Origin of the sequence: Bacillus sp. FDAARGOS_235 (genome assembly GCF_002073415.2) — a bacterium.
In the GTDB taxonomy this organism is placed as follows: domain Bacteria; phylum Bacillota; class Bacilli; order Bacillales; family Bacillaceae_G; genus Bacillus_A; species Bacillus_A toyonensis.
In genome coordinates this window covers 1440732-1498254 of record NZ_CP020437.2, presented here as the reverse complement: position 1 = coordinate 1498254, position 57523 = coordinate 1440732, and the positions used below count along the sequence as shown (strand labels likewise).

Here is a 57523-nt window from a genome sequence, read left to right as displayed (position 1 = left end):
TTTCTTTTTTTGTTTGTATAGAAATGTAAAGGATACGTGAATTGTGAGTCTCTTTCCTTGACAAATGAGCCGATTTATAAGAAGTTAGTTAAAGAGGAATAAAACTGTCAGAATATATTCGCTATTATATTTCAAAACATACTTTCTTCAAGATGATTTTGCTGTATACTATTTATATAGGATTAATATATTTTCTTATGAATGCTATTGAAAAAGAGTATGTGATGATAAATTCTTAAACATGCAAATGAAAACATTTGTTTTCATTTCGTATATACATAAAAATGCTTTGTCAATTCTGTAGGGAGGTATTTCCATGGTAGAGAAAATGAATGAAGAAGTTATGGATTCAAAAGAATTACAAGTTGGTGACGTTGTTACAGGTTCTGTAACGAAGGTTGAAGAAAAACAAGTGCTTGTAAATGTTGGATACAAAACAGATGGCGTAATTCCAATTAGTGAATTAGCTAACGTTCATATTGAAAAAGCAAGCGATGTTGTAGAATTAGATCAAACACTAGAATTGAAAATTATTAAATTAGAAGAAGATGATCTTGTTTTATCTAAACGTGCTGTTGATGCAGAAAAAGCATGGGTAGAATTACAAGAGAAATTTACTTCTGGTCATGTATTTGATGTTACTGTAAAAGATATCGTGAATGGTGGATTAGTTGTGGACCTAGGCGTTCGTGGTTTTATCCCAGCTTCACTTGTAGAAGTACATTATGTAGAAGACTTTTCTGACTATAAAGGAAAAACATTAGCGGTAAAAATTGTTGAATTAGACCGCGAAAAAAATCGTGTAATCCTTTCGCATAAAGCGGTAGTAGAATTAGAACTAGATTCTAAGAAAAAAGAAGCAATCTCTTCGTTAAAAGAAGGGGATATTGTTGAAGGAACAGTACAACGATTAACGGATTTTGGTGCTTTCGTTAACGTTGGTGGTGTGGACGGTTTAGTTCACATTTCGCAAATTTCACACGAACGTGTGGAGCAACCATCTGAAGTGCTAGAGCAAGGTCAAAAAGTAAAGGTAAAGGTGCTATCTGTTGATGCTGATACGCAACGTATCTCTTTATCAATTAAAGCAGCTCAGCCGGGACCTTGGGAAAATGTTGCTGGTGAAATAAAAGCTGGTGATATTCGTGAGGGAGTAGTAAAACGTCTAGTTACATTCGGTGCTTTCGTTGAAATTTTACCTGGCGTTGAAGGGCTTGTGCACGTATCTCAAATTGCAAATCGTCACGTGAAAAATCCAAATGAAGTATTGGAAATGGGACAAGAAGTAAAAGTGAAAGTACTTGAAGTACATGTAGCGGAAAAACGTATTTCTTTAAGTATAAAAGAAGCACTTGAAGAAAATAATGTAACAGAAGATTATAGCAAATATGAGCCAAATGCTGATTCTGCTACTTTCCAATTAAGTGATATTATTGGTGAACAACTGAAAAAATTAAAGAAATAAAGAGGGGTACGAGTGGTAAGGGCAAAACGTAAATTAGATCATATTGAATATGCTCTTTCTACTGGTCAGTCTCGTACGCATGGCTTTCATGATATTGATTTTGTGCATCAAAGCTTGCCAAATTCAAGTTATGATACTATAACATGTGAAACAAAAATCGGCGAACTTTCACTAAGTTCGCCGATTTTTATCAATGCGATGACTGGTGGTGGAGGAGAGCAAACGTTACATATTAATGAGCAACTAGCATATGTAGCGAAACATCATAATCTCGCTATGGCTGTAGGTTCGCAAATGGCAGCGTTAAAAGATGAGCGTGAGGCGGCTTCTTATAAGGTCGTTAGAAAGATAAATCCAAATGGGATTTTCTTTGCGAATTTAGGTAGTGAGGCAACTGTCGAACAGGCAGAGCGTGCCGTTGATATGATTGAAGCAAACGCACTACAAATTCATTTAAATGTTATACAAGAGTTAACGATGCCTGAAGGAGATCGTGATTTTACGGGGGTACTTCAGCGGATTGAACAAATTGTTTTAAAGAGTAAAATTCCTGTCATTGTAAAAGAAGTTGGATTTGGGATGAGTAAGGAAACAGTGCAACAGTTAGTGAGTATAGGTGTAACGGCAATTGATATTGGTGGACAAGGTGGTACAAATTTTGCTGCTGTTGAAAATGAAAGAAGACAGCGAATGCTTTCTTATTTTAATAACTGGGGCATACAAACAACTACCTCGATTATTGAAGCAACCTCTACAAATAACAACCTCTCTTTTATTGCATCTGGGGGCATACAAACAGCGCTTGACGTGGCGAAGGCAATCGCATTAGGGGCGAATACAACCGCATTTGCTGGATACTTTTTACGTATTTTAATGCAAGATGGTATCGAGAAGTTAGTGGATGAAATTGATCTTTTACATACAGATTTAAAATTTATTATGACAGCTCTTGGTGCGAAGACGATAGAAGAGTTGCAATCTGTACCTCTTGTTGTAAAGGGCGAAACGTATCATTGGTTAATGCAGCGTGGTATTGATACAACGCATTATAGTAGGAGATAAAAAAACCAACCGAACGGTTGGTTTTTTGTTTTCTATTCTTTTTTGTAATATAAAGTAGGGAACGGAATTAGTATTCTATAAAAAACAGACGTTTAATAAGATTAATTGTATATAAAAATATTATTCGGCGGAATTTGCAATTGAAAAAGAGGTTGCAAAAATGAGAAAATATAGAAGAGGTGATGCTGAATTATTAGAGAGAGTTTAAATTTCCTATGGGAAATAGGTGAAGGTGAAATTAAGTCATGGGAAAATTAGTATATAAAATATTATTTCAATATAAATAAAAATCATTAAAATAATTATGAAAAAAGACGGTTTCGGACAATATGGAAACCGTCTTTTTGTATGTTTAGTGCTGATTTTGCTTGCGAGCTTGCTCCGGTGTATCAAGACTTGTTGCACCGGGATATTGAAGTGATTGGTCGCGATCCGATTCAACGCGGCGTGATTCTCTTAGTTTTCGTTCTTGGCGATCTTTACCCATTGTGAATAGCACCTCCTTATTAAAAGTGTTGCTGTTATATGAAAAAACTATGCGTAAAGAAAGGGGGATTAACTTTCATAAAAAGTTCCCATAATGGAAAACATAGGAGGTGAAATGATGGATGGGAGTACTTTTTATTTTGTAGCTTGGATAGGGTGGGTTATCGTAACTTTCTTTATGAAAAAGGAATCTATTCGATGGAAGTTAAGTGCTTGTATATTGATTTTTATAATTTGCTCTCCGTTACATGTAACGATTGCTTCATTCACGGTATCAATAAATGCTCTTTTACTTTGTATTATTTCTTTTATAGGGATTACGCTATATTCTATTTGGAAAAAAATATATACCTTACTTTCGGCGCTTATTATTGCAATGTTATATACAAGTTTTCATTTGTTAGAAGTATATGACCCGATTTGGATTGTGGTGGATAGGTTGTTTCTGTTAAGTGGTGCCCTTGTGTATGCATCAGTTTTATTGCATGGAGATCGTTTCCTGCGATTATGTTCTTTATATATAGGGATGTTGCAAGGAGAGTTGTTAGTGAAACTTATTTTTCGAAAACTAAACTTCCCTTATGATTACGGTAGTTTAGCGTTTTTTGATATCATCGCCGTTTCTACATTGTTTATGACAATTTTATTTTGGATTGCAAAAGTATCAGTATACATGGAACAGTTTAAGCGGAAAACACGTAAAAGAAAGGCGAGGGTAATACATGACTGAATATACACCAGCCATTTTATGTGGCGTAATAGCAGGGACGGTAACGAGAGTGTTAATGCTTCGCACGGATACGCGGCAATATCCAACGAGGCTTCATGGGAAAATTATTCATATTGCGATGGGGTTAATTGCCGCAGCTTTAGGAGCGATTGCAATCCCGTCTATTTTGAAAAAAGATTTTTCTGCCATTACATTTCTTACGTTAGCAGCGACGCAATTTCGTGATGTGCGTAATATGGAAAGAAATACGCTTCAACAATTAGATGGATATGAGCTCGTACCGCGTGGAAATACATACATTGAAGGAATTGCATTAGTTTTTGAAAGTCGCAACTATTTGGCGATGTTAACGTCGTTTGCAACGACGTTTGCGTATATAGGGTTCCATTCATGGATTGCTGGAGTAATTATGGCTATAATAGCATTTTTTATTGCGAAAAAATTAATGTCAGGCAAAAGGTTACATGATCTTGTTGATATCGAGCATGTACCGCTTCGCTTTGAAGGAGCGGGGCTTTATATTGATAATATTTATATTATGAATATTGGATTGCCGGCAAGGCAAGAAGAAATTATGAAATATGGAATGGGTTTTATTTTAAAACCGAAATCAATTGATGCGATGGTTACAATTGCAAATTTAGGACAACGGCAAGCTATTTTACATGATGTCTCTGTTGCTCTAGGGATATATAGGGATTCAGGTACACCAGCACTTGTACCGTTAGCAAAGCGTGATTTAGAAGATGGAAGAGTTGGCATCTTTGTCTTGCCGCAAGACCAAGATGCCGAGAAAGCGATAGGTGTCATAGGGAATGTGCCAACGCTAGAAAGTGCCGTTCATATGTCATCGGAAGCCCCGAAAGGAAGGGGAGATAAAAGATGATGTTAGAAAGTGTTATTCTCGCGGTAATTACAACGACACCGGAAAAGTTTGCAGGCGGAGCTCCCTTATTTACTTGTGAGACGAAAGAGGAACTAGAATTTGTTGCAAATAATTTAGAGGCGATATTAGATGGTATTGCGCATCGCTTACAAGAGAATGTATATATTATTGTGAAACATTAGCAACGTGTGTTATAATATGAGGTGTTTTGATACGTTGAGAAATATTCTGGAATGCAAATCCCTTCTTGCACAAAGAAGGGTTTTTTACATAATAAACAGAAGCAAGTTGAAAGGATGAAAGTATATGCCGAAACCAGTAATAGCAATAGTAGGCCGCCCGAACGTAGGAAAATCTACTATTTTCAATAGAATTGTTGGAGAAAGAGTTTCAATCGTAGAAGATATACCAGGTATAACGCGAGACCGTATTTATAGTGCGGGAGAATGGTTAAATCATGAGTTTAACATTATTGATACAGGTGGAATTGATATTGGAGACGAGCCGTTCTTGACACAAATTCGTCAACAGGCGGAAGTAGCGATTGATGAAGCAGATGTTATCATTTTTATGACGAATGGTCGCGATGGTGTAACTGCAGCAGATGAAGAAGTTGCTAAAATTTTATATCGTTCTAAAAAACCTATTGTACTTGCGGTAAATAAGGTTGATAATCCAGAAATGCGTAGTGACATTTATGATTTCTATGCATTAGGATTCGGTGAGCCATTCCCGATTTCAGGTACACATGGCTTAGGACTTGGTGATTTGTTAGATGAAGCTGCAAATCATTTTCCGAAGATTGAAGAAGAAGCGTATGACGATGAAACAATCCGTTTCTCTTTAATTGGACGTCCAAACGTAGGGAAATCATCACTTGTAAATGCACTTCTTGGTCAAGAACGTGTAATTGTAAGTAATATAGCAGGAACGACACGTGATGCTGTTGATACACCATATAGCAAAGATGGTCAAGATTATGTAATTATCGATACAGCTGGTATGCGTAAAAAAGGGAAAGTATACGAAAGCACAGAAAAATATAGTGTACTTCGTGCGCTTAGAGCGATTGAACGTTCTGACGTTGTTTTAGTCGTTTTAGACGGAGAAGAAGGAATTATTGAACAGGATAAAAAAATTGCTGGATATGCTCATGATTCAGGACGAGCTGTTATTATCGTTGTAAACAAATGGGATGCAGTGAAAAAAGATGAGAAAACAATGAAAGCATTTGAAGAAAATATTCGTGCTCATTTCCAATTCTTGGACTATGCACCGATTGTATTCTTATCTGCGAAAACGAAAAAACGTACACAAACATTGTTACCAGTTATTAATGAAGTAAATGAAAGTCATAGTATCCGTGTACAAACGAATGTATTAAATGATGTAATTATGGATGCTGTAGCGATGAATCCAACGCCGACTCATAATGGTAGCCGTCTGAAGATCTTCTATGCGACACAGGTTGCGGTAAAACCACCGACATTTGTTGTGTTTGTAAACGATACAGAATTAATGCACTTTTCATATGAGCGCTTCTTAAAGAATCGTTTACGTGAAGCGTTCGGTTTTGTAGGAACACCGATTCACATTATCGCTAGAGCAAGAGACTAATGGAGAGGATGTGATTTTATGACAAAAATCACAGTAATAGGAGCAGGTAGCTGGGGAACAGCGTTAGCGATGGTATTAGCTGACAATGGACATGATGTACGTATTTGGGGAAATCGTTCTGAACTTATGGATGAGATTAATGCGAAACATGAGAATAGTCGATATCTTCCAGGAATTACATTGCCAAGCACAATCGTAGCCTACTCTTCTTTAGAAGAAGCATTAGTAGATGTAAATACAGTACTGTTAGTAGTACCGACGAAAGCGTACAGAGATGTATTACAAGAGATGAAAGAAATTGTTACAGAACCAGTTACGTGGATTCATGCAAGTAAAGGGATCGAACCAGGTACGTCAAAACGTATTTCGGAAGTGATTGAGGAAGAAATTCCAGAGAACTTGATTAAAGATGTTGTTGTACTGTCTGGACCGAGTCATGCTGAAGAAGTCGGCTTACGTCAAGCGACAACTGTTACATCGGCAGCGAAGCGTATGGAAGCGGCTGAGGAAGTACAAGATTTGTTTATGAATAGCTACTTCCGTGTATACACAAATCCTGATATTGTTGGAGTTGAGCTTGGTGGTGCTTTAAAAAATATTATCGCATTAGCTGCAGGGATAACGGATGGTCTTGGATTAGGTGATAATGCGAAAGCGGCATTAATGACACGTGGTTTAACGGAAATTGCTCGTTTAGGAAGAAAAATGGGCGGAAATCCTTTAACGTTCGCTGGTCTAACTGGTATGGGAGACTTGATAGTAACTTGTACAAGTGTTCATAGCCGAAATTGGCGTGCTGGAAATATGCTCGGAAAAGGGCACTCTTTAGAAGAAGTGTTAGAAAGTATGGGGATGGTTGTAGAAGGCGTAAGAACAACGAAAGCTGCTCATGAATTGGCAGAGAAGATGGAAGTTGAAATGCCGATTACAGCTGCTTTATATGACGTGTTGTTCAATGGGAATGATGTAAAGGATGCAGTAGGCTCATTGATGGGACGCGTTCGAAAACATGAAGTGGAAGCTATACCTGATTTACTTTAAATAAAAGCGACAGAAGTACAATTTGTACTCCTGTCGCTTTTTTATTTTTTGATTGGGTCTTTTCACCATTTTTTTATTTTTGCATAGGATGAAGTGTAACTTGAGGAGAGGGTGAAAAGAATGGATAATAACATTTTTAATAATATTGAGAAGGAAGCGAAAGTGAACAAAGAGGATATTTTTAAATTAGCGTCATCTGTACAAAATGCGAATTTACGTGATGAAACTGTGCTTCGTCAATTGATTCATCAAGTAGCTCTTATGGCAGGACGTGAGGTGCCGAAAGAGCAAGAGGATCAAATTGTAAAAGCGATTATTAACAATAATATGCCAGCAGATTTTGGCTCGTTAAGCAAAATGTTTAAAAAATAAATTATGAGAAACAAAGAGATTGTAGATTGCATATGATAGCCATGAAAGAATGGGAATAGAGCTGGTAAGGGCATATTTGGTCAACCGAAGCGCAAAATAATGCGCTTCGGTTTTATTTTTGTACATAAATTTTGTTAATTTACATTAAAATGATGAATTGTATTTGTTTAAAGATTTTAATTTGTTAAAATAGTATAAAAATAGATTGAAAGTAAAGGGGTGTATATATGTCAGAAGGGCTTATAAAAATGTGGTTTTCCTTAGGGGCAATGGGATTTATGTTTGTTGCAGTAGTTTTTATTTTATTAAGTAGGCATAAAATGAAAAATAAATTTCTGAAAGGGATTACAGCGTTAGTAGCGTACACCCTCATGATTGTGTCGGGTATTGTTATTTTTCTTGTTGTATTTAGTGGACCTGTGGAGCAGTAAGAGGAGTGTATCTCAAAATGTTACATAAGGAGTAAGTTATACTAGCGTGAAAAGGTGATTGTTAGTGAAAAAAATCCATATTATTTTAATATTTTGTTGCATCAGCGTTTTAACAGGGTGTATGTATCCGAAAGAAAATATGAAACAAAATGCTGTTCCTTATGAAGATCAGTTACAAGTTGTTCAAAAAGCTATTACGACATATAAGGAACAAAATGGTGGGATATTGCCAATTAAAACGCGTGATATGAGTACACCTATTTATCAAAAGTATCCAATCGATTTTCAAAAAATTGCTCCGCGCTACATACAAGAAGCACCAGGGAATGCGTATGAAAGTGGAGGGGTATACCAATACGTATTAATAGATGTTGAAACAAATCCGACCGTAAAGTTAATTGATATAAGGATGGTTGAACAAATTCAGGAATTATCATTAAAACTAAGGATGTACCGTGATGAACATAGATATCCACCGTTTAAAAAAGTAATTTCAGACGGGGTATATGAATTGGATTACAAAAAACTAGGATATAAAGATGTACCGCAAGTGACAAGTCCGTATTCTGGTAAAGGACTTCCTTTTGTAATCAATGAAAAAGGAGAAGTATTTGTTGACTACAGAATCGACTTATATGAAGTGTTGAAAAAAAATGAAGGGCAATTTAAGGAAGGAGAAGATATTCGAAATATACTATCGAAAGACTCCCCATTTGTTCCCGCATATTCTTTACCGTATACGGTGAAGGACGGAGAACCAATTTTTTTTAAATCATAAGTCATGAACCTTTCTTTTAGCGAATAAGTTCTAGAAGAAAGGTTTTTTATGTTATACAACTTGTGATGCAAACAAAAAGTATTTTTTAAATAGTCATATGAAATTGGACAAAATTATTTGATATATTGTCCGAACTTCTAGAATACCATTATATTATATCAGATATTATAGGCAACGTTAGAGAAGGTATTAGTTGACTATATACGCGGAATTATTCCCAAAAATTTTGAGGGAGGGAATCACTTGGAAAAGGTAGATATTTTTAAAGATATTGCGGAACGCACAGGCGGTGATATTTATTTTGGAGTTGTAGGAGCTGTTCGAACAGGGAAATCAACATTCATTAAAAAATTTATGGAACTTGTTGTTATTCCGAACATTGAGAATGAATCTGACCGCCAAAGAGCGCAGGATGAACTGCCTCAAAGTGCTGCTGGTCGTACAATCATGACGACGGAACCGAAGTTTGTTCCAAACCAAGCGGTTTCTATCGAAGTAGATGAAGGACTTGAAGTAAATATTCGATTAGTAGATTGTGTTGGATATACGGTTCCAGGAGCAAAAGGCTATGAAGATGAGAATGGCCCGCGTATGATTAATACTCCTTGGTATGAAGAGCCTATTCCATTCCATGAAGCTGCAGAAATCGGCACGCGCAAAGTAATTCAAGAACATTCAACAATTGGTGTTGTAATTACAACGGATGGAACGATTGGCGAAATACCAAGAAGAGATTATATAGAGGCAGAAGAACGCGTTGTAAATGAGTTAAAAGAAGTTGGAAAGCCTTTCATTATGATTATCAATACTGTACAGCCGTATCATCCGGATACAGAGCAATTACGCCAAAGTTTATCTGAAGAATATGATATACCAGTAATTGCGATGAGTGTAGAGAGTTTAAGAGAAACAGATGTATATAATGTACTTCGAGAAGCGTTATTTGAGTTCCCAGTATTAGAGGTGAATGTAAACCTTCCTAGTTGGGTAATGGTGCTAAATGAAGGGCATTGGTTACGCAAAAGTTATCAAGAAGCAGTTCAAGAGACTGTGAAGGATATAAAACGTCTTCGTGATGTGGACCGTGTCGTTTGGCAGTTTAGTCAATATGAATTTATTGATCGGGCAAGTCTAGCTGGCATTGATATGGGGCAAGGTGTGGCAGAGATTGATTTATATGCGCCAGATGAATTGTACGATCAAATTTTAAAAGAAGTAGTAGGGGTAGAAATTCGAGGGAAAGATCATTTACTGAAGCTTATGCTCGACTTATCTCATGCGAAAATAGAATATGATCAAGTGGCGGATGCCCTGCGTATGGTAAAGCAAACAGGATATGGTGTAGCAGCACCTGCACTAGCTGATATGAGCTTAGATGAGCCGGAAATCATACGTCACGGTTCAAGGTTTGGTGTGAAATTAAAAGCGGTAGCTCCATCTATTCATATGATTAAAGTAGATGTTGAATCGACGTTTGAGCCGATTATTGGTACTGAAAAGCAAAGTGAAGAATTAGTTCGTTATTTAATGCAAGATTTTGAAGATGATCCATTATCAATTTGGAATTCCGATATATTCGGACGTTCGCTTAGCTCTATTGTTCGAGAAGGAATTCAAGCAAAACTATCTTTAATGCCAGAAAATGCTAGATATAAATTAAAAGAAACACTAGAAAGAATTATTAATGAAGGATCTGGCGGATTAATTGCGATTATATTATAAGAAAAAATCCCTCTCATTGTAGAGGGATTTTTTTATTTTTTACGTATGGAATAGAAAAATAAACAGTCATTATCTAATACATTGTTGTAAATTGTCAAGTTTCATCAGATTTTCACATTTTAAGAGTAACAATTTCCTTAAAAATATTGAATTATAAAGGAGAATCGTATAATATAGGCGTTGATAATGATTTATCTACATCTTTGTAGTATAGAATTTGTAAAAATTGCCTACAAATGAAAGTAAGACTCATTTTATGATCATTATACAGTCTTATCTTTGGGAGGAGGTGAATGGCATGAACAAGACAGATTTAATCAATGCTGTTGCAGAAGCAAGTTCCCTTTCTAAAAAGGACGCAACAAAAGCAGTAGACGCTGTTTTTGATTCTATCTTAGAAGCTTTAAAACAAGGTGATAAAGTACAATTGATCGGATTCGGTAACTTCGAAGTTCGTGAGCGTGCGGCTCGTAAAGGTCGTAACCCACAAACAGGTGAGGAGATTGAAATCGCTGCAAGTAAAGTACCTGCATTCAAACCTGGTAAAGCGTTAAAAGATGCGGTTAAATAATCCTTACATATTAACAGGGAAGAAGAGTTTCCTTTTTGGGAACTCTTCTTTTTGCTTTTAAAAACATAAATATGCTAGAATGTGTTCGTATCACTTTTAGGTTTTCGGGAGGGCTAGCGGATGGCAAAAGTTAATTTAGAACAAATTGAACACGCAGTACGCCTTATTTTAGAGGCAATCGGAGATGACCCAAATCGTGAGGGAGTACTTGATACACCGAAGCGCGTTGCAAAAATGTACGCAGAAGTGTTCTCGGGGATGCATGAAGATCCAAAAGAGCATTTGCATAAAGTATTCGGAGAAGATCACGAAGAGCTTGTACTAGTAAAAGATATACCATTTTATTCGATGTGTGAGCATCATCTAGTTCCATTCTATGGAGTTGCTCACGTTGCATATATTCCGCAAGGCGGAAAGGTGACGGGGTTAAGTAAATTAGCTCGTACTGTAGATACAATTGCACGTCGTCCACAACTACAAGAACGTATTACATCAACAGTGGCTAATTCTATCATGGAAGTACTAGAGCCGCATGGTGTAATGGTAGTAGTAGAAGCAGAACATATGTGTATGACGATGCGTGGTGTGAAAAAACCAGGTGCGAAAACGATAACGACGGCAGTACGTGGTGTGCTTGAAAATGATGCTGCAGCGCGTAGTGAAATTTTATCTTTTATTAAAACGAAGTAAAGAAAAGCGGGAAACTGCTTTTCTTTTTTTTACAAGTAAATAAATGATATAGTGTTAGTTGGGCAGAGTGAGAATAGAAAGATTGCTTACATCAATGGAAGGTGTAGCCAAGTTTTGGTTATAGAAAATAGAATGTATGTGTTATAATAAGTTTTATGAATTAGAAAACAAGGGTGATTTTTTGTGTGTGACATCTACGGAGGGTATGCGGGTATAAAAGAGAAATTGATGGAGAAATTACGCCATCCTTATTTCATAAACTATATTGAAGAACCATGTATTGATGAAGAGAAAATAGCATTGTTATATGGAGCTTTAAAAAGTGAAAATTTACATATAGAACAAATTGAGCATTATGTAGTAACGATTATGCTTGTGCAAATTGCGCTTGATACACATGAAAGAGTATCAAACAAAGCGGGGGAAGAAGCGATTGAATCGCATAAACGCCGCCAGTTAACAGTACTTGCAGGTGATTACTATAGTGGGCTATATTATTACTTATTGTCTATGAATCGTGATATTGTTTTAATTCGCGCGCTTGCTGAAGGAATTAAAGAGATTAATGAACATAAAATTATGCTATACCAAAAAGCGCATGACAAGATGGATAACATAATGGAGAGTGTAGTAACGATTGAATCTGCGCTCCTTCAAAAAACATGTGATCATTTCCATTTATCACATTGGAAACCATTTATAACGTATGTATTAGGGAAAAATCGTCTCCAAAAAGAATGTCAACTGTATGCTGATAAACAACATTCACCTGTTTTTCAAGCAGTGCAAGAGGCTTTAGGAGATAAAGCTGATGCAGAAACAGTTATTAATGAATGGATGATGGAATTACGAAAGAAAGAAGATCAATTTTTAGAAGATCACACAGACATAAGTGAAATAAATTCTGTGTTAAGAGATAAATCGAAGACATAAGCAATTTTACATTGGAAGAAGGTACGAGCATGCAACAATCAAAAGAAGAAAGAGTACATGATGTATTTGAGAAAATTTCAGATAAATACGATGTGATGAATTCTGTAATTAGTTTTCAAAGACATAAAGCATGGCGTAAAGAGACGATGCGTATTATGGATGTAAAACCTGGCAGTAAAGCGCTTGATGTGTGCTGCGGGACAGCGGATTGGACAATTGCGCTAGCAGGAGCTGTAGGTGAGCAGGGGAAGGTTGTTGGCCTAGACTTCAGTGAAAACATGTTATCTGTCGGTAAACAAAAGGTAGAGGCGTTACAATTAAAACAAGTAGAACTTCTACATGGAAATGCAATGGAACTTCCATTTGAAGATCATACATTTGATTATGTAACGATTGGATTTGGTTTGCGTAACGTACCAGATTATTTACACGTATTAAAAGAAATGACACGTGTAGTAAAACCAGGTGGTAAAGTAATCTGCCTAGAAACATCGCAACCAACAATGATTGGTTTTCGACAAGGGTATATTTTATACTTTAAATATATCATGCCGTTATTTGGAAAGATGTTTGCGAAAAGCTATAAAGAATATTCATGGCTTCAAGAATCCGCTAGTACATTCCCAGGGATGAAAGAATTGGCTCAAATGTTTGAGGAAGCTGGACTTGAACGTGTACAAGTGAAACCATTTACTTTTGGAGTAGCAGCGATGCATTTAGGTATGAAACCAGAATCAAAATAGAAAAAAGAAGTTTTAGGTTAAGGTGAACAATATGAAGTTACAACTTATGTACTCTTTTTTACGATCGGATATTAATGTAATAGAAAAAGAATTAAAAAAGACAGTTGCTTCTGAACAGCCATTAGTAGAAGAGGCGGCATTACAACTCATTGAAGCTGGTGGGAAGCGAATTCGTCCTGTATTCGTGTTGCTTGCAGGGAAATTCGGGGATTATAAGTTAGACGCAATTAAGCACGTCGCTGTTGCGTTGGAACTTATTCATATGGCTTCTCTCGTTCACGATGACGTTATTGATGCAGCGTTTTTACGACGCGGTAGTGCGACTGTGAATGCGAAATGGGGAGATCGTATTGCAATGTATACAGGAGACTATCTGTTTGCTAAGTCTCTTGAATGTGTAACAAATATCGAAATTCCAGAGGCGCATCAGGCACTGTCGCATACAATTTTAGAAGTATGTAAAGGTGAAATTGAACAAATTAAAGATAAATATAACTATGACCAAAATTTACGAACGTATTTAAGAAGGATAAAGCGAAAAACAGCATTATTAATTGCTGCGAGTTGTCAGCTGGGGGCGATTGCTGCTGGTGCTAATCGTGATATGGTAAATCGTTTGTTTTGGTATGGGTATTTCGTAGGAATGTCTTATCAAATTATTGATGACATTTTAGATTTCGTTTCAACAGAAGAGAAACTTGGAAAACCTGCTGGTGGTGACTTACTACAAGGAAATATTACGCTGCCTGCTTTATATGCGATGGAAGATCCAATACTCCGCAAGAAAATCACTTCTGTACATGAAAATACAACAGCAAGTGAAATGAAAGAAATTATTGATGCTGTAAAAAATAGTACAGCTATTGATCAAGCATTTGCGTTTAGCGAACGTTATTTACATAAAGCATTGGAAATAATAAAACCACTCCCACGTGGGCAAGCAAAGTATGCATTACAAAATGTTGCAAAGTATATTGGAAAACGAAAATTTTAGTGTTTATTCTAAAAAATAAAATAATCTCTCTATTTCAAAACTATTGCACAATTGTGATAAGGGTGTTAATATGTGTGTGGGGATATACAATTACATACATAATTCAGAAGTGGAGAGATTTTTTATGGAAAAAACATTTCTAATGGTAAAACCAGACGGTGTACAACGTGCCTTCATTGGGGAAATTGTAGCTCGTTTTGAGAAAAAGGGCTTTCAATTAGTTGGTGCAAAATTAATGCAAGTCACTCCGGAAATTGCTGGACAACACTACGGTGAGCATAAGGAAAAACCTTTCTTTGGTGAATTAGTAGACTTTATTACATCTGGACCTGTATTTGCAATGGTATGGCAAGGTGAAGGTGTAGTAGATACAGCTCGTAATATGATGGGTAAAACAAGACCACATGAAGCGGCTCCTGGAACAATTCGTGGAGATTTCGGTGTAACTGTTGCGAAAAACATTATCCACGGTTCTGATTCTTTAGAAAGCGCAGAGCGCGAGATTGCTATTTTCTTTAAAGAAGAAGAATTGGTAGACTACTCAAAATTAATGAATGAATGGATTTACTAATTATTTTGAAATAATTTGTAAACGCTTTAATCACTGTGATAATAGTAAAAAGTGCAAGAAGAATAGGGGTATTCTTCTTGCACTTTTTTTATTTGGATTAGTTACGAAGTTAGAGCGGTTATGATATATTGATATGTAAAGTAAAAGGCCTATCGGAGAATAAGCGAATGGCTGATCAATCATATAATTTCTTTCATATTTTTAGAGTAATGAAAGATAATATCATTGCTTAATATAGCGAGATAAATACATATACGAAAAGAGGAATAACGTATGCGATATATTACAGCTGGTGAATCTCATGGTCCACAACTTACAACGATTATAGAAGGTATTCCAGCAGGACTGCCTTTAGTAGCGGATGATATAAATGAAGAGTTAGCTAGAAGGCAAAAGGGATATGGGCGTGGTAGACGCATGCAAATTGAAACAGATCAAGTGCAAATTGCAAGTGGTGTTAGACATGGAGAGACATTAGGTTCTCCAATTGCACTTGTTGTTGAAAATCGTGATTTTGCACACTGGACAAAAATTATGGGTGCAGAGTCGTTAACGGAACAAGAAGAAAAAGAAATGAAGAGGAAAGTAACAAAACCAAGACCTGGACATGCTGATTTAAATGGTGCGATTAAATATGGTCATAGAGATATGAGAAATGTACTTGAACGTTCTTCAGCACGCGAAACGACAGTGCGTGTTGCTGCTGGTGCGGTTGCTAAAAAAGTGTTAGCGGAACTTGGTATTACAGTGGCAGGCCATGTAATTGAAATTGGCGGTGTACAAGCTAAGGAGATTACGTATCGTTCAATTGAAGAATTAAAAAGTATTACAGAAGCATCACCTGTACGTTGTTTAGATGAAGAAGCTGGCAACCAAATGATAAAAGCAATTGATGATGCGAAAGCAAATGGTGATTCAATCGGTGGCATCGTTGAAGTAATTGTGGAAGGAATGCCAATTGGAGTAGGAAGTTATGTGCATTATGATCGAAAACTGGATGCGAAATTAGCAGCCGCGATTATGAGCATTAATGCCTTTAAAGGTGTTGAGATTGGAATTGGTTTTGAAGCAGCGCATAGACCCGGAAGTGAAGTTCATGATGAAATTCTGTGGAATGAAGCACGTGGATATACACGAAGAACGAATCATGCAGGTGGATTAGAAGGCGGTATGACGACTGGAATGCCAATTGTTGTGCGCGGTGTGATGAAACCGATACCTACACTATATAAACCTCTTCAAAGTGTGGATATTGATACGAAAGAACCTTTTACAGCAAGCATTGAACGTTCAGATAGTTGTGCTGTACCAGCAGCTAGTGTCGTTGCAGAAGCTGTTGTGGCTTGGGAATTAGCGACTGCTTTAATAGAACAATTTGGATTAGATCGTATGGATCTTATTCGTGAAAATATGGAGAAACATAATGAATATGCGAGGGGATTTTAATGGAAAACATACATATTCAAACGAAATCAAAAGAATATGATGTACATGTTGGGAAAGAGGCATTATTACATTTGACAACATTTGTTCAAAATATGCAGCCAGTTGTATCTAACGTAATGATCATTTCAGATGAAGTTGTTGCATCTTTACATTTACAGACAGTTGTGAATGCATTGCAAGTAGAGCAAGAAGTATTTTCATTCGTTGTACCGAGTGGTGAAAAAGAGAAGTCTTTTGAAAATTTCTATGCGGCTCATACGTCAGCTCTTGAAAATAAATTAGATAGAAATTCTTTAATTATCGCACTTGGAGGCGGAATGATTGGAGATTTGGCTGGTTTTGTTGCTGCGTCGTTTATGCGTGGCATTCGCTTTGTCCAAGTTCCAACGACTTTATTAGCTCACGATAGTGCAGTAGGCGGGAAAGTAGCAATTAACCATCCGTTAGGGAAGAATATGATTGGTGCATTCCATCAGCCAGAAGCGGTTGTATATCATACACCATTTTTATACTCTCTTCCTGAAAAAGAATGGCGTTCAGGTTTTGCAGAAGTGATAAAACATGCTTTGATTGGTGATGTTGAACTGTATCATTGGTTAAAAGAAGAAGTGCAAACATTGGCGGATCTTCGTGATGAGAAGTTAATTCACATATTAATGAAGGCGATTCCTGTAAAAGCAAATATTGTATCACAAGATGAAACAGAAAAAGGTGTACGTGCTCATTTGAACTTTGGACATACGCTAGGGCATGCTCTTGAAAAAGAGATTGGATATGGAAATATTACTCACGGTGACGGAGTAGCAGTTGGGATGTTATTTGCTTTATTTTTAAGTGAGCAAGTGTATAAAGTTGATCTTGCTTATGAAGAGATAAAGCAGTGGTTCTTGCAATACGGCTATCCAAAAATGCCAAGCGATTTGAATGTAGAGCGCCTCGTTCAACTGATGAAACAAGATAAGAAAGCGAATGCTGGAACAATTCATATGGTACTTATGCAGGAATATGGGGTGGTGAACGTCGTATCTATTCCTGATGAGACTGTTCATATTGCGTTAGAAGCATTTCAAAAGGATATGGCTTAAAAATATAGGGACAGTTATGAAGTGCTTATTTAGAGGTGTTTTCGTAATAGTGACGGTTATGATAAAAGATTACAGTAAGGGATTATAATCCCTTACTGTAATCGAATTCAATAAAATGACTGGGGGAAGAAAAATGAGAGTGAAAGAGCAATTGTTAACTTTGAGAGCATATGTACCTGGGAAAAATATTGAAGAAGTAAAAAGAGAATATGGATTATCAAAAATTGTGAAATTAGCATCGAACGAAAATCCATTCGGTTGTTCTACAAATGTGACAGAAGCGTTAACATCATTAGTGAGTCAATACGCTCTTTATCCAGATGGATATGCTTTTGAACTTCGGACAAAAGTAGCTGATCATTTAGGTGTAAAAGCGGAACAACTGTTATTTGGTAGTGGGTTAGATGAAGTTATTCAAATGATTAGCCGTGCCTTACTACATGAAGGAACAAATGTTGTAATGGCGAATCCTACATTCTCGCAATACCATCACCATGCTGTTATTGAAGGGGCAGAAGTTCGTGAAGTATCACTTAAAGATGGCATTCACGATTTAGATGCAATGTTACAACAAGTAGATGATAAAACGAAGATTGTGTGGATTTGTAATCCGAATAACCCGACAGGTACATATGTAGAGAAACAAAAATTACTTTCATTTTTAGAATCAGTACCTAAGTCAGCGCTCGTTATTATGGATGAAGCATATTATGAATATGCGGAAGCAAAAGACTATCCGCAAACATTGCCACTTCTTGAAAAATATGAAAATCTTATGGTATTACGTACATTTTCAAAAGCATATGGCTTAGCTGCTTTTCGAATTGGATATGCGATTGGTGATGCGAAGTTAATCGGGCAGTTGGAAGTAGCAAGGTTACCGTTCAATACATCGACTGTAGCCCAAGCTGTAGCAATAGCTGCATTAGAAGATCAAACATTTTTACAAGACTGTGTGCAAAAAAATGCTGAAGGGTTAAATCAATACTATGCATTTTGTAAGGAATATAACGTATTCTATTATCCGTCTCAAACAAATTTCATTTTCTTAAAACTTGGTATTTCTGGTAATGAAGCTTTCGAACGATTAATGAAGAAAGGATATATTGTTCGTTCTGGTGCTGCATTTGGAATACATGATGGCATTCGTATTACCGTCGGATTGAAAGAAGAAAATGATGAAATTATAGAATTACTGAAAGAGCTTGTAAATGAGCAAGTTAAGAAAGAAGAAACCTATTCTTAAGAAATTGTGAAGGCTCCTTTTATAGGAGTCTTTTTTATCCCGCATGAACAGCTCCTAAAAGCTTGGTTGGTGTTGCTTCATAATTAATAAGGGAAGTTATTTGCACGGTCATGAAAGAAAACGGTACAATAGAAAGTAGTGAGGGATCGGTGTCACATCCGAACTTTTTGAACAAGTAGCTACGCTATAAGAAAAAGTACAAGAAGGAGCATGCCCATTCTAAAGGTTGCGTTATAATAGTGCGTTGCTTATGATAAAGTGAAACTTTAATCAGTGGGGGATGTTTATCCCCCGCTAATTATTAGTTGAACCAATCGGGCTTTTATGGGCAGTTGATCCCCAAACTAACTTCTTTGCCTTAGCTGAATTTTGAGGTGGGGGTCTGACTGCCCGTTAATAGCGGGATAAATGAACAGAAGAGAATATTTTTTAGAATTAAAGGAGACGTTTATGCAAAAGTTTGAACAAGCTGTGTCATATATTGAAAATGGTGAAGCGGAAAAAGGATTACAATTATTAAAAGAACAATTACAAGTTGCGAATGATGAAGAGAAGTATGATATCGCTCGCTACTATCATACACTTGGGTTTACGGATGAGGCGCTAGTAATAACAGAAGATTTACGTTTGCTATATCCGGAAGAGAGTGAATTTACGGTATTTTTAGCAGAATTATATATTGATTTAGATAAAGAAGATGAAGCGATTGAAGTACTTCATGATATTCCAGAAAATGATGATTTATATGTTCAATCGTTATTGCTTGTTGCAGATTTATTCCAAATGCAAGGTTTTGATGATGTAGCAGAGCAAAAACTATTAAAGGCGAAAGAATTGATGCCTGACGAACCTGTTATTACGTTTGGATTAGCAGAATTATATAGTAGTAAAGGTGAAGAACAAAAGGCAATTACTTATTACGAGTCGCTATTAGCGGAACATAAAGTAATGGGGGGTGTTGTCATTGCACTTCGTCTCGCAGAAACGTTAAGTGCAATTGGAAACTGGGAAGAAGCGATCTCTTACTATGAAGCAGGCTTAGAGGAGCAAAAAGATATTCACTCCTTATTTGGATATGCTTTCACATTATATCAAGGAGAAGAATATCAAAGAGCAATTGGTGCTTGGCAAGAACTAAAAGAATTAGATCCTGAGTACGCATCACTATACATGTATTTAGCGAAAAGCTATGAAAAAGAAGGAATGCTGCAAGAAAGCTATGAAACACTTCAAGAAGGAATTAAAGTAGATGAGCTTGCTGTTCCGTTTTATGTAGAATTAGCGAGCATTGCAGCTAAATTAGGAAAAGTAGCAGAGGCAGAGGAAGTGCTTCAAAAAGCGCTTGAGTTAGATCCAGGACATTTAGGTGCAATATTAAAGTATGCATATATTTTAAAAGGACAAGAAAAGTATGAAGAGTTAATCACAGTTGTAGAGCGTGCTATTGATAGCGGAGAGCCAGATACACAACTACTTTGGGATCTTGCGTTTGCAAAAAAACAATTAGAAATGTATTCGGATGCATTAAAGCACTATGAAAGTGCATATACTTCTTTTAAGAATCATCCAGACTTCTTGGAAGAGTACGGTTATTTCTTATTGGAAGAAGGAATGCGAAAAGAGGCCAAAGAAGTGTTTACTCAGTTATTACAACTAGACCCGACACAAATTCATATTGAAGAGTTGTTATATAATTTAGAGGATTTTTCATAAGTTGGAAGGAAACTGAATGCCGCTTCTTGAATCTAAAAAGAAAAGAGAAAGACAGAGGAGGGACTTAATTGCTATGAATACCCCTGTTTCTGTAAACGAGAAGAAGGATTTTGTGAAATGGTTTTTGAATAATTACCAACTGAAACAGCGTGAATGTGTATGGATTTTGAATTATTTAATGAGTCACGACCAATTAATGCATAAAGTCCACTTCGTAGAGCATGCAAAATATTGTCCGCGTGGCTTAGTAATGTCAGCAAATTGCGTGAAAGACACACCGTTTCACTTTTTTAAACAAAATGTTATGACAACAGATGCTGAAAAATCGTTTCATGATATTCGTTTAAATCGAGATGAGGATATTTATATTCAACTCAACTTTAAATCATCGTTCCAAAACGCAAACTATGTAGCTGTATTAGAAGACAATCCATATTTACCAAAGCATATTGAAGTAAATGAAAAAGATCGTTTACTTGCAGAGAGATTTTTAGAAGAGAGTGTATTTTCATTTAGAAGAGAACGTCTTTTGAAACAAATTGATGAAGCATTGGATAAGCAAGATAAGGAAGCGTTTCATAGGTTAACGGCGGAGTTAAAGACTTTATAGGATTTATTTGAATTATTAAATTTTTACAAATTTCGGACTTTTTTAAGAAAAACTACCTATCTTGGGTGGTTTTTCTTTTTTTACCCCTTTTAGTATGGTTTAATATATATAAAGTGAAAGTTCTGTCATTTTAGCTGGAGGGAGGGAAGAAATGTGAAATGGATTGTAAAAGACGTGGAACAGTTTGAGCAAGCAAGGGAGTATGTAGATACAGGGGTAATACCTCTTTTGTCAATTTCAGCAGCAAAAGAAATGAAAACGGTAGTAGAACAAGGTGAATTTATTGAATTGTTGAGTATGGAGTTGGAAAGAGAATATAAAGGAAGAGTGCTTTTACTACCTGCATTTACGTATTTAGTAGAAAGTCAAAAGAATGAAAAAGCTCGTTTGCAAGAATGGACAGATCATTTACAAAGTCAAGGCTTTAAACATATTGCTTATGTTACAAGTGATTTTTCATGGAAAGAAGATATGCAAGAGTTACAGGGGGATTTATTTTGGTTACCCTCATTAGCGTTAGAACAATTTAGTGATCAAGCGAAGAGAGAAGTCATTCACGCTCATATAAAAAATATAATGGTAATGTTAGAAGAAAAATGGGGAAAATAGCAATAAACAGAAAGTTCTTATTATTATGAGTAGTATGATATTGACCTGCGCATGAGGGTATTATATCATGATAGTGTCCTAGTATTTATTTTTTATATTATTTTTCACGAGGGGACAATTTCTGATAGAGGGGGGAAATTTTCGTGAGCGAGAAAGAACATCGTGTGTCAAGAAGACAGTTTTTAAATTACACACTTACAGGAGTAGGAGGCTTTATGGCAGCGGGTATTTTAATGCCGATGACGCGATTTGCGCTTGATCCGGTGTTAAGAAAAGAAGCGGGAACAGATATGGTTGCTGTTGCGCAAGTAAAGGATATTACAACAGAGCCGAAGCGTTTCGACTTTAAGGTGAAACAGGTTGACGGATGGTACAAGTCTGAAGAGCCAAAATCTGCTTGGGTGCATAAAGATGAAAGCGGAGACATCGTTGCATTTTCTCCAGTGTGTAAACATTTAGGGTGTACAGTGAACTGGAATTCGGACAAAGCACATCCGAATCAATTCTTTTGCCCTTGTCACGGAGGACGTTATACAAAAGATGGTATGAACATTAAAGGCACACCGCCACTTGCTCCGCTTGATGTGTACGAGTCTAAAGTGAAAGATGGAACGCTGTATTTAGGAAAAGCGAAGCCAAAAGGGGGTGCAAAGTAGATGCTAAATAAAATTTATGATTGGGTAGATGAACGTTTAGATATTACACCGATATGGCGCGATATCGCTGATCATGAAGTACCTGAACATGTAAACCCGGCACATCACTTTTCTGCATTCGTTTATTGCTTTGGAGGACTTACCTTTTTCGTTACTGTAATTCAAATTTTATCTGGAATGTTTTTGACGATGTATTATGTGCCTGATATTAAAAATGCGTGGGAATCTGTTTACTATTTACAAAATGAAGTTGCGTACGGGCAAATTGTTCGTGGTATGCACCACTGGGGTGCTAGTCTCGTAATTGTAATGATGTTTTTACATACACTCAGAGTTTTCTTCCAAGGTGCGTATAAAAAACCTCGTGAGTTAAACTGGATTGTTGGTGTTCTTATTTTCTTTGTTATGTTAGGTCTTGGTTTTACCGGATATTTATTACCGTGGGATATGAAAGCGTTATTTGCTACGAAAGTAGGGATTCAAATCGCAGAGCAAACGCCGCTCATTGGTCCTTATATTAAAACATTACTCGCTGGTCATTCCGAAATTGTTGGCGCTCAAACATTAACTCGCTTCTTTGCTATTCACGTCTTCTTCTTACCAGCAGCACTTCTAGGTTTAATGGCCTTCCACTTCATCATGATTCGCAAACAAGGTATTTCCGGTCCACTATAAGAGATTGCTAAATTAAAGGGGAAAGAACTAAAGGAGGGAGATTATGCATCGCGGCAAAGGAATGAAATTTGTAGGAGATTCTCGAGTACCAGTAGCTCGGAAACCAAATATTCCAAAAGATTATTCTGAATACCCAGGAAAAACAGAAGCATTTTGGCCGAACTTCTTGTTAAAAGAATGGATGGTTGGTGCAGTTTTTTTAATCGGTTATTTATGTTTAACAGTGGCACATCCGTCACCGCTTGAGAGAATGGCGGATCCGACAGATGCCGGATATATACCACTTCCAGATTGGTATTTCTTATTTTTGTATCAGTTACTAAAGTATTCTTATGCTTCTGGTTCATTTACTGTAATTGGAGCGTTTATTATGCCAGGGATTGCGTTCGGAGCATTGCTGTTAGCTCCATTTCTCGATCGAGGTCCAGAAAGACGCCCGTTGAAGCGTCCTGTAGCCACTGGATTTATGCTTTTAGCAATTGCATCGATTATCTTTTTAACTTGGGAATCTGTAGCACACCACGACTGGGAAGCTGCAAAGAAACAAGGCGCAATTGTAAAAACAGCACCAGTTGATAAAAATGATGACGGCTACAAGTTAATGCAAAAAAATACTTGTTTAACGTGTCATGGTGATAATTTACAAGGCGGGGCGGCAGCACCAGCTTTGCAGAACTTAACTTTAAAACCTGAAGAAATCGCTAAAATTGCGAAAGATGGAAAAGGTTCCATGCCTAAAGGTGTATTTAAAGGTACGGATGAAGAACTGAAAAAGCTTTCGGAATTCGTTGCAAAGTATAATAAAAAATAATAGAAAAGCTGACTACAAATTTTGTGGTCAGCTTTTTATTTTGATGACAGAAAGTTTACTATATAATAGAGTAGAGTTTGAGGAAAGAATGAAAGGTGTTGGACATACAGCTTGGTTTACTTGTATGCAATGTTAAGACAACGCTCAGTATTATTATTTTTATTGATTGTTAACATACTAGGTACAATTTACGGATTTATATGGTATGGAAATCAATTAAAAGAAACGTCACCTATATTTTGGCCGTTTGTACCAGATAGTCCTATGGCGACTCTCTTTTTTGTCTTTGTTTTAATTGCTTTCTTGGTAAAGCGAAACTGGGGATTAATAGAGGCGCTGGCAATTGTAACTTTAATAAAATATGGTATATGGGCTGTTGTTGTAAATGTGGTTATGATTTATGTAAAAGGTCCTATTGGCTTGATGGGGTATATGTTAATGCTATCGCATTTTGCAATGGCAGTGCAGGGAGTGTTATATGCTCCGTTTTACCGTATAAAAAAATGGCATTTTGTAGTAGCAGGTATATGGACATTACATAATGACGCAATTGATTATTTATTTTGGCAAATGCCGAGATACGGAATTATGCATTTGTTTGTAGAGAAAATTGGTTATTTTACATTTTGGTTAAGTATTGTCGTACTGTGCATCACATACTATTATTGCTTACGTGAGCGCCGAAAACAGTTTTCTTTATGATGGTGTGAACATTTAGGGGGAGAAAATGAAGAGAAGTAAGAGTGGAAAAATATTGGATCGATTGATTACGTTAGTTGTTTCATATAGCATAGCATTTTCTATTTTTGCACTTGCAACAATGGCAGTTATATATGGAAAATGGCTGTATTATTTTGAAATTGATTTTTTAAACATTCCAGATTTAGCGGATATGACAAAAGATGAAATTAAGAGAAATTATGATGTGCTAATTACATATTTATCTCCGTTTTATGACGGAGCATTACATTTACCGACATTAGATATGTCTACAAATGGTCGTATTCATTTTGTAGATGTTAAAAATATTATAGTAAAGATTCAATATGTGATGTATGCGACAATTATGATTGTAGTGATAGGCGGCGTTTATTTATTAAAAAGAAAAAACGAAAAATTTTTACTGCATGGATCGATTGTAACAATTATATTTCCGATAGCACTGGTGTTGCCAATCGCTATTAATTTTGAAAAGAGTTTTGTATTATTCCATAAGCTGTTATTCAGTAACGATTATTGGATGTTTGATATTGAATCGGATCCGATTATTTTAATGCTACCAGAAGAATTTTTTATGCATGCGGCGTGTGCTATTTTATTATTCATTTTAGGTGGTAGTATACTTTGTTACAGCTTGTATAGATATTTCGTAAAAAAGAAAAGGATTTCAAAGGAAAAATTCTCTGCTTAAAGAGAATTTTTTTGTTTGTAAAACGATAATATATTTTTCGGGGCAGTTCTGTTCTATTCTTGTCCAATTCCACATATTTTGTACTAGTAGTTATAGGGGGGACCGGGATGAAGAGAACATTAATTGGATTGATAGCATTTCTAATTATAATGTTTCCGTTACGTATATATGCTGAAGAGTGGAGTGAACTAACGGGGTTGCTAGACGACTCGTTACAGTTAGTGAAGCGTAATGAAGATGAAAAAGCAGTACAAGTATTACAATATTTCTCGGAGCAGTTTTTAGTGAAGGGGAATGAAAAGAAGCAAGAAGTAACACCAGATCAAATTAGAGTCATTTCTTTAGCTTACGACAAAGCGAAACAATCTCTCTCGGAAGAAGATTTAGGTAAGCAAGTTAAAATTGATAATGTGATAGCATTACAACTTGCTGTTGATGCGCAAGTATCGAAATATCAACCGCTTTGGATGGAAAGAGAAGGGAAAGTAATGGATGCTTTTTCTCAAATGGAAAAAGCGATGAAAAAAGAAGATACTGGACAGTTTCAGCAAACGTTAAATACATTCTTAAATGAATTTAATATTATTTACCCAAGCCTAATGATTGCTTTGCCAGAAAACGAGGTGCAACGTGTAAATGCTCATTTATCTTATTTGGATGAATTTCGTAACGTTATGTTAAAAACGAAAGGTGGGCAAATGCAATTAGGAATCATTAAAGGAGATTTGCAAAAGATATTTCACACAGTAAAAAAAGATGAAATTGCCCCCTCTCTCATTTGGTTTATGACAATTACTGGAGGACTTATTTTATTCACATTAACTTATGTTGGATGGAGAAAGTATAAAGGTGAGCGAGAGAAAAGAAAAAGTAATGTACATTCTAAAAATAGATAATGCGATAAAGTGAAACTTTAATCAGTGGGGAGGTTCATACCTCATTGATTATTAGCCCTCATCAATCGGGCGTTTACGGGCAGTGGATATACCGCTTAAGTTCTTTGCTCCAGCAGAATTTTGAGGTGGGAGTCTAACTGTCTACAAATAGCGGGATAAATAAAGATACGGATTGTAAGGTTTATTCATTGACAATGGTGGCAGAAAAAAATAGAATGAGAAGTACTATAATTAAAACTTCAATGGAGGTTCATGATGTTTTATTTAATTTACTTCGCGATCATTTTGATCATACCGTTGTATGCACAGTCAAAAGTACGTAGTGCCTATAGCAAGTATTCACAAGTTTATTCAACATCAGGTATGACAGGAGCAGAAGTGGCTCGGAAAATTTTAGATGAAAACGGATTATACAACGTAGCTGTAGAAGAAACGCCAGGTCATTTATCAGACCATTATGATCCAACTGCCAAAACAGTTCGATTATCAACAGATAACTACTATGGCCATTCAGTTGCTGGTACAGCAGTAGCAGCACACGAAGTAGGGCATGCGATTCAAGATGCAAAAGATTATAATTTCATGCGTGTTCGTCATTCATTAGTACCAGTTGCTAATTTTGGCTCGAATATGTCTTGGGTTTTCGTCTTAATTGGTGTGTTTGCACAAATGTCTGGTTTATTGTTGCTAGGAATTATTTTGATGGCAGCAGGTGTTGTTTTTCAACTTGTTACATTACCAGTTGAGTTTGATGCATCAAAACGCGCAATGCAACAAATTGAAGCACTTGGTATCGTATCGACAGATGAGTACGGCCAAGCTCGTAAAGTATTAAATGCGGCAGCATTAACATATGTAGCAGCTGCAGCTGTAGCGGTATTTGAATTATTACGTCTTGTATTAATATATACTGGTATGCAGCGTAGCGACGACTAAAGACTATCAATTTTGATAGTCTTTTTTATTATCTGTAATAAATGGACAGGATAAAATGAAAGAAATATTGTAGGGAAATCATAATTAAGTAGCATACGATGAGGGGGGAGATAATGGAATATCCAGACTATATAGTAAAGCAAGTGAAAGAGCGTAGTGCTTCGTATCAGCTAGAAGGTTTTCTAAGTGGACAAGGCCCTGGAACCCCCAAAATTATGCTCGTTGGTGAAGCACCTGGTGAAACAGAAATTCATAATGGGATTCCGTTTAGCGGTAGAGCTGGAAAACATTTAATGGAGTTTTTAGAACGTATTCATGTTACAAGGGAAGAAGTATATATTACGAGTGCGGTCCGGAGTAGGCCATATAAATGGCGAGAGAAAAAAGAACGAAATGGCGAAAAAATACAGAAAAAGTATAATAGAACACCAAATCAAGGAGAAATACTTGCTCATGCACCTTTATTAGATTATGAGTTGGAACATATAGACCCTCCTGTTATCGTTACGCTTGGTAATATTGCATTACAGCGTTTAGTCGGTAAAAATCATAAAATTACAGATGTTCATGGAGAATTGTTAAAACAACCCGTGCAACAATTGAAAGATAGTTGCTGTACAGAATTTGTATGGACAGAAAAAGAATATTCTATTTTTCCGACCTTTCATCCAGCTTCTATTTTTTATAATCGGAGTTTGTTGGAGCTTATTTATGAGGATTGGGAGAAGCTTAAAAGATATGTAATAAAAAACTAGAAAAGCTAAAGAGCTTTTCTAGTTGAATTTAATTATGTAACGGATTTTTATTTTCATCTAATGTAAAACCTTCACCAACTACATCATGTACGTCACTTACAGCAACAAAGGCATGAGGATCTACAGAAGTAATAATATTTTTTAATTTCACGATTTCATTTTTAGCGACAACGCAATACAATACGTTCCGTTCCACTTTCGTATACGATCCAACAGCTTTTAAAAAGGTTGCTCCGCGCTCCATGTCAGATAAAATTTGGGCAGCAATTTCATCGTTTTTATCTGAGATAATAGTTGCTCCTTTTGCCGCATAGGCTCCTTCTTGCATAAAGTCAATGACTTTCGCTCCGATAAAAACAGCAACTAACGTATACATGCCTTCGCGGTATGATAAATAGGTAAGAATAGAGACGATAATGACGATAGCATCAAACATAAACATTGTTTTCCCCATACTCCAGCCAACATATTTATGAGCGAGTCTTGCGATAATATCTACACCGCCAGTAGTCCCCCCATATTTAAATATTATGCCAAGACCGATACCGATAAATGCCCCGGCGAATAAAGCCGCGAGTGTCATATCATTTTGTAAGTTTAAATGTAAGTTAAGAACGTCGTAACGCTGAAAAATCCATAGAAATAAAGATACGCTGAATGTGCCGATTAGTGTATAGATAAATGTCGTTCTTCCAAGTAACTTCCAACCAATAAAAAATATAGGGATATTTAAAATTAAGTTTGAATAAGAAGGGTCAAACTTAAATAGAAAATACAATAATAGTGTAATACCGGTAAATCCACCTTCTGCAAGGTGATTTTCAATATTGATATTCACAATACCGAAAGAAAAAATAGCGGAACCGATTAAAATGAAAATGATATTTCGAATCTTCAAACTTGATGTCATATAGAAATCCCCCTAATTATGTAGATTGCATTGCTCCGCTGAAACGGTAAAACATAATGATAAGTAATTTCTAGTTGTTAATAAAAATAGTGAAGGCTATAAAAAAACAATTGATTTTAGCTGATCTTTTGCCAAAACCGCAAAAGAAAGTTTCACTTCATTATAGTCTATCCAAAAAAGGGTCGCAAATAGGTGTTTGGCGGGGAATAATATTTGTCAAATCGCGATGAATTGGCTAACATGAAAGAGGAAGGATTAGAGGTGATTAGTATGGAAGCAAAAACGATGAAAGATATGCAGAAAGAAGTAGATGCATATATTGGTCAGTTTAAAGAAGGTTATTTCAGTCCGCTTGCAATGATGGCTCGTTTAACGGAAGAAATGGGAGAGCTTGCGAGGGAAGTAAACCATTACTATGGTGAGAAACCGAAGAAAACAACTGAAACAGAACGTAGTATTGAAGAAGAGCTTGGAGATGTATTGTTTGTTATGATTTGTATGGCAAATAGTTTAAATATTGATTTAGAAACAGCGCATAACATTGTAATGGAAAAATTTAATACACGTGATAAAGATCGCTGGACACGCATTGATGAGGGAGAGAAAGAATAATGAAAGAAATTAAAGTAATTATCGCTGGACCAAGAGGACGTATGGGACATGAAGCAGTCCTTCTTATGGAAAGAACAGAACATTTCAATTTAGTAGCAGCAGTAGACTATAAGCACGCTGGAGAAAAGATTTCAGACTTACCTGGTATGCCGATGTTAGATACACCGATTTACGCAGATTTACATACTTGTTTAGATGAAGTGGAAGCAGATGTATTATTAGATTTAACAACACCAGAAGTTGGAAAGAAACATGTGACACTTGCAGTTGAACGTGGACTTCGATCTGTTATTGGTACAACTGGATTTACGGAAGAAGAACTAAAGCAATTAACAGAAAATGCAAAAGAAAATAAAGTAGGAACAATTATCGCTCCAAACTTTGCAATTGGTGCAGTTCTTATGATGAAATTTTCACAAATGGCAGCGAAGTACTTCCAAGACGTTGAAGTAATTGAATTACACCATGATCAAAAATTAGATGCACCATCTGGTACAGCTGTCAAAACAGTAGAATTAATTCGTCAAAATCGTGAATCAAAGCAGCAAGGTCATCCAAACGAAGTAGAGCAACTAGAAGGTGCTCGTGGTGCAAATGTAGACGGTATTCACATTCATAGTGTACGTTTACCAGGACTTATTGCACACCAAGAAGTAATGTTCGGCGGGGATGGACAAATGTTAACGGTTCGCCACGATTCATTCAATCGTGCATCATTTATGTCAGGTGTAAAACTATCAATTGAAACAGTAATGAACATTGATCATCTTGTGTACGGTTTAGAAAACATTATCGACTAAAGGGGAGAAAAACGGATGAAAATTGCCTTAATCGCACATGACAAAAAGAAAAATGACATGGTTTCGTTTGCGTACGCATATAAACCGATTTTTGAAAAACATGAATTATTTGCAACAGGAACGACAGGACTTCGCATTATGGAGGCAACTGGCTTAGATGTAACAAGATATCAGTCGGGTCCTCTTGGTGGCGATCAAGAAATCGGAGCCATGATTGCAAAAAACGATATGGATATGGTGATTTTTTTCCGAGATCCACTAACTGCTCAGCCGCATGAACCAGATGTAAATGCATTACTTCGTTTATGTGATGTATATGCGATTCCACTTGCAACGAACATGGCAAGTGCTGAAATGTTAATGCACGCATTAGAACGAGGGGATTTAGATTATCGCAAGTTAAGAAAATGAGGGGAACAATTATGAGTGGATTACATATATTAGCGTTTGGTGCTCATGCCGATGATGTTGAAATCGGCATGGCGGGTACCATTGCAAAATATACGAAGCAAGGGTTTGAAGTAGGTATTTGTGATTTAACAGAAGCTGACCTTTCTTCAAATGGAACGATAGAGTTGAGAAAAGAAGAAGCAAAGACCGCAGCTCGTATAATGGGAGTAAAAACGAGACTGAATTTAGCGATGCCAGATCGTGGCTTGTATATGAAAGAAGAGTTTATACGTGAAATTGTAAAGGTAATCCGTACATATAAACCAAAACTCGTTTTTGCACCATATTATGAAGATCGTCATCCAGATCATGCAAATTGTGCAAAGCTTGTGGAAGAGGCTATTTTTTCAGCAGGAATCCGTAAATATATGCCAGAACTTCCACCACATCGTGTGGAGTCTTTTTATAATTATATGATTAATGGTTTTCATAAACCGAATTTTTGTATAGATATTAGTGAGTACCTATCGCAAAAAGTGGAAGCATTAGAAGCGTATGAAAGTCAGTTTTCAACAGGGAGTGATGGTGTTAAGACGCCGTTAACAGAGGGTTACGTTGAAACTGTGGTCGCTCGTGAGAAGATGTTTGGGAAAGAAGTTGGAGTCTTGTATGCCGAAGGATTTATGAGTAAGAAACCGGTTTTATTACATGCTGATTTAATAGGGGGATGTAAATGAAATTAAAAATAGGTATTACATGTTATCCTTCTGTAGGTGGTTCTGGAGTTGTTGGAACAGAATTAGGAAAGCAATTGGCGGAACGCGGGCATGAAATTCATTTTATTACATCGGGTTTACCATTTCGATTAAATAAAGTGTATCCAAACATTTATTTTCATGAAGTGACGGTGAATCAATACTCTGTATTTCAATATCCACCATATGATTTAGCATTAGCGAGTAAAATGGCAGAGGTTGCACAAAGAGAAAGTCTTGATATTTTACATGTGCATTACGCAATACCACATGCAATTTGTGCTTATTTAGCGAAACAAATGATTGGAGAGCGTATTAAAATTGTTACAACCTTGCATGGAACAGATATTACTGTGTTAGGTTCCGACCCTTCGTTAAATAATTTAATTCGTTTTGGTATTGAGCAGTCTGATGTTGTTACTGCTGTCTCGCATTCATTAATTGACGAAACGCATGAGCTTGTAAAACCAAATAAAGACATTCAAACGGTATATAACTTTATAGACGAACGTGTATATTTCAAGCGTAATATGTCTCAATTAAAGAAAGAATACGGTATAAGTGAGAGTGAAAAGGTACTTATTCATATTTCAAATTTCCGTAAAGTGAAACGTGTGCAGGATGTTGTTCAGGCATTTGCTAAAGTTGCTAAAGAAGTTGATGCGAAATTGCTTCTTGTTGGAGACGGACCAGAATTTTGTACAATTTTACAGATAGTGAAGAATTTACATATTGAAGATCGCGTTTTATTCCTAGGGAAGCAAGATAATGTTGCAGAACTGCTTGCGATGAGTGATTTAATGTTGCTTCTATCAGAGAAGGAAAGTTTTGGTCTTGTTTTATTAGAAGCGATGGCGTGTGGTGTACCTTGTATCGGAACAAGGGTTGGAGGTATTCCAGAAGTCATTCAACATGGTGAAACAGGATATTTATGTGAAGTTGGCGATACAACAGGTGTGGCCAATCAAGCCATTCAGCTATTAAAGAATGAAGAGCTTCACCGTAATATGGGAGAGCGAGCAAGAGAAAGTGTTTATGAGCAGTTCCGCTCAGAAAAAATCGTCTCACAATATGAAGCAATTTACTATGACATACTAAGGGATGACAAAAATGGAAAGATTTAAAAAAGCTAGTTCTATTATTGAGATATTAAAACAACAAGGACATGAGGCTTATTTTGTTGGTGGGAGCGTACGAGATCTTATTATCGATAGGCCGATTGGAGATATTGATATTGCGACATCTGCTTTACCAGAAGAAGTAATGGATATATTCCCAAGACATGTTCCTGTTGGTCTTGAGCATGGAACTGTAATTGTTGTAGAAAATGGTGAACCTTATGAGGTAACCACTTTTCGAACAGAAAGCGAATATGAAGATTTTCGAAGACCTAGTAGTGTTCAATTTGTTCGTTCATTAGAAGAGGATTTAAAACGTCGTGATTTCACAATGAATGCGATTGCCATGACAGAAGAAGGCGAAATGGTGGATTTATTTGCTGGGCAGGAAGCGATTCAAAAGAGAGAAATTGTGACAGTTGGAAATGCAGCGAATCGTTTTCAAGAAGACGCACTAAGAATGATGCGTGGCATTCGGTTTGTAAGTACGTTAGGGTTTTCTTTAGAAACGAAAACGAAGCAAGCGATTGAAACGTATGGACACTTGCTAGAACATATAGCAATTGAGCGCATCACAGTAGAGTTTGAGAAACTGTTAACTGGTACCTATTGTGTGAAGGGCCTCAAAGAATTAGTAGAGACGAAGCTATTTTCTCATTTGCCCTATTTACAAATGTCAGAAGAGAGACTGTTAAAAGCTACGCAGTATAAATGGGATTCTTTTGAAACAGACATTGAGGCATGGGCATTTTTCTTATATTGTATCGGAGAAGAGCATCCATCTGTATTTTTACGTCAATGGAAGTTTTCGAATAAAAAAATAAAAGATATTGTCGCAGTTTTATTAACAATTCGTACGAGAAAGGAGAAGGATTGGGATACAGTCCTTCTTTATAAAACGGGAATTCATATCGCTGAAATGGCAGAGAGAGTATATGAAGCGATGATTGAAAACTATAACCCTACATCTGTTAAACGAGTACAATCAATGTTTCATGCATTGCCAATCAAGGGTCGTCAAGAAATGAATGTGAGTGGGAATGATCTATTAAACTGGGCGAATAAAAAGCCTGGTCCGTGGGTTGCTGAAATGCTTCAAAAAATCGAAGAAGCGATCGTACAAGGAAATGTAGTTAATGAGAAAGAGAGTATAAGGGAGTGGCTGCAAAGATGCAATCTACTATAAGAAAGCAGTTGTTGCAAGTTTTTTCTGAAGCGGATGGAGAGTTTGTATCTGGCCAAACGATTAGTGATAAACTTGGTTGTTCAAGAACCGCTGTGTGGAAACATATGGAGGACCTTCGGAATGAGGGATATGAACTTGAAGCTGTGCGTCGATTAGGTTACCGCATTGCGGGGAAGCCAGACAAAGTAACTGCTAATGAAATTCAGTTAGGATTACAAACAGAGCGTATCGGTAGAACGGTTTATTTTGAAGAATCGGTTGAATCTACTCAGCATATTGCAGCAAAACTTGCTTATGAAGGAGTAGAAGAGGGAACAATTGTCGTTGCGGAAGAGCAAACTGCAGGTAGAGGCCGTTTAAGTAGAAAGTGGCATTCGCCAAAAGGAACAGGAATTTGGATGAGTATTATTTTGCGTCCATCGATCCCGGTTCATCATGCCCCGCAGCTCACTCTGCTAGCGGCTGTTAGCGTTGCACAAGCAATTGAAAAATGCACAGGTGTAAATGTAGGAATTAAATGGCCGAATGATATTTTAATTCAAGGTAAAAAGGCTGTAGGTATATTAACAGAAATGCAAGCGGATCCTGATAAAATCAATGCTGTCATTATGGGAATTGGTATTAATGCGAATCAAAAACAAGAACATTTTGATAAGGAAATTCAGCAAATTGCCACTTCTTTAGCGATTGAATCAGGTAAGCCAATTGTTCGTGCGGAACTTATGCAACAAATCTTTTTACAACTAGAAAAATTATATGAAGAGTATTTACAAAATGGTTTCTCTGTAATTAAAATTCTTTGGGAAAGTTACGCTGTGAGCATCGGGAAAGAAATTACTGCCCGAACGATGAGACAGACGATTACGGGGCTAGCAAAAGGGATTACAGAAGAGGGTGTATTGCTTCTGGAGGACCATGAAGGGAAAATACATCATATTCATTCTGCGGATATCGAAATGAAGTAAAAGAAGTTCCTTTTTTGGAACTTCTTTTTTATTTCAATATTTTTGAGTAGGCTTTGTAATGTGACAATACACTTTTTACAACTTAAGTTGTATGTAGAGTAACGTTCGATTAGCGCTGCTTATTATTTGATTATTACTTTTCCTTCCATTCCTTTAAGGAGATGGTATCTACATATTAATTCATATGTACCAGTATTTTTAGGTTTTACGGTAATGTTTTTTTCTTTTCCTGACTCAACTACGACGTCAATTCCGAGTTTTTTCACTGTAAAGGTGTGCTCGTTCTTACCTTTATTTTTTAATAACAATGTTGTTGTTTCTTCAATCGGAATAGTGATGACATTCGGATTAAAGTAATCATCGTTAAGTTCGACTTCAATCACTTTCGTTGACTCAATAGGTTGTGTTACGACGTTAGCTGAGGCAACTACGTTGATGGAGTCTAAAGTTATCACACTCACAATCATTACAAACAAACCGAGTAATGGAAATAACCACTTGTTCATAGACATTCGCAATTCTCCTTTTCTAAGTGCTTTTCTTCAATTAACCTGCATCATTAGTTTTAGGCTTATACTATACAGTCAAATAAAATATCAGTATCTTTAAATCAATTTTTTGCATTTAAATGGATTACAAAAGAAATTAACTTGGAGTTGTAAGGTATGTATGGGAAACACACCCACTTATTTTTTAGGACTGAATTCTCTGTAAAAACTATATAGCATATACACTATCTAGTTAAATTTCACATACCGTAATGGAAATAAAAAATTATTTTTTCAAAAAAATGTAGTAATTTCTTTTTGTACTTTGCTATAATTAGTTCGAATGTGGGCAGTATCAGAGCGAACTGCACCATGATTCGAAGCAGTACAAAAAATAATAACTTGGATTCTGCCTTGATCCAATAACGGACTGGGACAGAGGGATGAATAATGCCGACTAACACACAACCCTTCTGCCCTTTTATGGCCAGAGGGGTTTTTTATATGATTTCGGCCATCGCCTCTCTCCTGCATAAAGGAGGAGTAGTTTTTGAAAACAAAAACAGATTTTTTGAAGATGAAAGAGCAAGGTGAGCCGATTACGATGCTAACGGCGTATGATTATCCTTCTGCTAAATTAGCAGAAGAAGCTGAAGTTGATATGATTTTAGTTGGAGATTCTCTTGGGATGGTTGTACTCGGATATGATTCAACAGTACCTGTAACAGTAGAGGATATGATTCATCATACGAAAGCTGTACGCCGCGGAGCGAAAGAAACATTTATTGTAACTGATATGCCGTTTATGTCTTATCACATATCGTTACAAGAAACGATGGTGAATGCACGCCGCATCGTTCAAGAGAGCGGAGCACATGCACTGAAAGTAGAAGGTGCTGGAGAAGTTATATCAACGATTCATTATTTAACGAATGCAGGAATTCCCGTCGTAGCGCATTTAGGTTTAACTCCTCAATCTGTGGGAGTATTGGGTGGATATAAAGTGCAAGGAAAAGATGCTGAAAGTGCAAAGAAATTAATAGACGATGCAAAGAAATGTGAGGAAGCTGGTGCGATAGCACTTGTGTTAGAATGTGTGCCAATGCAGTTAGCGGAATTAATTTCGAAGCAATTAACAATTCCAATAATAGGGATTGGAGCGGGACAAAAAGTAGATGGGCAAGTTCTTGTATATCATGATCTCATCTCATATGGGGTAAATCGTGTTCCGAAATTCGTAAAACAGTATACGTCTGTTCAAGAGGAAATTGTACGTGGGATTTCTCAATATGTTGCTGAAGTGAAGACAGGGCAATTTCCTGAAGAGAAACATTCGTTCACAATGAAAGAAGAAGAATGCTTAGCGTTATACGGGGGAAAACAGTAATGAAAATCATAACTACAGTGCAAGAGATGCAGCAAATTACGAGCGAACTTCGTACAAGTGGAAAGAATATTGGTTTTGTTCCAACGATGGGGTATTTACATGAAGGGCATGCTACTTTATTACGCAAGGCAAGAGAAGAAAATGAAATTGTAGTTTTAAGTGTGTTTGTAAACCCACTACAGTTTGGGCCGAACGAAGATTTAGAGCGATACCCTCGTGATATTGAGAGAGATGAAAGTGTAGCAAAAGAAAACGGTGTGGATTATTTATTTTATCCGAGTGTAGAAGAAATGTATCCGGCAGAACAAACAACAACAGTAGAAGTTGTAAAGCGTACTGACGTATTATGTGGAAAACAAAGACCTGGTCACTTTTCTGGAGTTGCGACTGTACTAATGAAATTATTTAATATTGTAATGCCAAATCGTGCTTATTTCGGTATGAAAGACGCACAACAAGTTGCTGTAATTGAAGGATTTGTAACTGATTTCAATATTCCAGTAACGATCGTACCAGTTGATATTGTAAGAGAAGAAGATGGATTAGCAAAAAGTTCTCGTAATGTGTATTTATCACAAGAAGAACGTGAAGAGGCTTCTCATTTATACCGCAGTCTATGTATAGCGAAAGAAAGAATTGAGGCAGGCGAACGTAATTCAGAAATCATTACAAATTTTGTGAAAGAACATATTGAGACGTATACGAAAGGTACTGTAGATTATGCGGATTTATATGCATATCCGTCATTTGCAATAGTAGGGGAAATGGAAGGAAGAATCATTTTAGCTATTGCAGTTAAGTTTGAAAATGTAAGATTAATTGACAATATAACATTAACGGTTAAATAAGGGGGAGCATCTATGTTTCGCACAATGATGAGAGCAAAGTTACATCGTGCAACTGTAACGGAGGCAAATTTAAACTATGTAGGTAGTATTACAATAGATGAAGATTTAATGGATGCAGTAAATATTGTAGAGAACGAAAAAGTTCAAATTGTAAATAATAATAACGGTGCGCGCTTAGAGACATATGTTATTAAAGGCGAACGCGGTAGCGGTGTTATTTGTTTAAACGGTGCTGCAGCAAGGCTTGTACAACCGGGAGATAAAGTAATTATAATTTGTTATGGCTTAGTTACGGAAGAAGAGGTTCATAAACAAGAACCAAAAATTGCAGTGTTAGACGATCAAAATCAAATTGTTGAAATGTTAGGTGCTGAAAAGGCTGGTACAATATTATAAAAGAGGAAAGCTATCTCTATATCAGGAGATAGCTTTTTTGTGCATCTTTTCATTAAGATGAGATAAAACGTGGTATAGTAACATTATATGAATTATTGTTGTTTGAAAGGTAAGAAATTGAGGTGTTACATATATGAGTAAACGTTATGTCGTTGTTGATTTAGAGACGACAGGAAACTCCTGGAAAGACGGGAAAGATAAAATTACCCAAATTGCAGCTGTTGTAGTAGAAGATGGAGAGATATTGGAAATTTTTTCATCTTTTGTTAACCCAAAGAGAGAGATTCCCGTATTTATTACAGAATTAACAGGGATTGATGAAAGTCTCGTAAAACAAGCCCCGTTATTTCAAGATGTAGCCCCGATGATTGTTGAGCTATTACAAGGTGCCGCTTTCGTTGCGCATAATGTTCACTTTGATTGGAATTTTTTAAACGAAGAATTAAGGCAGGTTGGATATACAGAAATACATTGTCCTAAAATCGATACGGTTGAATTGGCACAAATTCTTTTGCCAACAGCCGATAGTTATAAATTACGTGATTTAGCTAAGAAACATGAACTCGAACACGATCAACCACATCGTGCGGATAGTGATGCTCTTGCGACAGCAGAGTTGTTTTTACAATTTTTAAATGAAATTGAAAAATTACCACTTGTTACATTACAATCACTTTATGAATTGAGTGATGTTTTCCAAAGTGATATAGCTGATGTGCTTTCTGAAAATATTCTAAAGAAAGTAATGCATGGTAAAGAAATAAAAGCGGAATATGAAGTGTATCGCAATATTGCACTGAGAAAACGGAACTATTCCTTAAGTCTTGGAGAAACATATTCATTAAAATTTGATGCTTTCTTGAATAAAACGATGGATAAACTGGAATTACATATGCCGAAGTTTGAAAGAAGAGAAAGTCAGCAAATGATGATGAAAGAGATATATACGGCGTTAAGAGATTCTCGTTTTTCTCTTATTGAAGCAGGTACAGGGACGGGAAAGACTCTTGCTTATTTACTTCCTAGTCTTTATTTTGCGAATAAAAAAGAAGAACCTGTCGTTATCAGTACACAAACGGTACAACTTCAACAACAAATACTTGAAAAAGAAATTCCGTTATTGCAAAAAATAATGCCATTTTCATTTGAGACAGCTCTTCTAAAAGGGAGAAAGCATTATCTTTGCTTACATAAATTTGAATATGCTTTGCAAGAGGAAGAAAAAAATTACGATATGGCACTTACGAAGGCGAAAATTTTAGTTTGGTTATTAAAAACTGAAACAGGTGACCGAGATGAATTAAATATTCCAGAGGGCGGAAAGTTACTTTGGAATCGTATTTGTAGTGATGCGTATAGTCCGGGCGGTATGCAAAGTAATTGGTTTAGTCGATGCTTTTATCAGCGAGCGAAAAATAAAGCTTTATTTGCAGATATCGTTATTACAAATCATGCATTATTATTTCAAGATTTTTCAAGTGAAGAACCACTGTTTTCTTCATGTGAACATATAATTTTTGATGAAGCTCATCATATTGAAGAAGCTGCGAGTAGAACACTAGGTGAGCAGTTCTCTTGTATGTATTTTCAATTGATTTTATCTCGACTTGGTACACTAGAAACGGATGATGTGCTTTCTAAAGTATATAAAATGATGAAAAAATCAGAGCAAGCATCTCGTTCTACTTTCCGTATGATAAGCCATAGTTTGAAGGAACTTAAATTTGATGCGGATGAACTATTCCAAATGTTACGTACTTTTATATTTAAACAAACAAAGCAAGAACAAGGAACAAACAATATGCCGCTCATTTATCGATATAACACGGAAGTAGAGCAAGGTAAGTTGTGGGATAGTATTGTTGAGTTAACAAATCGTTTTGTATATGAATTAAGAAGAATAGTGACCATATTTGAGAAACAAGTAGATATATTGCAAAGTAAGTTAGAGTGGGAAATGCATGTTGTTACGGGTGAATTTATGCATTTAAGTGGGTTACTGAGAAAGATGGCAGAATCATTACAGTTGCTCATATTGGAAAAAAATGCATATGTAACTTGGATGGAGACGGAGACGAAAGGAACGATTCATTCAACCATTTTATACGCGCAACCAGTTCATATTGGAGAAAGGTTTGCTGATGAATTTTTAACAGAAAAAAAGAGTGTTATCTTTACATCTGCAACATTAACAGTTAACGATACATTTGACTATATAAAAGAAGAGCTTGGCTTACATGATTTTGCTCCAAATACTTTACAGGTTCAATCGCCATTCCATTATGAGAAACAAATGAAATTAATGGTTTCAACGGATGTACCGTTTATTAAGCAAGTAAGTAATGAGGAATATATTGAATCTGTATCGGAACATATTGCCAAGATAGCAAAAGTTACAAAAGGGAGAATGCTCGTTTTATTCACTTCGTATGAAATGCTGAAAGAAGCGTATGCGAATTTGAAAAGCAATGATGAATTAGAAGGCTATCTATTATTAACACAAAGTGTAAACAATAGGAGTCGAAGTCGCTTAATTCGAAAGTTTCAAGAGTTCGACAAGTCAATATTGTTAGGCACGAGCAGTTTTTGGGAAGGAATCGATATTCCAGGAGATGCCTTGAGTTGCCTTGTCATTGTCCGTCTTCCTTTTACACCTCCTCATCAGCCGATGATGGAAGCGAAAGGTGAATGGCTAAAAAATCAAGGTGAGGACGTATTCGCAAAATTAACGCTCCCGCAAGCAATATTACGTTTCAAACAAGGATTTGGGCGTTTAATTCGAACGAATACTGATACGGGGACGGTAGTAGTGTTAGACCGTCGATTGACGAGTTCTTCCTATGGAAAAAGATTTTTACAATCAATTCCTAATGTACCTCTTTATGAAGGACCGTTAGAAGAGTTGTTGGTGCAATTAGAAGAACCGTCAAATGAATAAAAATTGGAAGAAAAATACGCCTGAAGTACTTATGAACTTCAGGCGTAAAAAATGTGGGTAGGAGGAATTTTATTTTTCTTACTTCTTGTATACAAAATGTATTGGTTTTCGACTTGAAACCTTTTTTTGCTGTACATGTCCTGCTATAATAGATGGGTGATGAAGCAGGGGTTGTAAAGAATGTACTCTTATTGTAACCGCATTGCGTTCTTCTATAATTAGAAATTTTTGTGTAACGGAGGAGTTTTTTCATGGAGAAGAAAATCGAAGTACTATCAACGACGCGTATTAAATATTCGTCAGATTTGTATAAAATTGTTGATAGTTTGAATCGTACGTTAAAAGAGCAGGACCTCATGTTCGGATTAGCATTAGACGAAAAAGACAAAGAAACAGCTGTATTTACGATTTACAGAACGTAGTGATACAATGAAAAAGTGGATCTTTGCAATCATTATCGTTATCGTTGCTAGCGGAATATATGGGGCGTATGTTTATAATAAAGCGATGGATAAGAAAATTCCCAAAGAGTCGAAATCTGTAGAAATTGCTAAAGAAAAAGCAAAGCTTACAAAAGTGACATCTGTTGATTATTACAACGGAAAAGCTGCATATACAGTCGTACAGGGTACAGATGAAAAGGGAGAACATCTTATCGTTTGGGTGCCTGAGAAAAAAGGGGATACCGTAGTAAGGAAAAAGAGTGAAGGTATTTCCGAAAAAGAGGCTATACAAAGAACAATAGAACAAGTCGGCGATAAAGAATCAAAAAGAAAGCCGAAAGAAATTCTGAAAGTGAAATTAGGCTTTGAAAAAGGTATTAGAGATGGTGTACCAGTAGAAGTACCATTATGGGAAGTTACATATATTGATTATGACAATCGTTATAATTACTACTATCTTGAATTTAAAGATGGGTCGTTTTTAAGACGATATAGCGCTCAAAAATAGATGTAGGGGGAACTACAAATGAAATTAGCAAAGCGAGTAGCTGCTTTAACACCGTCTTCAACTTTAGAAATTACAGCAAAGGCACAAGCGTTAAAGGCAGAAGGTCATGATGTAATTGCATTAGGGGCAGGAGAACCTGACTTTAATACACCAGAGCATATTATGGAAGCTGCGCATAAAGCGATGTTAGAAGGACATACGAAATATACGCCAACAGGTGGATTACAATCGTTAAAACAAGAAATTGTGAAGAAATTTACGCGCGATCAAGGAATTCAGTATGATCCATCTGAAATTATTGTATGTAATGGTGCAAAACATGCATTATATACATTATTCCAAGTGTTGCTTGATGAAGGAGATGAAGTTATCATCCCAACTCCTTACTGGGTAAGCTATCCAGAACAAGTAAAGCTTGCTGGCGGTAATCCGGTTTATGTAGAAGGTTTAGAAGACAATGAGTACAAAATTACAGCAAAGCAGTTGCGTGAGGCAATTACAGAGAAAACGAAAGCAGTTATTATTAATTCACCGAGCAATCCAACAGGAATGATTTATAGCAAAGAAGAATTACAACAGCTTGGAGAAGTATGTTTAGAACATAATATTTTAATCGTTTCAGATGAAATTTATGAGAAGTTAATTTATGGTGGTGCGGAATATACTTCAATTGCCCAGCTTTCTAATGCATTAAAAGAACAAACCCTAATTATTAATGGTGTATCTAAATCTCATTCTATGACAGGATGGCGTATTGGATATGCAGCTGGAAATAAGCAGCTGATTAAAGCGATGACGAACTTAGCGAGTCATAGTACGTCAAACCCTACTTCAATCGCTCAATACGGCGCAATCGCGGCATATGCAGGCTCACAACAACCTGTAGAAACAATGCGCCAAGCATTTGAAGAGAGATTAAACATTATTTATGATAAATTAATTCAAATCCCTGGCTTTACTTGTATTAAACCGCAAGGCGCGTTTTACTTATTTCCTAATGTAAAAGAGGCTGTAGCTTTATCAGGATATGATACAGTTGATGAGTGGGCGAAAGCTTTATTAGAAGAGGAAAAAGTTGCTCTTGTGCCGGGTACAGGATTTGGGGCTCCAAATAACGTTCGTTTATCATATGCGACATCTCTTGAACAAGTAGAGAAAGCATTAGAACGTATTCATACGTTTATGAAAAGTAAAGTGAAAGCTTAATTGTATATTTCGTTAATACAATAAAAAACCTCTCTATATAATAGGGAGGTTTTTTTGACGAATTGTGGCAAAAAGAAATAGCGAAAGGTGTGTTATACTAGAGAACGAGGTGTTTGGTGATGAAAAAGAAAATGATGTTACAGTGGTTTGAACAGGGAAGCATTGCGATTCCAAAATTACTTATGATGCATTATAAAAAATTAGGGTTAAATGAAACGGAATTTATGGTTTTACTTCATGTGCATACATTTTTAGAATCGGGAAATTCGTTTCCGACTCCGTCGGAGATTTCCGAACGAATGACAATAGCGGAAATGAAATGTATGGAAGTAATTCAAACATTGATTCAAAAAGGTTTTTTATCACTAGAAGGTGGACAAAGATCAGAAGCGATGATGTGTGAAAGTTATTCTTTACAACCGCTATGGGAAAAAATATTGCATTTCTTAATGAATGAATCAATAGAGGAAGAACAAAAAGAAAAAAAACAACTGCAAGTAAATTTATATACAGTATTTGAAAAAGAATTCGGAAGACCACTTTCTCCATTTGAATGTGAAACATTGGGAATGTGGGAGGATCAAGATCAACATCATCCGAATTTAATTCAAGCGGCTCTACGAGAAGCTGTGATGAGCGGTAAGCTGAACTTCCGATATATTGATCGTATTTTATTTGAGTGGAAAAAGAATGGAATTAAAACAGTAGATCAAGCTCAAAATCAAGGACGGAAATTTAGAGCAAATCAGCAACGAGCGCAACAAGTAACAACACAAGAGACGAAATTTACTGGGAAAGTGCCTTTTTATAATTGGTTGGAGCAGTAATGTAGGAGGAAGTCTATGTTAAATAAAACGCAAATTCGTTATTGTTTAGACACAATGGCGGATATGTATCCAGAAGCACATTGTGAATTGATTCATGATAATCCATTCGAACTTGTAATTGCAGTGGCATTATCTGCACAATGTACAGATGCACTTGTAAATAAAGTGACGAAAAATTTATTTCAAAAATATAAAACACCAGAAGATTATTTAAGTGTTTCTCTAGAAGAGTTACAACAAGATATACGTTCTATTGGATTGTATAGAAATAAAGCAAAAAATATTCAAAAATTGTGCCGAATGTTATTAGATGATTACAATGGAGAAGTGCCGAAAGATCGAGATGAGCTTACGAAGTTACCTGGTGTAGGACGGAAGACAGCAAATGTTGTAGTATCGGTAGCATTTGGGATACCGGCAATTGCTGTCGATACGCATGTAGAGCGGGTGAGCAAACGATTAGCGATTTGTAGATGGAAAGACTCTGTATTAGAAGTCGAAAAAACATTAATGAAGAAAATTCCGATGGATGAATGGGGCGTTACACATCACCGTTTGATTTTCTTTGGACGTTATCACTGTAAAGCGCAGCGACCACAATGTGAAGAGTGTCGATTGCTAGAAGTGTGTCGCGAAGGAAAGAAGCGAATGAAGGGGAAATAAAGGATGGAGCGAGTTATAGGAGTACCGAAAGAATTTCGGTACTTACCATTTTTTCAAAAAAACGCAAATTCGATTAAGTATCATACAGACCAATCTTTTGAAGAAATCATACAAAATACTTACTTTATATTTGATATAGAAAGACAATATGAGCCGTGGAATGAAATTGAAAACAGTATTCCGGTAATGTTGAATGTATGGAAAAATAAGCATGAAGACATTGCCACATTATTTCGAAACAGAAAGAAACAAGAAGCTGAAGGCCCGATGATTCTTTTTGCAGCACATTTGTTATCAATTGTATATTGGCTAAATGAGCAACCTGTTCATAGTTTGAATGAAATGGAAGATTACACGAGTGAATTGGAAGTACAACCAGTTAATTTTATGGAGCGATATTCGTTCATTATAAAGAAACCAAATAATTATCATTCTTATATTCAGTTAGCACAGTTGTATATTGAAATAGAAAAGTTATATGTAAAGAAAATGATAACAAAAAAGAAGTCCTTTCCTCGTTAAGAGAAAGGACTTCTTTTTTTGTATTAAGACTCTGTTGTAACAACATTTCCGTCTGCGTGAGGTGTATCTTCACCTGTATTTTGTTGTTTCTTAGCCTCTTCTTCAGCTTTCTTTTGAGCCTCTTCTTCAGCTTTTTTCTTAGCTTCTTCTTCGGCTTTTTTCTTAGCTTCTTCTTCAGTTTTTTTCTTAGCTTCTTCTTCAGCTTTCTTTTGAGCCTCTTCTTGTTGTTTACGTTGTTGTTCTTGTTGTTTACGCTGTTCTTCAGTAGCCTTTTTCTGAGCTTCTTCTTGTTTTAGTTTATCTTCATTAGCTTTTTTCTGAGCTTCCTCATCAGCTTTTTTCTTAGCTTCTTCTTCGGCTTTCTTTTTGGCTGCCTCTTCCTCAGCTTTCTTAGCGTCTGGAGTTCCACCAGGGGCAGTGAAGGATGCACCAACTGCAGGACTTGTTCCAGTACCTTTTTTCGCTACTACAGAGAAGCTGTAAGTAACACCAGGCTTAATACCACCAAGAGTAGCTGTTGTACCGCTAACTGATAAGCTACCGCTAGAACCGTCTGTAGCTTTATAAGTTGCCGCATAAGCATCAACTGCTGTTGGGCCAGACCAGTTTAGTGTAACTGTACTAGCGCCATCGAAAGCGACATTAAGGCCACTAGGTGGATCTACTTTAATTTCTTTAATTGCATCTTTTTTCGCACCTTTTACGTATAACTCGCCGTTTATTTCTTGTACAGAAGAAGGGCGTTCGAAACGAGATTTATCTGTAGCGAATTTGCTCATCATTACTTGGAACATTTGTTGCGCAATTTTAGTATAACGATCGCTAATGTAATTTTCTGGACCATTCTTTTCGTAACCAGTCCACACAGCCATCGTATATTGTGGTGTATATCCAGCGAACCAGCTATCTCTGTTAGCATCAGCTGGGATGCCATATTTTTTTACATCTCTTGCATCAAAGTTTTGTGTTCCTGTTTTACCAGCAACGTCAAAGCCAGAAACATATGCTGTTGGCCCTGTACCGCCGGAACCAGGTTTTACTACGTCACGAAGAACGTCAGTAACCATGTAAGCTGTATGGTCGTGCATTGCACGTTGTTCTTTCGGTTTAAAGCTTTTCTTTTTTCCGTCTGGGAAAATAACTTCTTTAACGAAATGAGGTTTATTGTATACACCGTCATTTCCAAATGCTGCATAAGCCCCAGCGACATCTAACGGAGAGCTTTCATTACTACCGATTGCAGTAGATTCATGTGCTATCCCATCTTTAAACGTCATGCCTAAACCTTCAGCAAACTCTTTTGCCTTAGGAATACCGACTGCTTGAGCTGTTTTTAAAGCCGGGATGTTTAATGACTTCTTCAATGCTTCACGAAGTGAAACGTCACCTTTAAAATTACCGGTAGCATTTTTAATCTTTGTGCCATCAGAGTAAGTATATTCAGAGTCATTTAATTGATGATAAGTAGACCATTGAAGGTTTTCAATTGCAGGACCATAATCGAAAATTGGTTTCATTGTTGAACCAACTTGGCGTTTTAAATCAACAGCCATATTATGACCTTTGAAAGTAGACTTACTTTCTTTACGCCCAGCACCAATTGCTCGAACTTCTCCAGACTGTGTATCCATAAATACAAATGATCCTTGGAACTGATCGTTTGGATACTTAATGAGATTGCCATCCATAATTTGTTCAGCGTACTCTTGAGCACCTTGATCAAGGGTTGTATGAATCGTTAAACCATCTGAACCGATATTTACATCAGGGTATTCTTTTTCAACTTCTTTTACGACAGCATCTAAAAATGCTTGAAACTTCATTTCAGTTAGTTCTGATTTTTTTAGACCCTCAGTTACAGGGATCTTTATTGCGTTATTCATTTCTTCTTTTGTTATATAGCCGTGTCGATTCATTAATGTTAATACAATATTACGACGATTTGTTGCTCGTTCAACATTTTCTGGTTTTGTTGGATCATAAATGTTAGGACCTTGAGGTAAGCCAGCGAGCATCGCAGCTTCATGTAATTGTAAGTCCTTTAAATCTTTTTGATAATATTTTTGAGCCGCTGTTGCAATACCGTAAGAGCGATTACCTAGATTAATCTTATTTAAGTACATTTCTAAAATCTCATGTTTAGAGTATTGTTGCTCTAATTTGTAAGATAAGTACCATTCTTGCACTTTTCGTTTTGCGGTTTTTTCCATCGTTAGAAAATAGTTTTTAACTACTTGTTGTGTAATCGTACTACCACCTTGGGAACCGAAACCACCAGTGACATTTTCCATAACTGCTTTTGTAGTTCGTTTAAAATCAATTCCATTATGGTCATAGAAACGTGAATCCTCAGTTGCAAGGAATGCATTTTCAACTACTTTTGGAATTTGATCATAAGTAACATGGGTTCGTTTTTCCGCACCGTATTCATAGAAAAACTTCCCATCCTTATCAAGAAACTTTGTTGATAAAGGATTGACAAGTTTTGATTTGTCTAATTTTGGAGCGTCCTTTACCATAACAAAGAAAGCGGAAACGCCAGCTACGAGACCAACGATACCAAGAAGTAGACAACCTATAAGGAACTTCTTAAAAAAGGAGCCTTTTTTCTTTGGTTTTTTTTCTTTATTTGTTTCTTCCGTTTGATTTTTCGCGTGATTTCGTTCTGTACGAGAACGATAATTATCTGACATTATACTTTCTCCTACCTTTCATTCTCTCCCTCAAAAGTCGAAAAAAGAGCCTTAGTGATGACTCTATCACGAAAAATAAACCGTGTCTAGTACACGGATATAATCAATCCGAGGGTGATAACCGCATGATAACAATGATCCATGCGCTTCTATTTCTTCTTTAGTAATTGACTTACGCCCACCATTATTTTGACGGTTCCAAAATGCAATAATATGTTTCGCATCGAGTAAATAAAATTCATCAAAAAGTGTAAATTTAATAATAACAAATGCAACTCCATTATGAGCAATTACTTGCTTCATATGTTCAATTTGATGAAGGTGGAAGTTTTGAAGTGGGAAACTAGTTTTGTTTTTTGTTTCCTTCGCTTCAAAATCGATGTATTTCCCTTTGTATACACCGTTGTAATCCGTTGTAGAAGGTTGTTTAAAATACGCTTCTTTTACCACTGCAGCACTTCGAGCGGGGTAATCTACTTTTACAATTTGAAGAGGTGTAGGTTTTTTATGTACACATGCAATATTATGGGTTAAGTAATATTGATTTGTTTCATTCAATTCCTCTTCAAGGGACATACCTCTATTACTATAAGTATGTTTTTTTATTGGTGTTTTAGGAGGTAGTGAAGCTTGATTGTACCTTTTTCCATTTGGGTAACGAATGGTCATAGTGTGTCCACTCCCAACTTGTTAAGAATTACTTACAAAGGTGATTATATCAAAAAATGAAAAAAGATGTGACCTTTTTGAAGAAAGGCATGATGACTTATTTATGTTTACATGGAATGATTACGAAAAAATAAAACAATATCGTAAAAATATGGTTTGTACAAAAGAAGAAAAAGCAATCATTCACACTATTAAAAAGAAAACAGAAATAGCTAATATGGACAACATTTCTCGGACACAATCGTATCAAAAATTTTATGTAAGAAATAGTGAAATCAGGTGGTCTTTTTTAGCGAGTATGGTTTCGAGAAATGCAGGCTGGAATATGACTGATTTAGAAGGAAGATATTATGCTACTGTTTTGCCTCGATTAGTAAAAAAACATTTGTTTCTCATATATGAACAGGCTAATTGGATTATTTTCTTAGATGCATTTCCTCAGTTACTACTATATGAAGAAAGCAAGAGGAGACGTATACCTCTCTTTCATTTGTTGCAATTTTTCAACGTATCACTTTTCATGGAAAAAGAATGGACATTTTTCTGGGAGAAAAAAGATATGAATAGGCTTATGACAGCGCTTATTATAAATGAGCAAAATAAAATTCAAAAACCAGTTATTGAGAATAGCTACTTTAAAAAACATGTATTTCATACGGCGCTTTTTAAAGTTCAAGACATGTTGCATATTAGTGCAGTTATTTTTCCAACCATTGAAGGGGGGATGTATGGGTTTTCAGTTTATCAATTTGAAACGTTGCAAAAGCGTATAGAGCTTGGGAAAAAATTAGCGTGGTTATTGTTTCATCCGACTTATAAACGTTTATTTTATAATTTTGCACTGCAAACTAAACATACTGGCTCTAGAGAAGATTATGAATATTACTTAAGGGGAACTAGAAAATCCTATACACCTGCACTAAGAGATGTGTATTCTCTTGTTGCACATGAGGAAATAACAATGAGGGATTGGTTTTGTGAAGATTCGAAAATGAATGCATTGTTTTTATTTGAAGAACCGAAGGATGAAGTTAATATAAAGGAATGGTATAGAAGAAAGAGGGAGCAGATCTATGCTGTTTCTATCGTGAATCGTTTTGTTAAAAGAATAGACGAGTTCATGATATAATAAAAAAGAAGTCCCATCTTTATAAATGAAGATGGGACTTCTTAATGTGAAGAAATCCTGCTAAGTGTGTTAAGATTTTAATCTCAAAACTGAATGAAAGTAGAAGATTAAGGGGGATTTAGAAATTAGTAGTTTGGAAAAGCCCCATTAATTAAACTTTCACTTTATGTAGCAGGGAAGTTTGGGCCATCAAGCTTTGGATTACCAGTCTCGGGTTTATTTTGTTGTTTGTTTTGTTTTTTCTTTTTTTCGTTTTTGTTCTTTGCCATCTTCATACACCTCCTTTTTGTATTGTTACCATTTCTATAAATGACATTCAAAATGATTTCTTTGACGAATAACAACTAGTTTTGTCATGTGTGCAGGAGTGAAGAATTATCCGGCGAAATTACATGACAAAGGAAAAGCAAAGAAGGGGGCGTTTTGTATATGGCGATGGTTCAGAAAGTAGATGTAATGAAAAAAATGGATCAAATGTTAAGTTCTCTCGATTTGCTGGAAATGAATATAGGAATTAGAATAAATCATGCATTGAAGGATAAGAGCGAAAAAATATGTAATAAGATAGAAATAACAGAAATGCATATTGAGCATATGGAAAATAAATTAGTGCATCACGAAGAAAAAGGGAATTGGGTGAAGACGTTTCAAAACATCGTAGTGAGTGCATAATAAGGTGGGAATGAAATGGAGTATGAAGCATTAATACAGTCTTCAGAAAAACTCATGCAGTATAATAATGAAGCGAATGTAAAAAAAAGAGAAATAATTGAATATGACTTTTATAAGGATATGAAGCCGTTTGTAGACATAGTAGATGAGGAATTAAAGGTGTGGAAAGAATTAGCTTATACGTGGATTAAGGAAGAAAAACCGAAGTATATACATGTACAGCAAATTGATCAAGTGTACGATAATTTACAAACGAATGTGTTACAATGTTTTGTAAATAAAGGAAAAGGTAAACGTTTTTTTGAAACACATCAAGCCATTTCGTATACTTTGCAAAATATAGTTGAGCAATGTAAATAACAAGAGGGGAAACCCTCTTGTTTTTTTTAAGCTTCTGTCATTGTTGTAGGTTTTGTTGCACCGTTTATTTCTAATTCTTTTATTAATGTTCGGTAATCCGATATACATATTTTTCCTTCGAGATAACAATGTCTCGCAAAGTCTAATAATTCATTTACATTCTCTGTGTAATACCCCTTCTTTTGAGAAAACGCTTGTTTTAAATCCCCTAATACCATGTTGATTCCTCCCCCATGAGAATCTTCTTCTTAATTATCATAGCATGGAAGGGTTTTCTTTTTTAATTTTTTAAAAATTTAAACTTCCGACAAAAATAGACAGATACTCCGTCACACAAATTATTTTACAAGTACATATTATATATGTAGAAACTTATGTGAAGGAGGAGAGAATGCATGTTTCAACAATCTAACGTATATCAGCAACCAAATCCATATGCACAGCAAAATATGTACCAATATAATACGGATACATATTTACGGTATAATATGTATCCTTTCGAGCCTCATTATGGAAATCAAAATTATTACCAGCCATTTGAAGTATCGTTTATGAATCAACAGCAACAAGAGCAACCCTATATGAATCAATCGCAACAAGAGCAACCCTATATGAATCAATCGCAACAAGAGCAACAATCCTATATGAATCAGCAGCAAACTTATATGAACTCACAATATTATATGCCACCATCACCATCTCCCTATGGAAATCAACAAGCGATGTTTTATCCGCCAAAACAACCGTATCCGACGATGAATAAACAAAAGCAACAACAGCAACCAAGTCAGTTTTCGAGCTTTGTTTCCCAATTTAAAAATTCAGATGGTAACTATGATGTGAATAAAATGATGAATACAGCTGGACAAATGATGAATGCGATGAATCAAGTGACGGGGATTGTTAAGCAGGTTGGAGGGTTCTTTGGTAAGTGATGATGGATTGTTGTCCATAATGAAATAGCATGAATGAAGTGTAGCACTAGACAAATTTCCATGAAACAAATGGGTATATATAACAAACGGCTTCACCTCTTTTCTCATATTGTAAAGTGTAATCAGATTTTCTTAACGAGAGAGGAGAGAAAAAACTATGCATCATTGTCATCCTTGTTTTGGAGGGCATAAGCCTGTAGGACCTATTTGTACGACTGCTCCTGTCATTCATCCGACGAAACAGTGTGTAACACATTCTTTTTCAACAACGGTGGTGCCACACATTTTCCCAACGCATACGACACACGTACACCATCAACAAATTAAAAACCAAAACTTCTTCCCGCAAACAAACTCAAATGTAAATGTTGTAGATCCAATCGATCCAGGATTTGGCGGTGGATGTGGACCATGTGGTCATGGTCACCATCACCACGGTCATCAAATATCTCCATTTGGACCAGGGCCGAATGTATCTCCATTTGGACCAGGACCGAATGTATCCCCGTTTGGACCAGGACCGAATGTAGGACCAAATGTTGGACCAAACGTTGGTGGAATATTTAAAAAGTAAATGATATGTTAGAACTAGCAAAATGCTAGTTCTTTTTTTTTAATTGGAGTGTTGATATGAAAGTTGTTGCTGTAACAGGATATAAGCCATTTGAACTTGGAATATTTAAAAAGGATCATCCAGGAGTAGACTGCATAAAAAAAGCGCTGCATCGTAAATTAACTGCTTTTGTAGAAGATGGTTTGGAGTGGGTTATTATAAGCGGCCAGCTAGGTGTAGAATTGTGGGCTGCTGAAGTTGTTTTTGAAATTCAAGTAGAATATCCAGATTTAAAATTAGCGGTATTTACTCCTTTTTTAGAACAAGAAGAAAATTGGAAAGAAGATAACCGTGAATATTACGAATTTATTCTTTCACAAGCAGATCACATTGATAGTATTACGAAACGGAAGTACGAAAGCCCAGAGCAATTTAAATTAAAGAATCAATTTTTTATTGAAAAAAGTGATGCTCTTTTAGCTGTATATGATGAAGAAAAGCCTGGGAGTCCTAAATATATTGTAGAAGTAGCTAAGAAAAAAGGAGAAATAGAAAATTATCACAGTTATTTCATTCTTTTTTCTGATTTACAAGATATAATAGAAGAGGAACAGTGGAATAATGCAGAGTAATATGTAATATTGTACTCGTATATATGATTGACAAAAGGCATTGTTTCTGAAAAAATTTAGTTAATGAAAGTTTTGGCAAAAATTTGAGGTGAAGAAAATGATTTCGGATAAAATTAAATTAACGGCGAAAGATATTTTGGAAAAAGAATTTAAAACAGGTATGAGAGGTTATCAACAAGAAGAAGTAGACAAGTTTCTTGATATGATTATTAAAGACTATGAAGCTTTCCACAAAGAATTTGATCAATTGAAGCAACAAAATGTTCGTTTAAAACGAGAATTAGAAGAACAAAAACTAGCTGCAACACAAGCTCCACAACAACCTGTACAAACACCAGTTGCACAACCGGTATATAACAACACGAATACGGATATTTTAAAACGTTTATCCAACTTAGAAAAAGCTGTATTTGGAAGTAAGTTATACGAATAAAATAAGGTGGAAACAAGGTTGAGGCATTGTACATAGAAAAAAACATTGCAAAATCTTTTTGTTTCCACTATACTAATGGATGTCATAACGTTTGGGCAATCGCTGCAACGCCAACGTTGTAGAGGAAAGTCCATGCTCGCACGGCCTGAGATGGCTGTAGTGTTCGTGCCTAGCCAATTCATAAGCTAGGGTATTCTGGCTGTAAGGCTGGTTTAACGGCAGGGAAAAAACCTAAGTCCTTTCGGATATGGTTTGACTACCTTTAAAGTGCCACAGTGACGAAGTCCTTGAAGAAATGATAGGAGTGGAACGAGGTAAACCCCACGAGCGAGAAACCCAAATAATGGTAGGGGAATCTTTTCCAAGGAAATGAACGACGGAAAAGGACAGGTTTTCATAACCTGTAGATAGATGATTGCTACCGGAGTACGAGGCGTGGGCCGTTTGCAGTACAAAGGAACAGAACATGGCTTACAGAACGTTATGAACCAACTATGAAATAACTCAGCTCTCCTTTGTTAGAGGAGGGCTTTTTATTTGTATGAAGTTATAAATTATGAGTTACAATGGTTAATGAGAAAAATTTTCGTAAAATGTAATGATTAATAGGACAAATTGCTATTAATTATTGTTTGAATATACATAAGAGGTGAATGCAAATGGGAAAAGTTACTTTAATTGCAACAGCGGCAATGGGTATTGAAGCGTTAGTTGCCCGAGAAGTTCGCGATCTTGGTTATGAATGTCAAGTAGAAAACAGCAAAGTAACATTTGAAGCAGATGAAAAGGCGATTTGTCGCACGAATTTATGGTTACGTACTGCGGACCGTGTGAAAATTAAAGTTGGTGAATTTAAAGCAACAACATTTGATGAGCTATTTGAAAAAACGAAAGCATTAAACTGGGGAGATTATATTCCAGAGAACGGAGAATTCCCTGTTATCGGTAAATCTCTAAAATCTGAGTTATTCAGTGTTTCGGATTGCCAACGTATCGTTAAAAAAGCTGTCGTTGAAAAATTAAAAACAACATATAAACGTACAACTTGGTTTGAAGAAGATGGTCCGTTATTCCGTATTGAGATTGCAATGTTGAAAGACATTGCAACATTAACAATCGATGCGAGTGGTGTTGGACTTCATAAACGTGGGTACCGCATGGATCAAGGGGAAGCTCCTTTAAAAGAAACATTAGCTGCGTCTCTAATTAAGTTAACGAACTGGAAGCCAGATCGTCCTTTCGTGGATCCTTTCTGTGGATCTGGAACAATTCCGATTGAAGCTGCATTAATTGGACAAAATATCGCACCAGGATTTAACCGAGGCTTTGCATCGGATGAATGGGGCTGGGTTGGTAAACAAAATTGGCGCGAAGCTCGTCAAGAAGCTGAAGATTTAGCAAATTATAATCAACCATTACAAATCATTGGATCTGATATTGACCATCGTATGATTCGAGTTGCACAAGAAAACGCAGAAGAAGTAGGTTTAGGTGATTTAATCACATTTAAGCAAATGCAAGTAAAAGATTTCACAACAAAAGAGGATTATGGCTACGTCGTAACGAATCCTCCATACGGAGAACGTTTAAGTGAAAAAGCACTCGTTGAACAACTGTATAAAGAAATGGGACAAGTATTTCGCCCATTAGATACGTGGTCAGCGTATGTATTAACAAGTTACGAAGCATTTGAGAAGTGTTATGGAAAAGATGCATCGAAGAAACGTAAACTATTTAACGGATTTATCCGTACAGATTACTACCAATACTTCGGAAAACGTCCACCGCGTAATTCATAGTATAAAACTCCTCTAGCACGCATATACTGGCTATTATGTAATGCGTAAAGGAGGCAGTGATATGGATAGTTTTCAATTATCGATGATTCAAAAAGCTATTCACCGTACGTATGATGAGCTCGGAAAAGAAGTGGATAGTCAAGGCGTAATTGTAGATGAAATACAAAAAGCGCAAGAAGAATATTTATCAGCTCTTTCACATGAAACAGCGATTGATAAACGGTATTTAAAGTCATTAATATAGAAGAAAATTTTCCTTTTTCGAAAGGAAAATTTTTTTTCGTGTATTTCTAAGTATTGCAACAGGGGAAAGTGGCTGCACACATATGAGTAGCAGTTACTATATCGTTTTATAGAAAAACTTTTTGGTTGGAGGCTAAGGATGTTTACTGAGAAGAGATTACCATTTGAAGTAGGAAAACAAGATAATTTTTATGATAAGTTGAATGAGTGGATTGGAGATGTATTTTACGACATCCTTCCGGAAAAAGGCTTTGAAGAGCGTGATGAACAAATCTTTATGGCGTTTCAATTAGAGCGTGCTTTCCAAGAGAAAAAAGTTATGTTCGCAGAAGCGGGTGTAGGAACAGGGAAAACAATTGTATACCTTTTATATGCAATTTGTTATGCGCGTTATACAGGAAAACCTGCTATTATCGCTTGTGCAGATGAAACATTAATTGAGCAGCTTGTGAAAGAAGAAGGGGACATTGCTAAGTTATCAGAAGCATTAGGACTATCTGTTGACGTAAGACTTGCGAAATCGATGGATAACTATTTATGTTTACGTAAACTTGAAGATGTTATGAGTGGACGAGCTCCAGAAGTAATTGAAGACGTATATTATGAATTACCACAGTTTGTATTTGATCATGGTACGATGCAAAACTTTACTCACTATGGTGACAGAAAAGAATTTCCACTTTTAAATGATGAGGAATGGTCAAAAGTAAACTGGGATTACTTCCAAGATTGCTTCACTTGTGATTCACGTCATCGTTGTGGACAAACTCTTTCTCGTGAACATTATCGTAAAGCGGCAGATTTAATCATTTGTTCTCAAGATTTTTATATGGATCATATTTGGACGTACGATGCTCGTAAACGTGAAGGACAAATTCCGTTATTACCTGAAAGTAGCTGCGTTGTATTCGATGAAGGACATCTTGTAGAATATGCAGCTCAAAAAGCTTTAACGTACCGTTTAAAGCAAACGATGATGGAGCAGCTTTTAACAAGATTGTTACAGAACGATATTCGTGAAGAGTTTGCACATTTAGTAGAAGAAACAATTTGGCAAACAGAGCGATTCTTTGATGTGTTACAAGAGAATAAAAAGGAAATTGAAGGTTCTGATCGTTTAGAAATTACTGTGACAGAAAAAGTAACCGCAGAAGCGAAAAGACTTTATGCAAAAATCGGTGAAGTCGGTGATGCACTAGTATTTGAGAGTGAAATGCATACAGTAAACACATACGATTTAAATATCGTTGATGAACATTTAGATGTGTTAGAACATTCACTTCGTCTTTTCATGCATGAGAAAAATGTAATTACGTGGGGTGAAGAAGGTGATGGTGCCTTCACGTTAGTTATTATGCCGCGTGCAGTTGAAGAAGTGTTACAAGAAAAAGTATTCTCGAAGAAAATTCCATACATTTTCTCTTCTGCGACATTATCGGACAACGATTCGTTCGCATTTACTGCAAATAGCTTAGGGGTAAAAGATTACTTATCATTCTCAGTTGCCTCACCGTTTAATTATGAAGAGCAAATGGCAGTAAACTTACTATCGCATACGAAAGAAAATGAATGGGAAAGAAAGTGTCAATATACACTTGAAAATATACAGAAAACGAATGGACGTACGCTTGTATTATTCCGTACAACGCAAGAACTTGCAGCGTTCAAAGAATATGTAAGTAAAGAGCAAATGTCAGTTCCGTTCTTATATGAAGGGGATCAAGAAATTAGTCAGCTCGTTTCTCGTTTCCAAAATGAAGAAGAGACTGTACTTTGTGCCGTTCATTTATGGGAAGGTTTAGATATTCCGGGTTCATCATTATCACATGTAATAATTTGGTCATTACCATTCCCTCCAAACGATCCTGTGTTTGAAGCGAAACGTAAGCACGTAAATAATCCATTCTGGGATGTAGATGTGCCATATATGATTTTACGCCTTCGTCAAGGGATTGGACGTTTAATTCGTACGAGCGACGATAAAGGTGCTATATCAATCTTCCTATCAGATACGGAAGATGAAAAAGTGATAGAAGCAGTGAAAAAAGTACTTCCGGTAGAAGGTAAAGAATTATAAGGAAAAGCTTGGTGCTTGCCAAGCTTTTTTTCTATTATAAAAGGAATTTATGTTTTCGTGTCGAAATAAGTTTGAGGTAGAAAAAGGAGGTCTTTTATACGATGACAGTTGCTACATATGAAGTAGAAAAACAATTTTTAACATATGTGAAGAAGATAGAAAATTACGGAGAAGCATTAAGCTTAATGTTTTGGGATTTAAGAACAGGTGCACCAAAAAAAGGTGTGGATCAGCGTTCAGAAGTCATAGGGATGCTTTCGTCAGAAGTGTTTGCTATGTCGACTTCAGATGAGATGGGGAACTACTTAACTGAGCTTGAAGCTTTAATATCTGAAGATAAACTTTCTGAAACGACGAAGAAAATGGTTGAAGAGTGTCGTAAAGAATATGATAGAAATAAGAAAATTCCACAAGCTGAATACGAA

The 57523-nt window shown here is 36.2% G+C and carries 65 protein-coding genes and 1 other RNA gene (1 of these 66 running past the window's edge); 60 read left to right on the top strand and 6 right to left on the bottom strand.

Annotated elements, in window-relative coordinates; all coding sequences use genetic code 11:
- Positions 1-316 precede the first annotated feature (316 nt).
- Together rpsA and A6J74_RS09310 are read left to right on the top strand one after the other, a co-directional pair.
- Complete coding sequence (gene rpsA, locus A6J74_RS09315; RefSeq protein WP_000229553.1) at positions 317-1465, top strand: 30S ribosomal protein S1; 1149 nt, start codon at positions 317-319, stop codon at positions 1463-1465.
- Between the two features lie 12 nt (positions 1466-1477).
- Positions 1478-2527, top strand: a complete 1050-nt coding sequence (locus A6J74_RS09310; RefSeq protein WP_000251049.1) for a type 2 isopentenyl-diphosphate Delta-isomerase — start codon at positions 1478-1480, stop codon at positions 2525-2527.
- 352 nt (positions 2528-2879) lie between these two features.
- On the opposite strand, the gene A6J74_RS09305 is transcribed toward A6J74_RS09310, so the two are convergent.
- Complete coding sequence (locus A6J74_RS09305) at positions 2880-3014, bottom strand: YpzI family protein (protein WP_000513901.1); 135 nt, start codon at positions 3012-3014, stop codon at positions 2880-2882.
- Between the two features lie 117 nt (positions 3015-3131).
- Between A6J74_RS09305 and A6J74_RS09300 the strand changes: the two genes are divergently transcribed.
- The 29 genes from A6J74_RS09300 to A6J74_RS09155 all read left to right on the top strand — a co-directional run bounded on the left by A6J74_RS09300 (position 3132) and on the right by A6J74_RS09155 (position 27941).
- Complete coding sequence (locus A6J74_RS09300; protein WP_000349113.1) at positions 3132-3743, top strand: YphA family membrane protein; 612 nt, start codon at positions 3132-3134, stop codon at positions 3741-3743.
- Positions 3736-4629: a YIEGIA family protein gene (locus A6J74_RS09295; RefSeq protein WP_000141591.1), complete on the top strand. Its 894-nt coding sequence runs from the start codon at positions 3736-3738 to the stop codon at positions 4627-4629. Before A6J74_RS09300 ends, A6J74_RS09295 begins: the two co-directional genes overlap by 8 nt.
- Complete coding sequence (locus A6J74_RS09290; protein ID WP_000979055.1) at positions 4626-4811, top strand: capping complex subunit for YIEGIA; 186 nt, start codon at positions 4626-4628, stop codon at positions 4809-4811. Before A6J74_RS09295 ends, A6J74_RS09290 begins: the two co-directional genes overlap by 4 nt.
- 124 nt (positions 4812-4935) lie before the next feature.
- Positions 4936-6246, top strand: a complete 1311-nt coding sequence (der, locus tag A6J74_RS09285; protein ID WP_001125887.1) for a ribosome biogenesis GTPase Der — start codon at positions 4936-4938, stop codon at positions 6244-6246.
- An 18-nt stretch (positions 6247-6264) separates the two neighbouring features.
- Positions 6265-7287 carry an NAD(P)H-dependent glycerol-3-phosphate dehydrogenase gene (locus tag A6J74_RS09280; RefSeq protein ID WP_000161758.1) on the top strand — a complete coding sequence of 341 codons (1023 nt, stop codon included), beginning with the start codon at positions 6265-6267 and terminating at the stop codon, positions 7285-7287.
- Between the two features lie 120 nt (positions 7288-7407).
- A complete protein-coding gene (locus tag A6J74_RS09275; RefSeq protein ID WP_000369753.1) occupies positions 7408-7659 on the top strand; it encodes a stage VI sporulation protein F in 252 nt (83 codons plus the stop codon).
- A gap of 227 nt (positions 7660-7886) precedes the next feature.
- Positions 7887-8090, top strand: a complete 204-nt coding sequence (locus tag A6J74_RS09270) for a DUF2768 domain-containing protein (RefSeq protein WP_001289001.1) — start codon at positions 7887-7889, stop codon at positions 8088-8090.
- A gap of 64 nt (positions 8091-8154) precedes the next feature.
- Complete coding sequence (locus A6J74_RS09265) at positions 8155-8868, top strand: hypothetical protein (protein ID WP_000719829.1); 714 nt, start codon at positions 8155-8157, stop codon at positions 8866-8868.
- A 243-nt stretch (positions 8869-9111) separates the two neighbouring features.
- Positions 9112-10590, top strand: coding sequence for a stage IV sporulation protein A (gene spoIVA / locus A6J74_RS09260; protein ID WP_000416518.1), 1479 nt, complete (start codon positions 9112-9114; stop codon positions 10588-10590).
- A gap of 298 nt (positions 10591-10888) precedes the next feature.
- Complete coding sequence (locus A6J74_RS09255) at positions 10889-11161, top strand: HU family DNA-binding protein (protein WP_001043860.1); 273 nt, start codon at positions 10889-10891, stop codon at positions 11159-11161.
- Between the two features lie 120 nt (positions 11162-11281).
- Positions 11282-11851 carry a GTP cyclohydrolase I FolE gene (folE, locus tag A6J74_RS09250; RefSeq protein ID WP_001151479.1) on the top strand — a complete coding sequence of 190 codons (570 nt, stop codon included), beginning with the start codon at positions 11282-11284 and terminating at the stop codon, positions 11849-11851.
- A gap of 183 nt (positions 11852-12034) precedes the next feature.
- Positions 12035-12784, top strand: coding sequence for a heptaprenyl diphosphate synthase component 1 (locus A6J74_RS09245; RefSeq protein ID WP_000332836.1), 750 nt, complete (start codon positions 12035-12037; stop codon positions 12782-12784).
- Between the two features lie 29 nt (positions 12785-12813).
- Positions 12814-13527, top strand: a complete 714-nt coding sequence (menG, locus tag A6J74_RS09240; protein WP_001187664.1) for a 2-heptaprenyl-1,4-naphthoquinone methyltransferase — start codon at positions 12814-12816, stop codon at positions 13525-13527.
- A gap of 31 nt (positions 13528-13558) precedes the next feature.
- The gene (gene hepT / locus A6J74_RS09235) at positions 13559-14521 is read left to right on the top strand and encodes a heptaprenyl diphosphate synthase component II (RefSeq protein ID WP_000776088.1); all 963 of its coding nucleotides are present in this window, start codon (positions 13559-13561) and stop codon (positions 14519-14521) included.
- Positions 14522-14645: 124 nt separating this feature from the next.
- On the top strand, positions 14646-15092 hold the full coding sequence (ndk, locus tag A6J74_RS09230) for a nucleoside-diphosphate kinase (RefSeq protein ID WP_000415890.1): 447 nt from the start codon (positions 14646-14648) through the stop codon (positions 15090-15092).
- A gap of 273 nt (positions 15093-15365) precedes the next feature.
- Positions 15366-16538 carry a chorismate synthase gene (aroC, locus tag A6J74_RS09225; protein WP_001269353.1) on the top strand — a complete coding sequence of 391 codons (1173 nt, stop codon included), beginning with the start codon at positions 15366-15368 and terminating at the stop codon, positions 16536-16538.
- Entirely contained in the window at positions 16538-17623 is a 1086-nt protein-coding gene (aroB, locus tag A6J74_RS09220) for a 3-dehydroquinate synthase (RefSeq protein ID WP_000427689.1), read from the top strand. The genes aroC and aroB overlap by 1 nt, the downstream gene beginning before the upstream one ends.
- Before the next feature lie 133 nt (positions 17624-17756).
- Positions 17757-18869 (top strand): histidinol-phosphate transaminase, encoded by a 1113-nt coding sequence (hisC, locus tag A6J74_RS09215; protein ID WP_001264040.1) that lies wholly within the window; start codon positions 17757-17759, stop codon positions 18867-18869.
- A 450-nt stretch (positions 18870-19319) separates the two neighbouring features.
- Entirely contained in the window at positions 19320-20582 is a 1263-nt protein-coding gene (locus A6J74_RS09210; RefSeq protein WP_001168690.1) for a tetratricopeptide repeat protein, read from the top strand.
- Positions 20583-20655: 73 nt separating this feature from the next.
- Complete coding sequence (locus A6J74_RS09205; protein ID WP_001095919.1) at positions 20656-21192, top strand: ReoY family proteolytic degradation factor; 537 nt, start codon at positions 20656-20658, stop codon at positions 21190-21192.
- Between the two features lie 153 nt (positions 21193-21345).
- Positions 21346-21801 carry a YpiF family protein gene (locus A6J74_RS09200; protein WP_000871316.1) on the top strand — a complete coding sequence of 152 codons (456 nt, stop codon included), beginning with the start codon at positions 21346-21348 and terminating at the stop codon, positions 21799-21801.
- Positions 21802-21944: 143 nt separating this feature from the next.
- Positions 21945-22457 carry a menaquinol-cytochrome c reductase iron-sulfur subunit gene (qcrA, locus tag A6J74_RS09195; RefSeq protein WP_001290419.1) on the top strand — a complete coding sequence of 171 codons (513 nt, stop codon included), beginning with the start codon at positions 21945-21947 and terminating at the stop codon, positions 22455-22457.
- Positions 22458-23132, top strand: coding sequence for a menaquinol-cytochrome c reductase cytochrome b subunit (gene qcrB, locus A6J74_RS09190; protein ID WP_000932700.1), 675 nt, complete (start codon positions 22458-22460; stop codon positions 23130-23132).
- 43 nt (positions 23133-23175) lie between these two features.
- Positions 23176-23943 carry a menaquinol-cytochrome c reductase cytochrome b/c subunit gene (gene qcrC / locus A6J74_RS09185; RefSeq protein WP_000554601.1) on the top strand — a complete coding sequence of 256 codons (768 nt, stop codon included), beginning with the start codon at positions 23176-23178 and terminating at the stop codon, positions 23941-23943.
- 111 nt (positions 23944-24054) lie between these two features.
- Positions 24055-24645 carry a lipoprotein heptaprenylglyceryl N-acetyltransferase LhaT gene (lhaT, locus tag A6J74_RS09175; protein ID WP_000262817.1) on the top strand — a complete coding sequence of 197 codons (591 nt, stop codon included), beginning with the start codon at positions 24055-24057 and terminating at the stop codon, positions 24643-24645.
- A 25-nt stretch (positions 24646-24670) separates the two neighbouring features.
- On the top strand, positions 24671-25354 hold the full coding sequence (gene lit, locus A6J74_RS09170; RefSeq protein ID WP_000830607.1) for a lipoprotein intramolecular transacylase Lit: 684 nt from the start codon (positions 24671-24673) through the stop codon (positions 25352-25354).
- Positions 25355-25461: 107 nt separating this feature from the next.
- Positions 25462-26250: a sporulation protein YpjB gene (gene ypjB, locus A6J74_RS09165; protein ID WP_000831603.1), complete on the top strand. Its 789-nt coding sequence runs from the start codon at positions 25462-25464 to the stop codon at positions 26248-26250.
- Between the two features lie 255 nt (positions 26251-26505).
- Positions 26506-27186, top strand: coding sequence for a zinc metallopeptidase (locus A6J74_RS09160; RefSeq protein ID WP_000499539.1), 681 nt, complete (start codon positions 26506-26508; stop codon positions 27184-27186).
- A gap of 113 nt (positions 27187-27299) precedes the next feature.
- The gene (locus tag A6J74_RS09155; RefSeq protein ID WP_000456307.1) at positions 27300-27941 is read left to right on the top strand and encodes a uracil-DNA glycosylase; all 642 of its coding nucleotides are present in this window, start codon (positions 27300-27302) and stop codon (positions 27939-27941) included.
- 28 nt (positions 27942-27969) lie between these two features.
- Here A6J74_RS09155 and A6J74_RS09150 read toward each other — a convergent pair whose 3' ends face one another.
- The gene (locus A6J74_RS09150; RefSeq protein ID WP_000204285.1) at positions 27970-28851 is read right to left on the bottom strand and encodes a YitT family protein; all 882 of its coding nucleotides are present in this window, start codon (positions 28849-28851) and stop codon (positions 27970-27972) included.
- Positions 28852-29121: 270 nt separating this feature from the next.
- On the opposite strand from A6J74_RS09150, the gene A6J74_RS09145 reads away from it, so the two are divergent.
- The 7 genes from A6J74_RS09145 to A6J74_RS09115 are packed head-to-tail and all read left to right on the top strand — an operon-like array spanning position 29122 to position 34677.
- Positions 29122-29463, top strand: a complete 342-nt coding sequence (locus tag A6J74_RS09145; RefSeq protein WP_044810165.1) for a nucleotide pyrophosphohydrolase — start codon at positions 29122-29124, stop codon at positions 29461-29463.
- Positions 29463-30263 (top strand): dihydrodipicolinate reductase, encoded by an 801-nt coding sequence (gene dapB, locus A6J74_RS09140; protein WP_000658795.1) that lies wholly within the window; start codon positions 29463-29465, stop codon positions 30261-30263. The genes A6J74_RS09145 and dapB overlap by 1 nt, the downstream gene beginning before the upstream one ends.
- 15 nt (positions 30264-30278) lie before the next feature.
- Positions 30279-30674 carry a methylglyoxal synthase gene (locus tag A6J74_RS09135; protein WP_000684758.1) on the top strand — a complete coding sequence of 132 codons (396 nt, stop codon included), beginning with the start codon at positions 30279-30281 and terminating at the stop codon, positions 30672-30674.
- An 11-nt stretch (positions 30675-30685) separates the two neighbouring features.
- Positions 30686-31390 (top strand): bacillithiol biosynthesis deacetylase BshB1, encoded by a 705-nt coding sequence (gene bshB1, locus A6J74_RS09130; protein WP_000015658.1) that lies wholly within the window; start codon positions 30686-30688, stop codon positions 31388-31390.
- Positions 31387-32532 carry an N-acetyl-alpha-D-glucosaminyl L-malate synthase BshA gene (gene bshA / locus A6J74_RS09125; protein WP_000768312.1) on the top strand — a complete coding sequence of 382 codons (1146 nt, stop codon included), beginning with the start codon at positions 31387-31389 and terminating at the stop codon, positions 32530-32532. The genes bshB1 and bshA overlap by 4 nt, the downstream gene beginning before the upstream one ends.
- On the top strand, positions 32519-33712 hold the full coding sequence (locus A6J74_RS09120) for a CCA tRNA nucleotidyltransferase (protein WP_000439298.1): 1194 nt from the start codon (positions 32519-32521) through the stop codon (positions 33710-33712). The genes bshA and A6J74_RS09120 overlap by 14 nt, the downstream gene beginning before the upstream one ends.
- Complete coding sequence (locus A6J74_RS09115; protein ID WP_001192039.1) at positions 33697-34677, top strand: biotin--[acetyl-CoA-carboxylase] ligase; 981 nt, start codon at positions 33697-33699, stop codon at positions 34675-34677. Before A6J74_RS09120 ends, A6J74_RS09115 begins: the two co-directional genes overlap by 16 nt.
- 122 nt (positions 34678-34799) lie before the next feature.
- On the opposite strand, the gene A6J74_RS09110 is transcribed toward A6J74_RS09115, so the two are convergent.
- Positions 34800-35189, bottom strand: coding sequence for a cupredoxin domain-containing protein (locus tag A6J74_RS09110; RefSeq protein WP_000062349.1), 390 nt, complete (start codon positions 35187-35189; stop codon positions 34800-34802).
- A gap of 526 nt (positions 35190-35715) precedes the next feature.
- Between A6J74_RS09110 and panB the strand changes: the two genes are divergently transcribed.
- The 10 genes from panB to A6J74_RS09055 all read left to right on the top strand — a co-directional run bounded on the left by panB (position 35716) and on the right by A6J74_RS09055 (position 44903).
- Positions 35716-36552 carry a 3-methyl-2-oxobutanoate hydroxymethyltransferase gene (gene panB, locus A6J74_RS09100; RefSeq protein ID WP_000851101.1) on the top strand — a complete coding sequence of 279 codons (837 nt, stop codon included), beginning with the start codon at positions 35716-35718 and terminating at the stop codon, positions 36550-36552.
- On the top strand, positions 36552-37400 hold the full coding sequence (panC, locus tag A6J74_RS09095; protein ID WP_000692374.1) for a pantoate--beta-alanine ligase: 849 nt from the start codon (positions 36552-36554) through the stop codon (positions 37398-37400). Before panB ends, panC begins: the two co-directional genes overlap by 1 nt.
- 12 nt (positions 37401-37412) lie before the next feature.
- Positions 37413-37796 (top strand): aspartate 1-decarboxylase, encoded by a 384-nt coding sequence (gene panD / locus A6J74_RS09090; protein ID WP_000490175.1) that lies wholly within the window; start codon positions 37413-37415, stop codon positions 37794-37796.
- A 133-nt stretch (positions 37797-37929) separates the two neighbouring features.
- A complete protein-coding gene (gene dinG, locus A6J74_RS09085; RefSeq protein ID WP_000044979.1) occupies positions 37930-40734 on the top strand; it encodes an ATP-dependent DNA helicase DinG in 2805 nt (934 codons plus the stop codon).
- A gap of 251 nt (positions 40735-40985) precedes the next feature.
- Positions 40986-41156 (top strand): YpmA family protein, encoded by a 171-nt coding sequence (locus A6J74_RS09080; RefSeq protein ID WP_000412179.1) that lies wholly within the window; start codon positions 40986-40988, stop codon positions 41154-41156.
- A gap of 7 nt (positions 41157-41163) precedes the next feature.
- Positions 41164-41685 (top strand): cell wall elongation regulator TseB-like domain-containing protein, encoded by a 522-nt coding sequence (locus tag A6J74_RS09075; RefSeq protein WP_000758736.1) that lies wholly within the window; start codon positions 41164-41166, stop codon positions 41683-41685.
- Between the two features lie 18 nt (positions 41686-41703).
- Complete coding sequence (aspB, locus tag A6J74_RS09070; protein WP_000761566.1) at positions 41704-42891, top strand: aspartate transaminase AspB; 1188 nt, start codon at positions 41704-41706, stop codon at positions 42889-42891.
- Positions 42892-43010: 119 nt separating this feature from the next.
- A complete protein-coding gene (gene dnaD, locus A6J74_RS09065; protein WP_000728536.1) occupies positions 43011-43718 on the top strand; it encodes a DNA replication protein DnaD in 708 nt (235 codons plus the stop codon).
- A 15-nt stretch (positions 43719-43733) separates the two neighbouring features.
- Positions 43734-44381 carry an endonuclease III gene (gene nth, locus A6J74_RS09060; protein WP_000933024.1) on the top strand — a complete coding sequence of 216 codons (648 nt, stop codon included), beginning with the start codon at positions 43734-43736 and terminating at the stop codon, positions 44379-44381.
- A gap of 3 nt (positions 44382-44384) precedes the next feature.
- On the top strand, positions 44385-44903 hold the full coding sequence (locus tag A6J74_RS09055) for a YpoC family protein (protein ID WP_000442696.1): 519 nt from the start codon (positions 44385-44387) through the stop codon (positions 44901-44903).
- Positions 44904-44926: 23 nt separating this feature from the next.
- Here the strand turns inward: A6J74_RS09055 and A6J74_RS09050 are convergent, their stop codons facing one another.
- Both A6J74_RS09050 and recU read right to left on the bottom strand, forming a co-directional pair.
- On the bottom strand, positions 44927-47596 hold the full coding sequence (locus A6J74_RS09050; RefSeq protein WP_001283075.1) for a PBP1A family penicillin-binding protein: 2670 nt from the start codon (positions 47594-47596) through the stop codon (positions 44927-44929).
- Positions 47597-47662: 66 nt separating this feature from the next.
- The gene (gene recU, locus A6J74_RS09045; RefSeq protein WP_000155587.1) at positions 47663-48265 is read right to left on the bottom strand and encodes a Holliday junction resolvase RecU; all 603 of its coding nucleotides are present in this window, start codon (positions 48263-48265) and stop codon (positions 47663-47665) included.
- Positions 48266-48368: 103 nt separating this feature from the next.
- On the opposite strand from recU, the gene A6J74_RS09040 reads away from it, so the two are divergent.
- The 3 genes from A6J74_RS09040 to A6J74_RS09025 all read left to right on the top strand — a co-directional run bounded on the left by A6J74_RS09040 (position 48369) and on the right by A6J74_RS09025 (position 50426).
- Positions 48369-49394: a DUF2515 domain-containing protein gene (locus A6J74_RS09040; protein ID WP_000495634.1), complete on the top strand. Its 1026-nt coding sequence runs from the start codon at positions 48369-48371 to the stop codon at positions 49392-49394.
- Between the two features lie 429 nt (positions 49395-49823).
- The gene (locus tag A6J74_RS09030) at positions 49824-50066 is read left to right on the top strand and encodes a hypothetical protein (protein WP_001252045.1); all 243 of its coding nucleotides are present in this window, start codon (positions 49824-49826) and stop codon (positions 50064-50066) included.
- Positions 50067-50081: 15 nt separating this feature from the next.
- Positions 50082-50426, top strand: a complete 345-nt coding sequence (locus tag A6J74_RS09025) for a YppE family protein (protein WP_000455491.1) — start codon at positions 50082-50084, stop codon at positions 50424-50426.
- 26 nt (positions 50427-50452) lie between these two features.
- Here the strand turns inward: A6J74_RS09025 and A6J74_RS09020 are convergent, their stop codons facing one another.
- Positions 50453-50644, bottom strand: coding sequence for a YppF family protein (locus A6J74_RS09020; protein ID WP_000242658.1), 192 nt, complete (start codon positions 50642-50644; stop codon positions 50453-50455).
- Positions 50645-50821: 177 nt separating this feature from the next.
- On the opposite strand from A6J74_RS09020, the gene A6J74_RS09015 reads away from it, so the two are divergent.
- The 9 genes from A6J74_RS09015 to ypwA form a co-directional block, all read left to right on the top strand.
- Positions 50822-51361 carry a YppG family protein gene (locus A6J74_RS09015; protein WP_000487691.1) on the top strand — a complete coding sequence of 180 codons (540 nt, stop codon included), beginning with the start codon at positions 50822-50824 and terminating at the stop codon, positions 51359-51361.
- A 157-nt stretch (positions 51362-51518) separates the two neighbouring features.
- Positions 51519-51935 (top strand): spore coat protein, encoded by a 417-nt coding sequence (locus A6J74_RS09010; RefSeq protein ID WP_000546285.1) that lies wholly within the window; start codon positions 51519-51521, stop codon positions 51933-51935.
- Between the two features lie 56 nt (positions 51936-51991).
- On the top strand, positions 51992-52546 hold the full coding sequence (locus tag A6J74_RS09005; RefSeq protein WP_000869384.1) for an SLOG family protein: 555 nt from the start codon (positions 51992-51994) through the stop codon (positions 52544-52546).
- Positions 52547-52643: 97 nt separating this feature from the next.
- Complete coding sequence (gene gpsB / locus A6J74_RS09000) at positions 52644-52979, top strand: cell division regulator GpsB (protein WP_000622427.1); 336 nt, start codon at positions 52644-52646, stop codon at positions 52977-52979.
- 87 nt (positions 52980-53066) lie between these two features.
- Positions 53067-53458: RNase P RNA component class B (rnpB, locus tag A6J74_RS08995), an RNA gene on the top strand.
- A gap of 180 nt (positions 53459-53638) precedes the next feature.
- Positions 53639-54778, top strand: a complete 1140-nt coding sequence (locus tag A6J74_RS08990) for a THUMP domain-containing class I SAM-dependent RNA methyltransferase (RefSeq protein ID WP_000521231.1) — start codon at positions 53639-53641, stop codon at positions 54776-54778.
- A gap of 61 nt (positions 54779-54839) precedes the next feature.
- Positions 54840-55022, top strand: a complete 183-nt coding sequence (locus A6J74_RS08985) for a DUF3921 domain-containing protein (RefSeq protein WP_000376898.1) — start codon at positions 54840-54842, stop codon at positions 55020-55022.
- Positions 55023-55160: 138 nt separating this feature from the next.
- A complete protein-coding gene (locus tag A6J74_RS08980) occupies positions 55161-57098 on the top strand; it encodes an ATP-dependent DNA helicase (RefSeq protein ID WP_000493722.1) in 1938 nt (645 codons plus the stop codon).
- Between the two features lie 101 nt (positions 57099-57199).
- Positions 57200-57523: the 5' end (the start) of a carboxypeptidase gene (gene ypwA, locus A6J74_RS08975; RefSeq protein WP_000215061.1), read on the top strand. Its footprint extends 1194 nt past the window's final position; 324 of the gene's 1518 nt are visible here — the first part of the coding sequence; the start codon lies at positions 57200-57202; its stop codon lies off the right edge, out of view.

Excerpts from the sequence above, each read along its gene's own strand:
- rpsA (WP_000229553.1), top strand. The coding sequence starts at position 317 with ATGGTAGAGAAAATGAATGAAGAAGTTATGGATTCAAAAGAATTACAA.
- A6J74_RS09305 (WP_000513901.1), bottom strand. The coding sequence starts at position 3,014 with ATGGGTAAAGATCGCCAAGAACGAAAACTAAGAGAATCACGCCGCGTT.
- A6J74_RS09300 (WP_000349113.1), top strand. The coding sequence starts at position 3,132 with ATGGATGGGAGTACTTTTTATTTTGTAGCTTGGATAGGGTGGGTTATC.
- A6J74_RS09295 (WP_000141591.1), top strand. The coding sequence starts at position 3,736 with ATGACTGAATATACACCAGCCATTTTATGTGGCGTAATAGCAGGGACG.
- A6J74_RS09290 (WP_000979055.1), top strand. The coding sequence starts at position 4,626 with ATGATGTTAGAAAGTGTTATTCTCGCGGTAATTACAACGACACCGGAA.
- der (WP_001125887.1), top strand. The coding sequence starts at position 4,936 with ATGCCGAAACCAGTAATAGCAATAGTAGGCCGCCCGAACGTAGGAAAA.
- A6J74_RS09280 (WP_000161758.1), top strand. The coding sequence starts at position 6,265 with ATGACAAAAATCACAGTAATAGGAGCAGGTAGCTGGGGAACAGCGTTA.
- A6J74_RS09275 (WP_000369753.1), top strand. The coding sequence starts at position 7,408 with ATGGATAATAACATTTTTAATAATATTGAGAAGGAAGCGAAAGTGAAC.
- A6J74_RS09270 (WP_001289001.1), top strand. The coding sequence starts at position 7,887 with ATGTCAGAAGGGCTTATAAAAATGTGGTTTTCCTTAGGGGCAATGGGA.
- A6J74_RS09255 (WP_001043860.1), top strand. The coding sequence starts at position 10,889 with ATGAACAAGACAGATTTAATCAATGCTGTTGCAGAAGCAAGTTCCCTT.
- folE (WP_001151479.1), top strand. The coding sequence starts at position 11,282 with ATGGCAAAAGTTAATTTAGAACAAATTGAACACGCAGTACGCCTTATT.
- menG (WP_001187664.1), top strand. The coding sequence starts at position 12,814 with ATGCAACAATCAAAAGAAGAAAGAGTACATGATGTATTTGAGAAAATT.
- hepT (WP_000776088.1), top strand. The coding sequence starts at position 13,559 with ATGAAGTTACAACTTATGTACTCTTTTTTACGATCGGATATTAATGTA.
- ndk (WP_000415890.1), top strand. The coding sequence starts at position 14,646 with ATGGAAAAAACATTTCTAATGGTAAAACCAGACGGTGTACAACGTGCC.
- aroC (WP_001269353.1), top strand. The coding sequence starts at position 15,366 with ATGCGATATATTACAGCTGGTGAATCTCATGGTCCACAACTTACAACG.
- aroB (WP_000427689.1), top strand. The coding sequence starts at position 16,538 with ATGGAAAACATACATATTCAAACGAAATCAAAAGAATATGATGTACAT.
- hisC (WP_001264040.1), top strand. The coding sequence starts at position 17,757 with ATGAGAGTGAAAGAGCAATTGTTAACTTTGAGAGCATATGTACCTGGG.
- A6J74_RS09210 (WP_001168690.1), top strand. The coding sequence starts at position 19,320 with ATGCAAAAGTTTGAACAAGCTGTGTCATATATTGAAAATGGTGAAGCG.
- A6J74_RS09205 (WP_001095919.1), top strand. The coding sequence starts at position 20,656 with ATGAATACCCCTGTTTCTGTAAACGAGAAGAAGGATTTTGTGAAATGG.
- qcrB (WP_000932700.1), top strand. The coding sequence starts at position 22,458 with ATGCTAAATAAAATTTATGATTGGGTAGATGAACGTTTAGATATTACA.
- qcrC (WP_000554601.1), top strand. The coding sequence starts at position 23,176 with ATGCATCGCGGCAAAGGAATGAAATTTGTAGGAGATTCTCGAGTACCA.
- lit (WP_000830607.1), top strand. The coding sequence starts at position 24,671 with ATGAAGAGAAGTAAGAGTGGAAAAATATTGGATCGATTGATTACGTTA.
- ypjB (WP_000831603.1), top strand. The coding sequence starts at position 25,462 with ATGAAGAGAACATTAATTGGATTGATAGCATTTCTAATTATAATGTTT.
- A6J74_RS09160 (WP_000499539.1), top strand. The coding sequence starts at position 26,506 with ATGTTTTATTTAATTTACTTCGCGATCATTTTGATCATACCGTTGTAT.
- A6J74_RS09155 (WP_000456307.1), top strand. The coding sequence starts at position 27,300 with ATGGAATATCCAGACTATATAGTAAAGCAAGTGAAAGAGCGTAGTGCT.
- A6J74_RS09150 (WP_000204285.1), bottom strand. The coding sequence starts at position 28,851 with ATGACATCAAGTTTGAAGATTCGAAATATCATTTTCATTTTAATCGGT.
- A6J74_RS09145 (WP_044810165.1), top strand. The coding sequence starts at position 29,122 with ATGGAAGCAAAAACGATGAAAGATATGCAGAAAGAAGTAGATGCATAT.
- dapB (WP_000658795.1), top strand. The coding sequence starts at position 29,463 with ATGAAAGAAATTAAAGTAATTATCGCTGGACCAAGAGGACGTATGGGA.
- A6J74_RS09135 (WP_000684758.1), top strand. The coding sequence starts at position 30,279 with ATGAAAATTGCCTTAATCGCACATGACAAAAAGAAAAATGACATGGTT.
- bshB1 (WP_000015658.1), top strand. The coding sequence starts at position 30,686 with ATGAGTGGATTACATATATTAGCGTTTGGTGCTCATGCCGATGATGTT.
- bshA (WP_000768312.1), top strand. The coding sequence starts at position 31,387 with ATGAAATTAAAAATAGGTATTACATGTTATCCTTCTGTAGGTGGTTCT.
- A6J74_RS09120 (WP_000439298.1), top strand. The coding sequence starts at position 32,519 with ATGGAAAGATTTAAAAAAGCTAGTTCTATTATTGAGATATTAAAACAA.
- A6J74_RS09115 (WP_001192039.1), top strand. The coding sequence starts at position 33,697 with ATGCAATCTACTATAAGAAAGCAGTTGTTGCAAGTTTTTTCTGAAGCG.
- A6J74_RS09110 (WP_000062349.1), bottom strand. The coding sequence starts at position 35,189 with ATGTCTATGAACAAGTGGTTATTTCCATTACTCGGTTTGTTTGTAATG.
- panC (WP_000692374.1), top strand. The coding sequence starts at position 36,552 with ATGAAAATCATAACTACAGTGCAAGAGATGCAGCAAATTACGAGCGAA.
- panD (WP_000490175.1), top strand. The coding sequence starts at position 37,413 with ATGTTTCGCACAATGATGAGAGCAAAGTTACATCGTGCAACTGTAACG.
- dinG (WP_000044979.1), top strand. The coding sequence starts at position 37,930 with ATGAGTAAACGTTATGTCGTTGTTGATTTAGAGACGACAGGAAACTCC.
- A6J74_RS09080 (WP_000412179.1), top strand. The coding sequence starts at position 40,986 with ATGGAGAAGAAAATCGAAGTACTATCAACGACGCGTATTAAATATTCG.
- A6J74_RS09075 (WP_000758736.1), top strand. The coding sequence starts at position 41,164 with ATGAAAAAGTGGATCTTTGCAATCATTATCGTTATCGTTGCTAGCGGA.
- aspB (WP_000761566.1), top strand. The coding sequence starts at position 41,704 with ATGAAATTAGCAAAGCGAGTAGCTGCTTTAACACCGTCTTCAACTTTA.
- dnaD (WP_000728536.1), top strand. The coding sequence starts at position 43,011 with ATGAAAAAGAAAATGATGTTACAGTGGTTTGAACAGGGAAGCATTGCG.
- nth (WP_000933024.1), top strand. The coding sequence starts at position 43,734 with ATGTTAAATAAAACGCAAATTCGTTATTGTTTAGACACAATGGCGGAT.
- A6J74_RS09055 (WP_000442696.1), top strand. The coding sequence starts at position 44,385 with ATGGAGCGAGTTATAGGAGTACCGAAAGAATTTCGGTACTTACCATTT.
- A6J74_RS09050 (WP_001283075.1), bottom strand. The coding sequence starts at position 47,596 with ATGTCAGATAATTATCGTTCTCGTACAGAACGAAATCACGCGAAAAAT.
- recU (WP_000155587.1), bottom strand. The coding sequence starts at position 48,265 with ATGACCATTCGTTACCCAAATGGAAAAAGGTACAATCAAGCTTCACTA.
- A6J74_RS09040 (WP_000495634.1), top strand. The coding sequence starts at position 48,369 with ATGTTTACATGGAATGATTACGAAAAAATAAAACAATATCGTAAAAAT.
- A6J74_RS09030 (WP_001252045.1), top strand. The coding sequence starts at position 49,824 with ATGGCGATGGTTCAGAAAGTAGATGTAATGAAAAAAATGGATCAAATG.
- A6J74_RS09025 (WP_000455491.1), top strand. The coding sequence starts at position 50,082 with ATGGAGTATGAAGCATTAATACAGTCTTCAGAAAAACTCATGCAGTAT.
- A6J74_RS09020 (WP_000242658.1), bottom strand. The coding sequence starts at position 50,644 with ATGGTATTAGGGGATTTAAAACAAGCGTTTTCTCAAAAGAAGGGGTAT.
- A6J74_RS09015 (WP_000487691.1), top strand. The coding sequence starts at position 50,822 with ATGTTTCAACAATCTAACGTATATCAGCAACCAAATCCATATGCACAG.
- A6J74_RS09010 (WP_000546285.1), top strand. The coding sequence starts at position 51,519 with ATGCATCATTGTCATCCTTGTTTTGGAGGGCATAAGCCTGTAGGACCT.
- A6J74_RS09005 (WP_000869384.1), top strand. The coding sequence starts at position 51,992 with ATGAAAGTTGTTGCTGTAACAGGATATAAGCCATTTGAACTTGGAATA.
- gpsB (WP_000622427.1), top strand. The coding sequence starts at position 52,644 with ATGATTTCGGATAAAATTAAATTAACGGCGAAAGATATTTTGGAAAAA.
- A6J74_RS08990 (WP_000521231.1), top strand. The coding sequence starts at position 53,639 with ATGGGAAAAGTTACTTTAATTGCAACAGCGGCAATGGGTATTGAAGCG.
- A6J74_RS08985 (WP_000376898.1), top strand. The coding sequence starts at position 54,840 with ATGGATAGTTTTCAATTATCGATGATTCAAAAAGCTATTCACCGTACG.
- A6J74_RS08980 (WP_000493722.1), top strand. The coding sequence starts at position 55,161 with ATGTTTACTGAGAAGAGATTACCATTTGAAGTAGGAAAACAAGATAAT.